The sequence below is a fragment of the Aliiglaciecola lipolytica E3 genome (assembly GCF_000314975.1).
Taxonomy (GTDB): domain Bacteria; phylum Pseudomonadota; class Gammaproteobacteria; order Enterobacterales; family Alteromonadaceae; genus Aliiglaciecola; species Aliiglaciecola lipolytica.
In genome coordinates this window covers 1-57671 of sequence record NZ_BAEN01000067.1, presented here as the reverse complement: position 1 = coordinate 57671, position 57671 = coordinate 1, and the positions used below count along the sequence as shown (strand labels likewise).

The 57671-nt window shown below is 41.4% G+C and carries 41 protein-coding genes (1 of these 41 running past the window's edge); 24 read left to right on the top strand and 17 right to left on the bottom strand.

From position 1 onward, the window contains the following. Both rhlB and GLIP_RS17325 read left to right on the top strand, forming a co-directional pair. Positions 1 to 372, top strand: partial view of an ATP-dependent RNA helicase RhlB gene (gene rhlB / locus GLIP_RS17330; protein ID WP_008845981.1) — the 3' end only. Its footprint begins 888 nt before the window's first position; only the last 372 of its 1260 coding nucleotides appear in the window; the start codon falls outside the window, past its left edge; the stop codon is at positions 370 to 372. Continuing rightward, a complete protein-coding gene (locus GLIP_RS17325; protein ID WP_008845980.1) occupies positions 372 to 1883 on the top strand; it encodes a Ppx/GppA phosphatase family protein in 1512 nt (503 codons plus the stop codon). Before rhlB ends, GLIP_RS17325 begins: the two co-directional genes overlap by 1 nt. Before the next feature lie 19 nt (positions 1884 to 1902). Here the strand turns inward: GLIP_RS17325 and GLIP_RS17320 are convergent, their stop codons facing one another. Further along, positions 1903 to 2748, bottom strand: a complete 846-nt coding sequence (locus GLIP_RS17320; protein WP_008845979.1) for a thioredoxin family protein — start codon at positions 2746 to 2748, stop codon at positions 1903 to 1905. Positions 2749 to 2975: 227 nt separating this feature from the next. Between GLIP_RS17320 and GLIP_RS17315 the strand changes: the two genes are divergently transcribed. The 11 genes from GLIP_RS17315 (at position 2976) to fusA (GLIP_RS17265) (ending at position 17485) form a co-directional block, all read left to right on the top strand. Continuing rightward, complete coding sequence (locus GLIP_RS17315; protein ID WP_008845978.1) at positions 2976 to 3284, top strand: DUF962 domain-containing protein; 309 nt, start codon at positions 2976 to 2978, stop codon at positions 3282 to 3284. A 680-nt stretch (positions 3285 to 3964) separates the two neighbouring features. Next, positions 3965 to 5218 (top strand): HlyD family secretion protein, encoded by a 1254-nt coding sequence (locus GLIP_RS17310; RefSeq protein ID WP_008845976.1) that lies wholly within the window; start codon positions 3965 to 3967, stop codon positions 5216 to 5218. Beyond that, positions 5218 to 7377 (top strand): peptidase domain-containing ABC transporter, encoded by a 2160-nt coding sequence (locus GLIP_RS17305; RefSeq protein WP_008845975.1) that lies wholly within the window; start codon positions 5218 to 5220, stop codon positions 7375 to 7377. The genes GLIP_RS17310 and GLIP_RS17305 overlap by 1 nt, the downstream gene beginning before the upstream one ends. 30 nt (positions 7378 to 7407) lie before the next feature. Further along, entirely contained in the window at positions 7408 to 7629 is a 222-nt protein-coding gene (locus GLIP_RS17300) for a response regulator transcription factor (RefSeq protein ID WP_008845974.1), read from the top strand. A 106-nt stretch (positions 7630 to 7735) separates the two neighbouring features. Beyond that, positions 7736 to 7921 carry a hypothetical protein gene (locus GLIP_RS17295; RefSeq protein WP_008845973.1) on the top strand — a complete coding sequence of 62 codons (186 nt, stop codon included), beginning with the start codon at positions 7736 to 7738 and terminating at the stop codon, positions 7919 to 7921. A gap of 76 nt (positions 7922 to 7997) precedes the next feature. Continuing rightward, entirely contained in the window at positions 7998 to 8927 is a 930-nt protein-coding gene (locus tag GLIP_RS17290; protein ID WP_008845972.1) for an ATP-grasp domain-containing protein, read from the top strand. A gap of 171 nt (positions 8928 to 9098) precedes the next feature. After that, positions 9099 to 12446, top strand: coding sequence for an amidohydrolase family protein (locus GLIP_RS17285; RefSeq protein WP_040523437.1), 3348 nt, complete (start codon positions 9099 to 9101; stop codon positions 12444 to 12446). A gap of 220 nt (positions 12447 to 12666) precedes the next feature. After that, positions 12667 to 13605 carry an SPFH domain-containing protein gene (locus GLIP_RS17280; RefSeq protein ID WP_008845970.1) on the top strand — a complete coding sequence of 313 codons (939 nt, stop codon included), beginning with the start codon at positions 12667 to 12669 and terminating at the stop codon, positions 13603 to 13605. Continuing rightward, a complete protein-coding gene (locus tag GLIP_RS17275; protein WP_322786228.1) occupies positions 13605 to 14063 on the top strand; it encodes an NfeD family protein in 459 nt (152 codons plus the stop codon). Before GLIP_RS17280 ends, GLIP_RS17275 begins: the two co-directional genes overlap by 1 nt. Before the next feature lie 49 nt (positions 14064 to 14112). Further along, a complete protein-coding gene (locus tag GLIP_RS17270; RefSeq protein WP_008845968.1) occupies positions 14113 to 15129 on the top strand; it encodes a GGDEF domain-containing protein in 1017 nt (338 codons plus the stop codon). A gap of 268 nt (positions 15130 to 15397) precedes the next feature. Further along, a complete protein-coding gene (gene fusA / locus GLIP_RS17265) occupies positions 15398 to 17485 on the top strand; it encodes an elongation factor G (protein WP_008845965.1) in 2088 nt (695 codons plus the stop codon). A 78-nt stretch (positions 17486 to 17563) separates the two neighbouring features. Here fusA (GLIP_RS17265) and GLIP_RS17260 read toward each other — a convergent pair whose 3' ends face one another. Next, the gene (locus GLIP_RS17260) at positions 17564 to 18973 is read right to left on the bottom strand and encodes an MATE family efflux transporter (protein WP_008845964.1); all 1410 of its coding nucleotides are present in this window, start codon (positions 18971 to 18973) and stop codon (positions 17564 to 17566) included. A 435-nt stretch (positions 18974 to 19408) separates the two neighbouring features. On the opposite strand from GLIP_RS17260, the gene GLIP_RS17255 reads away from it, so the two are divergent. Further along, positions 19409 to 21382, top strand: a complete 1974-nt coding sequence (locus GLIP_RS17255; protein ID WP_008845963.1) for an alpha/beta hydrolase family protein — start codon at positions 19409 to 19411, stop codon at positions 21380 to 21382. Between the two features lie 150 nt (positions 21383 to 21532). Next, entirely contained in the window at positions 21533 to 22273 is a 741-nt protein-coding gene (rluF, locus tag GLIP_RS17250; RefSeq protein ID WP_008845962.1) for a 23S rRNA pseudouridine(2604) synthase RluF, read from the top strand. A gap of 40 nt (positions 22274 to 22313) precedes the next feature. Here rluF and GLIP_RS17245 read toward each other — a convergent pair whose 3' ends face one another. From GLIP_RS17245 to GLIP_RS17185, 13 genes are all read right to left on the bottom strand, one after another. After that, positions 22314 to 23312 carry a hypothetical protein gene (locus GLIP_RS17245; protein ID WP_008845961.1) on the bottom strand — a complete coding sequence of 333 codons (999 nt, stop codon included), beginning with the start codon at positions 23310 to 23312 and terminating at the stop codon, positions 22314 to 22316. Between the two features lie 198 nt (positions 23313 to 23510). Beyond that, complete coding sequence (locus GLIP_RS17240; protein ID WP_008845960.1) at positions 23511 to 24011, bottom strand: hypothetical protein; 501 nt, start codon at positions 24009 to 24011, stop codon at positions 23511 to 23513. Between the two features lie 629 nt (positions 24012 to 24640). Then, positions 24641 to 25825 carry an elongation factor Tu gene (gene tuf, locus GLIP_RS17235; protein ID WP_008845595.1) on the bottom strand — a complete coding sequence of 395 codons (1185 nt, stop codon included), beginning with the start codon at positions 25823 to 25825 and terminating at the stop codon, positions 24641 to 24643. Positions 25826 to 25888: 63 nt separating this feature from the next. After that, positions 25889 to 27991: an elongation factor G gene (fusA, locus tag GLIP_RS17230; protein WP_008845959.1), complete on the bottom strand. Its 2103-nt coding sequence runs from the start codon at positions 27989 to 27991 to the stop codon at positions 25889 to 25891. Positions 27992 to 28015: 24 nt separating this feature from the next. Further along, a complete protein-coding gene (gene rpsG, locus GLIP_RS17225) occupies positions 28016 to 28486 on the bottom strand; it encodes a 30S ribosomal protein S7 (RefSeq protein ID WP_008845958.1) in 471 nt (156 codons plus the stop codon). Positions 28487 to 28563: 77 nt separating this feature from the next. After that, positions 28564 to 28938: a 30S ribosomal protein S12 gene (rpsL, locus tag GLIP_RS17220; RefSeq protein ID WP_008845957.1), complete on the bottom strand. Its 375-nt coding sequence runs from the start codon at positions 28936 to 28938 to the stop codon at positions 28564 to 28566. Positions 28939 to 29126: 188 nt separating this feature from the next. Further along, the gene (gene rpoC, locus GLIP_RS17215) at positions 29127 to 33308 is read right to left on the bottom strand and encodes a DNA-directed RNA polymerase subunit beta' (protein ID WP_008845956.1); all 4182 of its coding nucleotides are present in this window, start codon (positions 33306 to 33308) and stop codon (positions 29127 to 29129) included. Positions 33309 to 33395: 87 nt separating this feature from the next. Further along, on the bottom strand, positions 33396 to 37430 hold the full coding sequence (gene rpoB / locus GLIP_RS17210) for a DNA-directed RNA polymerase subunit beta (RefSeq protein ID WP_008845955.1): 4035 nt from the start codon (positions 37428 to 37430) through the stop codon (positions 33396 to 33398). A gap of 285 nt (positions 37431 to 37715) precedes the next feature. Continuing rightward, positions 37716 to 38087 carry a 50S ribosomal protein L7/L12 gene (gene rplL / locus GLIP_RS17205; RefSeq protein ID WP_008845954.1) on the bottom strand — a complete coding sequence of 124 codons (372 nt, stop codon included), beginning with the start codon at positions 38085 to 38087 and terminating at the stop codon, positions 37716 to 37718. A 54-nt stretch (positions 38088 to 38141) separates the two neighbouring features. After that, complete coding sequence (rplJ, locus tag GLIP_RS17200; protein WP_008845953.1) at positions 38142 to 38660, bottom strand: 50S ribosomal protein L10; 519 nt, start codon at positions 38658 to 38660, stop codon at positions 38142 to 38144. 347 nt (positions 38661 to 39007) lie between these two features. Further along, positions 39008 to 39706: a 50S ribosomal protein L1 gene (gene rplA, locus GLIP_RS17195; protein ID WP_008845952.1), complete on the bottom strand. Its 699-nt coding sequence runs from the start codon at positions 39704 to 39706 to the stop codon at positions 39008 to 39010. Positions 39707 to 39709: 3 nt separating this feature from the next. After that, positions 39710 to 40138: a 50S ribosomal protein L11 gene (gene rplK / locus GLIP_RS17190; protein ID WP_008845951.1), complete on the bottom strand. Its 429-nt coding sequence runs from the start codon at positions 40136 to 40138 to the stop codon at positions 39710 to 39712. A 190-nt stretch (positions 40139 to 40328) separates the two neighbouring features. Further along, positions 40329 to 40823 carry a hypothetical protein gene (locus tag GLIP_RS17185; RefSeq protein WP_008845950.1) on the bottom strand — a complete coding sequence of 165 codons (495 nt, stop codon included), beginning with the start codon at positions 40821 to 40823 and terminating at the stop codon, positions 40329 to 40331. Between the two features lie 321 nt (positions 40824 to 41144). Between GLIP_RS17185 and GLIP_RS17180 the strand changes: the two genes are divergently transcribed. The 6 genes from GLIP_RS17180 (at position 41145) to GLIP_RS17155 (ending at position 49805) form a co-directional block, all read left to right on the top strand. Continuing rightward, positions 41145 to 43625 carry a S8 family peptidase gene (locus tag GLIP_RS17180; RefSeq protein WP_008845949.1) on the top strand — a complete coding sequence of 827 codons (2481 nt, stop codon included), beginning with the start codon at positions 41145 to 41147 and terminating at the stop codon, positions 43623 to 43625. 85 nt (positions 43626 to 43710) lie between these two features. Then, positions 43711 to 44544 (top strand): DUF6689 family protein, encoded by an 834-nt coding sequence (locus GLIP_RS17175; protein WP_008845948.1) that lies wholly within the window; start codon positions 43711 to 43713, stop codon positions 44542 to 44544. A gap of 32 nt (positions 44545 to 44576) precedes the next feature. Then, on the top strand, positions 44577 to 45410 hold the full coding sequence (locus GLIP_RS17170; RefSeq protein ID WP_008845947.1) for an FHA domain-containing protein: 834 nt from the start codon (positions 44577 to 44579) through the stop codon (positions 45408 to 45410). 36 nt (positions 45411 to 45446) lie between these two features. Continuing rightward, positions 45447 to 48488: a protein kinase domain-containing protein gene (locus GLIP_RS17165; protein ID WP_008845946.1), complete on the top strand. Its 3042-nt coding sequence runs from the start codon at positions 45447 to 45449 to the stop codon at positions 48486 to 48488. Beyond that, positions 48481 to 49176: a sensor histidine kinase gene (locus tag GLIP_RS17160; RefSeq protein WP_008845945.1), complete on the top strand. Its 696-nt coding sequence runs from the start codon at positions 48481 to 48483 to the stop codon at positions 49174 to 49176. The genes GLIP_RS17165 and GLIP_RS17160 overlap by 8 nt, the downstream gene beginning before the upstream one ends. Continuing rightward, positions 49173 to 49805: a response regulator gene (locus tag GLIP_RS17155; RefSeq protein ID WP_008845944.1), complete on the top strand. Its 633-nt coding sequence runs from the start codon at positions 49173 to 49175 to the stop codon at positions 49803 to 49805. Before GLIP_RS17160 ends, GLIP_RS17155 begins: the two co-directional genes overlap by 4 nt. Position 49806: 1 nt before the next feature. Here the strand turns inward: GLIP_RS17155 and GLIP_RS17150 are convergent, their stop codons facing one another. Next, positions 49807 to 52266: a S8 family serine peptidase gene (locus tag GLIP_RS17150; RefSeq protein ID WP_008845943.1), complete on the bottom strand. Its 2460-nt coding sequence runs from the start codon at positions 52264 to 52266 to the stop codon at positions 49807 to 49809. 183 nt (positions 52267 to 52449) lie between these two features. Next, positions 52450 to 52950, bottom strand: coding sequence for a hypothetical protein (locus GLIP_RS17145; RefSeq protein WP_008845942.1), 501 nt, complete (start codon positions 52948 to 52950; stop codon positions 52450 to 52452). 495 nt (positions 52951 to 53445) lie between these two features. Between GLIP_RS17145 and GLIP_RS17140 the strand changes: the two genes are divergently transcribed. From GLIP_RS17140 to GLIP_RS21965, 3 genes are all read left to right on the top strand, one after another. Beyond that, the gene (locus GLIP_RS17140; RefSeq protein WP_008845941.1) at positions 53446 to 55104 is read left to right on the top strand and encodes a glucan biosynthesis protein; all 1659 of its coding nucleotides are present in this window, start codon (positions 53446 to 53448) and stop codon (positions 55102 to 55104) included. Then, positions 55091 to 57091 carry a glucans biosynthesis glucosyltransferase MdoH gene (mdoH, locus tag GLIP_RS17135; protein ID WP_083880134.1) on the top strand — a complete coding sequence of 667 codons (2001 nt, stop codon included), beginning with the start codon at positions 55091 to 55093 and terminating at the stop codon, positions 57089 to 57091. The genes GLIP_RS17140 and mdoH overlap by 14 nt, the downstream gene beginning before the upstream one ends. A gap of 150 nt (positions 57092 to 57241) precedes the next feature. Continuing rightward, entirely contained in the window at positions 57242 to 57406 is a 165-nt protein-coding gene (locus tag GLIP_RS21965; protein WP_153886367.1) for a hypothetical protein, read from the top strand. Positions 57407 to 57671: the final 265 nt, after the last annotated feature.

Sequence of the window (57671 nt, the reverse complement as noted above, 5' to 3'; positions counted from 1 at the left end):
GAAGATTTTAGTAAAGATAAGCTCGATATTTTGGTTGCTACAGATGTTGCGGCACGAGGATTACATATCGAAAAAGTGACTCACGTTTTCAACTACGACCTACCCGACGATGCGGAAGACTATGTACACCGGATTGGACGTACAGGTAGAGCAGGAAAGAGTGGTCATGCAATTAGCTTTGCTTGTGAAAAATATGCATTGAATTTACCTGCAATTGAAAGTTACATTAGTCGTCCTATTCCAGTCAGTAATTATGATCCAGAATCTTTATTAGAAGACATTACACCACCTAAGCCGCAGTTTAAAAAACGTCAACAAAGTGGTAAAAGTTATAAAAAGCGACCAAGTAACCAAAATCAGAAAAGGCGTTAATGGAAAATCAGCCAATTACCCCAGCAACTACAAAAGAGCAATTGTATGCAGCCGTTGATCTTGGCTCAAACAGTTTCCACCTAGTAATCGTAAGAGTTGTTTCTGGCTCTGTGCAAATTATTGGCAAAGTAAAACAGAAAGTACGACTTGCCGCCGGGCTAAACGATAACATGATGCTAGACGAAGTCAGCATGGAGCGAGGGTGGCGATGTTTAGAAACATTTGCAGAGCGCTTGCAAGATATCCCCTTATCAAATATCAAAGTAGTTGGCACCGCCACGCTACGTATCGCCAAAAATGCCAATGTATTTATTGAAAAAGCACAACAAATACTCAATCAAAAACTCGAAGTCATCAGTGGTGAAGAAGAAGCTCATCAAATCTATTTAGGCGTAGCATATACGTCGGCAAACCAAGGGAATACTTTGGTCATTGATATTGGCGGAGCTAGCACTGAAGTTATCATTGGCAATGATATGCAACCGATTAATTTGGTTAGTCTGGATATGGGGTGCGTCACCTTTAAAGAGCGTTATTTTGTGGATGGCGTGATTTCTGAACAAAATATGCAAAATGCCATTAAGGCGGCGAAAGAAAAGTTAATGCCTGTCATCGATGATTTTGCTTGTTTTGATTGGGAGCAATGCCTCGGTGCATCAGGTACGCCACAGGCGGTGGTTGAAATTTTGGTTGAACAAGGAATTAGCGACGCTATCCGCTTAGATTATTTACACAATTTACTGCAACAGTGCATCGATTGTGGTCATATTGATAGTTTAGATATAGAAGGGTTATCTGAATCCCGACAAACTATTTTCCCTAGTGGTTTATGCATTTTAGTCGCTTTATTTGAACAGTTAAAAATTCAAGAAATGCAGATTTCTGGTGGTGCCTTAAGAGAAGGGCTCATTTACGGCATGCTCGATAACTGTGAGCAAAATGATCGTCGTAAGCACTCAATCAATGAGGCAATCAGAACCTATCATATTGATGAAAAGCAAGCACAACGTGTAAATCTGATTGCCAGTGATTTTTATAAGAAACTATGTTCCCAATCCAATATATGTAATTTTGATGCATTAGCAGTTATTGAAGCGGCATCCTTACTACACGAGATTGGTTTGCATATTGAATATAAACAACATCATATCCACGGAGCTTATATTTTAAGCCATATAAGTTTGAATGGATATTCGCAGTTACAGCGTAAAAGCATCCGAGATCTTGTGCTAAGTCATAGGTCTGAAATAGATTTAAGCAGATTCGACCAATATCACCCTGATATGCAACCACTATTGTATGGACTAGTACGTATTCTGCGTTTGTCTTGTTTGCTATCGATTCGCAGAAAGGATGACCTACTACCTCAGATTAAATTGCAAATTGATGGGCAACACTGGCGATTAACGTTTCCTGAAGGTTGGTTAAGGTTGCACCCATTAATCGACGTGGAATTGGCTAACGAAAAGTGGTTGCAGCATAAAGCCGGATTACCACTTTCGTTTAGTTAACCAATAAAGTTATGTGAGCTTAGTATAATAAGCTGTACATTTTACGGCGTGATTGCGACTTCAATGGATCGCCATCTGGCATAGCGTTAATCATATCTAAGGTATATTTACGCGCCTCTCCAAAGGCCAAATCTTTTTTCAATACAGCAAAAAGCAACTCCAGTGCTTCTTCAGGTTTATTGGCTTGGTGTAATTGAATGGCCAAGTCTACTTTCACCTGTAAATTATCTGGTTGTTCTGCTAATTGCGCCTGTAATTGTTTTATTTCCGGCGATTCTGACGCTTTTTCAAGCAACTCAACTTTCCCGACAATACTGTGATAATAGCCATTTTGATCAACGAGAAGAATCGTATCTAGAATAAGTTTAGCTTGTTTGGTATTGCCTAACTCTACATAACAATCTGCCATAATTAGGGCAATATCAGCGCGCTTTGAGTCAAGATCATGCGCTTGTTTCGCTAACGTAAATGCTTGCTGATAATCGCCTTGATTAACTAGTTCAACCGCTTTTTCATATAACCCATCTTCTGCATTGGGTAGATGTTTTTCGAGCAATTCCTTGATTTGCTCTTCCATCATTGGTCCAGCAAAACCATCAATAGGTTGACCATCTTTGACTAAAATGACAGTGGGTAAGCTTTGAATACCAAATTGTTGAGCAATTTGTTGTTCTTGCTCACAGTTCACATTTGCGTAAATCAAGTGTTCAGCATGTTTGCTCGCTAACGATTCCAAGATCGGCGTAAGTTGTTCGCACATCTCCAAGTTTGGTGCCCAAAAGTTCACCAGAACGAGTTTTTGTTTAGATTCTTCAATAATGACTTGCTGAAAATTCTCTATATTCAAGTTGACGAAATTTTGCATGTTAAACTCTTTGTTGAATTTGCCGTTCCGTTAAATGAAACGCTCTTTTAAACGATTGGGTGTGAGATGGGGGCAATGATTTTAAAAAGCAACCTAGACAAATAGAATTTTGCCCTATTCTAGGGCGTCAATTTTTGCGACCTCGCACTAAAATGTCAATTAAACGACATTGTTTGCCAAAGACATATGGTTTAATGAAATCAATCCGAACACAAAGGACAGAAATAATGGCCGATAAAGAATATAAAAGCTTTTCAGAATTTTATCCTTTTTATTTACGTGAGCATCAAAATAAAACCTGCCGTAGGCTGCACTTTGTTGGATCATCGCTCATATTATTGACCTTGATTTTTATTTTTGTCACTCAGCAATGGTGGTACTTTTTGCTATTACCCATTTTAGGATATGGTTTTGCGTGGGTAGGCCACTTCTTTTTTGAACATAATCGTCCTGCAACTTTTACATACCCTTTCTATAGTTTTTTGGGAGACTGGGTGATGTTTAAAGATATGCTGGTCGGCAAAGTAGAATTTTAGCATCAACTAGCCTTTGCTCTGCAAATCAGCGCTCAATAATAAGCAACGCAAATTTAACCGCTTTTTTTATTTTTGTGGGTATTAGTCTCGGTGTGCAATTTTTTATCTTATTTCTTTTCTTAAACTGTGTATGTCCCAAATTTACTTGTTGTTGTCTCATTTTTATAAAACCTGCCTTTTTAACTGTTGAAAATTAAAGTTTTTTTAACATTTGTCCCATTTGTATAATTTTTCGCCCCAAAATTACAACGCATTTATTCCTCACTTACTTAGGCTTATCTCGTCATTAAGGAAAATGACCCTGACACAAACGGAATGTGTCAGAAATGGACTAACGAAGGATCGTTAATGCAAGGAACGCCTAGCTGTACTATCCGATTGATGCCAAGGAGGCTACCAATCTGATTTGCAAGGAGGCAACAAGGAAGACGGTTTAAATACCAAAACTGGTAAGGAAACCAAAGCAAGAAAGCACATTGTAGACAACGAAACAAAAATTATTCTTTGTTTTCTGTCCGAGATGATTTTAATCACGCATCAGGCATCGTCAGCATGTATTTCCTGCAACAAGGAGCAGTAATTCCAAGGACGGATACTACTTGCTCAACACCATCTAAAGCGATTTATAGCTTGTAGAAAACAACAATATTAGGCGTTAAAAGCAGATAAAGGAAAACGTGATGCAACAAAGTCTGTTTAGACAAAGTGCTATCGAACATCAAAAGGATAGACTGCATGGGGAGATTTTGCTTATTCCCACCTTCTCTCATGTTTTCATCACACTTTGTGTTAGCGCTTGGATTGTCGCAGTCATTGCATGGCTGGTTACTAGCCAATATGCCAGAAAAGAAAGTGTGCAGGGCTGGCTAGAGCCGCCAAATGGCGTAATGAAGCTATTCCCGCAAACCACTTCCGGACGAATTGAACAGGTTTTAGTTACTGAAGGACAACAAGTAACTGCTGGGCAAACACTTGTTGTTATCGATGGTGACCGTACTCTTTTGGGCGGCACTAGCCTACAAACAACATTGTTAGAAGAGTACAAAAATCAGCAGCGTATTCTGTTAACACAGTTAGAAAGATCCGACATTATTGATGCTATCAGCATTCAAAGTGCACAATCTAAATTGGTTGCAATGGAACAAGATCTTACTCGACTTGATACCCAAATCAGCACATTGCAAAAACGGCAGTCACTGGTGTCGTCGCGCTATGACAATTATCAATCAATGCGTAAATCAGGCCTGTTATCAAAAGCAGATTTAGAAGAACTTTTAGAGCAAAAATTAGCGTTACAAAACCAAGAACAAGCACTGCAACGAGAAAAAATTAATTTAAATAACGATATCAATACGAATAAAAACCACTTACTTACACTGCCGCAAAATCAATTAAACCAAGCAAACCAAATTAAATCTCAATTAAGTGACCTAGCGTTAAAAATTGCGCAACTGGAAGGTCAAAGTAGGCATATTCTCAAAGCAACCCGAGATGGGGTTGTGTCGAACCTGCAAGCTCAAGTTGGCCAACAAACGAATATCAATACGCCTTTACTGTCAGTGGTTCCGCGAGACAGTGTCATTCAAGCAAAGTTATTGATCCCCGTTAAAGCCATAGGGTTTATAGAACAAGGTCAAGTGATTCAAATCCGTTACGATGCATTTCCCTACCAAAAATTTGGGCTTTATCAAGGCACCATCACCAGTGTTTCAGATTCAATAATTCTACCCAATGAAGTGCATTTTGCTCCGTTGAATATTCAAGAGCCCGTGTATCTGGTGCATGCGACGTTAGAGTCTCAATGGGTTTCTGCGTACGGTAAAGAGTTATCGTTAAAGTCAGGAATGACACTGTCAGCTGACGTGCAGTTAGGTGAGCGTAGCTTACTGGAATGGATATTCGAACCTTTATTAAGCTTGCGGGGGAGAATCTAGTGACGACCACAACCTTTAGTCGACCAGAGCAGTTACTCAATTTCAGTAGCCGGAAATCACTTCCCTGCATTTTGCAAACAGAAGCGTCTGAATGCGGTTTAGCATGTCTGGCAATGATCAGTGGTTTTTATGGCTACGAAATAGACTTAACCAGTATCCGCAGTCGATTTTCTATTTCTGCGCATGGCGCAACACTGAAACAAATAATGCAGATTGCCGGACAAATGGAGCTGACCTCCAGAGCATTGCGTCTCGAGATGGAGCAATTGGCTGAACTGCAAACGCCGTGCATATTGCATTGGGAGCTAAAACACTTTGTGGTGTTAAAGAAAGTCACTAAAAATAAAGTGCATATACACGACCCAGGGATTGGAGAACGTATTTTAGATTTCGCTGAAGTCGACAAGTTATTTACAGGTGTCGCGTTAGAGTTGACCCCGACTCCAGATTTCGAAAAAGGAAAACAAAAACGTAAGTTAGCTCTTAGTCATTTTTGGAACCGCATCACTGGTCTTAAACGTAGTTTAAGTTTGATTTTATTACTTTCAATATTCATCCAGATATTTGCATTAGTTCAGCCCTATTATATGCAAACTGTCATAGACGATGTCATTTTGCGTTCGGATTACAATTTACTTGCAGTGCTAGCATTTGGTTTTGGTTTATTGTTGTTGATAGATGCTGGCACATCGTATGTGCGTCAAATGGTGATTCTAAATCTTTCCAGTCGTCTTAATATTCAAATGGCTGCAAATGTTTTTACCCATTTAATTCGATTACCGATGGATTACTTTAGCAAACGACACATGGGTGACGTTGTTTCACGATTTGGGTCATTGCAAAGTATTCGTGAACTGCTGACCACGGGTTTAGTAACGATATTTGTTGATGGACTGATGGCCATCCTAATTGTCTGGGTAATGTTCTTGTACGACATTAAGTTAACTCTCATTGTCTTGGGCGTCGTGTTTCTTTATGCCTTGCTACGATTTCTTTTTTATAAACCGCTCAAACGCTTAACTGAAGAAAGTATTGTTTCTACTGCAAAAGAAAATAGTCACTTTATGGAGTCGGTTAGAGCAATTCAAACTATCAAGCTTTTCGAAAAAGAAACGGATAGGCAGAGTCAATGGCAGAACAAACTGGCTGAAGCTATGAACAAAGAAATTCGTCTTCAGCGTTGGCATATCAGTTTTGATACAGCAAACAAAATCCTCTTTGGTTTGGAAAACATCATTGTTATCTATTTTGCCGCGCTGGCTGTCACGAACAATATTTTGAGCGTGGGAATGTTGTTTGCTTTTGTCAGTTACAAATCACGCTTCATTAATGCAATGGATAACTTAATTGAAAAGTGGATTGAGTTTCGCATGCTGGACTTACACTGTGAGAGGCTCGCGGATGTGGTTTACACACCCAAAGATCCCATGGTTAAAGAGCTTAAAAACACACATATAAGTAACGCTGACATCTCTTTCAACAACATCAGTGGCGATTTGACTTTGCAAAATTTGGGATTTTCTTATAGCCAAGTAGATAGCCCTGTTTTCCACAATATTAACCAAACATTCAAAGCCGGCTCAACCATCGCAATTATCGGCGCTAGTGGTTGCGGTAAAAGTACTTTGATGAAGTGCATGATGGGCTTATTGCAACCCACTCAAGGACAAGTCTTAGTGGATGGAATCCCCTTATCCAGTGTTGAAACTTACCGAGAAAATATCGCCGCTGTTATGCAAGATGATGTGTTGTTGACAGGTTCAATAGCCGAAAATATCGCTTGCTTAACCAGCAATGTGGATATGCAGAAAGTAGTGTATTGCGCTAATTTAGCATGCGTTCACGATGATATTGCGCAAACCAGCATGCAATACAACACGCTGGTAGGAGACATGGGGGCCAACCTCAGTGGCGGACAGAAACAACGCATTATATTAGCTAGGGCACTATATAAAGAGCCCAAAATACTTTTTCTTGATGAAGCCACCAGCCATTTAGACGTACAGAACGAAATGGCCATAAACAACCATATCAAACAGTTATCGATCACACGAGTGGTCATCGCACATCGTCCTGAAACCATCGCCAGCGCAGATAAAGTGTTTCGCTTGGAATCGGGTCAATTGCGCGATGTCACTTCGTCGATAAAACAGCCGTAAACATTAACCTAATATTTAAGGAAAAATAAAATGGAAAACATGTTGGAGTTGTATCAACACAAGCTATCTAAACGCGAAGCGCAAGTTGCAAATAAAGTGCGTGAAGGACTAAGTAACCGATCCATTGCTGAACAATTGTTTATCAGCGAAAGAACCGTAAAATTTCATTGTACGAATATTTTTAGAAAGTTAGCAGTTAATAACCGAAAAATGTTGCGTACCTTGTTTTCAAGCGCGTATGAAGCGGTTTAAAACTGTACCCAAGTACAGTTAACTTTGGGCGTAAATCAGCCATACTGTAAGAGTCAGCACATGATGTGCGGCACTTAAACAACGTAAAATTTACAAGGAGAATGATATGGAACATCCATTCAATACTAAAATGGAACTTACTATTTTAACCACCGAGCAAATTGCCGGAGGAACGATTGAGCACCGACTTCCTAAAGAAGTGAAATTACCAACACCTACTCCAATTAAACCGCCAATGGAAACCACCATGGCGATTGGAGAAGAAGGTGGAAGTTTTGGTAATTGGTACTAAACGTCCTTGCGATGGGCTGTCTACTTAGACGCCCATCTGCATAGAATTTCCCTATAAAAAAGTAACAAGGATTGTTATGTCAGTCGTTATCATTTTAGGTGCTAGTCAAGATTGTCACGCCTTACACATGTTGCAAGCCTGCCATAAAGCGGGTGTAGAAGCAGCCCTATTTGACACTTCGCAATATCCGTCATGTCATGGCATCAGTTGGAACCCCGTACTAGCTCAAGGAGGTTTGCGGCTGAACTCAACGCTATATCGATTTGAACAAATTCACAGTGTATTTTGGAGCAGCGTAGGACCGCCTGGATTAGAAGACACGACTAATCCTTCACTATATCAAATTGCAATGAGTGATAGCTCCAGTGCTTTACGCACGTTTTTTGATGAATCCAGTATTCATTGGATTAATTCATGGCAGGTTTTTGACTCACATAAAGTCAAACCTCGGCAACTACACAAAGCTGCAACGATAGGAGCAAAGATACCACAAACATATATAGGAAACGAAAGTGAAGACTTACTTGCTTTTGCAAAACAATTTAAAAAATTGTTGTTTAAACCTGTATATGGTGGAGCGCATGCCACTTTGGTTGACAAAAACCAATTAAGCTTATTACATCTGCAAAAAGTATTGAAGTATGCCCCGGTAACCATTCAAGAATACATTCAAGGCACTAATATCCGTACCTATGTGATTGGTTCTCACGTGTATAGCGCAGAAATAGTAAGTGATGAAGTTGATTTTAGAATGCAATCAAATCCGGTTCATATTCCCACCCCCACGCCACCGCAAATTGCAATATTAGCTAAACGACTTACCAAATCCTTTAATATGCATTGGACTGCAATTGATTGGCGGCGAGATCACCGTGGTAATTATTACTTTCTAGAGGCGAATCCGAGTCCGATGTTTATCCATTTTGAACAACTTACCGGTTACCCTATAACCGAAATGCTAATTCAGTCTCTCACGCAGTCAAGTCACCTCTGTGATGTTGGCTAACGCACAGATTAGTTAAAATCAAATAAAGTAAAGTGTAGCTTTATCCATACATACCGCCTGTTGTGTACTAGCCCTGAAGCATTTTAGTTAACCCAACTTGTGTGTATAGTGACGCCGATCTTAATTGAAACGACATTCAAATTAATAATAAAACCACAGGAATTCTCTATGATGATATTCAATAGAAGCGCAAAAGTGGGTTACTTACTTTTAAGCATTTCTTTGTTATTTTCCGCAAATAATTATGCAGCTCAAGATGAAAGCGCAGATTCAGAAGCTAATTCCCCTTCGTCTGAAAAACAAGAGTGGGATGTACTAAACCCACCATTCGAGCTTTCCTCACTAGAAATAGATACAGATGAAGTCACTTGGGCAAGCTTAGATATTTCGCCTAACGGTAAACAGATGGTGTTTGACACCTTGGGCGATATTTTTATTGTCGATATTGAAGGCGGAAAAGCGACATCACTCACTCAGGATTTCGCTTGGAATATTCAACCTGCGTTTAGTCCAGACGGTAAAAAAATAGCGTTCAGCTCAGATCGAGGTGGGCTTTCAAATATCTGGGTGATGAATACTGATGGGACTGATTTAAAACAAATTACTAAAGAAAAAAACAATATCATGCATTCACCTAAGTGGAGTCCAGATGGTCAGTATGTATTGGCAACCAAGGGCATCATGTCGAGTCGTAGTATTCCAGCTGGTGAAATTTGGATGTATCACTTTTCTGGTGGAGATGGCATTCAGTTAAAGGCTCGCGTTAATGGCAAGGTTGATCAAAAGAACATTGCAGATCCCGCCTTTTCTCCAGATGGAAAATACGTTTACTTCACTCAAGATATAACCGCTGGTTCACGTTTTAATTATAACCGAGATCCGCTCAAATCAATTTTTGCAATTACCCGTTACGAATTAGACAGCGGAGAAGAAGAACGTTTCATTAGTGGTACGGGGGGCGCAATTGTTCCCACTCCATCCCCCGATGGCAAGCAAATAGCGTTTATTCGCAGAATCAAAAATCGCACGGCATTATTTGTAAAAGATTTAACCGATGGGACTGAGCGAGTGCTATATCAAGATCTTGAGCGAGATATGCAAGAAGGTTTTGGTAGCGAAGGTTATTTTGCATATTTTGATTGGACCCCGGATTCAAACAACATAGTATTTTGGACTGGTGGTAAATTCCACAAGTTAAATGTTAATGATCTGAAAGTTGAAACTATTCCCGTAAACTTGTCGACGACCGCACAATATGCTGAAGCTGTGCGTTTCGATGTTGATGTTGCACCTGAATCATTTGACATAAAAATGATACGTTGGGCGCAAAAGTCGCCAGATGGTAAAAATATCGTATATCAAGCGTTGGGTAAGCTTTACGTTAAAGATTTAAAGTCAGGCAAAGTGAAACGCCTAACCAAACAAAACGATCACGACGAAAATTATCCGCGTTATTCCAATGACGGTAAAAAGATTGTTTACACCACATGGAATGACCAAGATTTAGGCACGATCAGAATAGTGTCTGCACGTGGCGGTAAAGGTAAGGTTATATCGAAAAATCCAGGGCATTATGTTGAGCCGAGTTTCTCGCTAGACGGTGAACTAGTGACTTATAGAAAAGTGACTGGAGGCTACTTGTTGTCGCCCAAGTGGTCCGTTGAACCGGGCCTGTATGTAGTCAACATTGATGAAAAGTCGCATACGCGAATTGCGCAAAGTGGCTTTGCTCCGCATTTTGCAGGATCGAACCAGCGCGTTTACTATACGACTGTGGTCGGCGGGACGCCTTACACGGAAACACAGTTAGTTAGTGTTGATTTAAACGGCGAAGACAAGCGAGAGCATCTCTACGGTGCAGACAAAATTAACGAATATCGATTATCCCATGACGGAAAGTGGATTGCTTTTGTACACCAATACAATGCCTATGTTGCTCCTTTCAAAGAAATGGGTAAACGCCAGAATATTGGACCTACAAGTACCGCCACACCAATCAAACAAGTATCAAGTCGAGCTGGTGAGTATTTAACTTGGCTTCCTGATAATAAAACACTTTCTTGGTATCACGGTCCGCATTATTTTGAACGCGAATTAAAAGACGCTTTTGAATTTTTGCCAGATTCTCCAGAAACCTTACCAGAGCCAGTAAGTGAAGGAATAAATTTATCCTTTAACCATAAAGCAGACATGCCAGAAGGCTATAAAGCTATCGTTGGCGGCACGGTCATCACCATGCGTGATGCAGATAACCAGCAAGAAGTGATTGAAAATGCAGTCGTTTTGATCAAAGACAATAAGATCGAAGCGATTGGAAAAGTAGATGAGATAGAAATACCAAAATCAGCTTTAGTTATTGATGCGAAAGGCAAAACCGTGATTCCTGGCCTAATTGATACCCATGCACACGGATCACAAGGAAGCAATGAGATTATTCCGCAACAAAATTGGAATCAATATTCAAACTTAGCCTTTGGTGTTACTACCATTCACGACCCGTCTAACGACACCACTGAAATTTTTTCAGCCGCTGAGCTGCAAAAAGCAGGCTTGATTGTAGCTCCACGTATTTATTCTACTGGCACCATCTTATATGGCGCTGAGGGATTAGGATACAAAGCTATCATTAAAAGTTTTGAAGACGCAAAATATCATTTACAACGACTCAAAGACGTCGGTGCAATATCGGTAAAAAGTTATAATCAGCCACGCCGCGACCAGCGCCAACAAGTGTTAGCCGCGGCAAAAGAGCTTGGTTTAATGGTCGTGCCTGAAGGTGGCGGTAAGTTGCAGCAAAACATTACCATGGTAGTAGACGGTCACACAGGATTAGAACACTCTTTACCTATCGCTAAGGGATATAACGACTTAACTAGCTTGTGGTCAGCAACTAAATCTGGGTACACACCCACATTTGTCGTTTCATACGGTGGCTTGATGGGTGAAGAGTATTGGTACGACCGTACAGAAGTATGGAAAAATCCACGCTTAATGCGATACACACCTGCTCATATCATCGACAAACGAGCGATTCGTCGCCCAACTGCACCAGACAACCAATACAATCACTTTAATGTTGCTTCATATGCCAAAGTACTTAGAGATAATGGCGTAGGTGTGCAAATAGGTGCCCATGGTCAGCGCGAAGGATTGGCAGCTCATTGGGAGTTGTGGTCAATGCAGCAAGGCGGTTTCACACCGTGGGAAGCGTTAAGGGGCGGAACAATCGACGGTGCTAAGCATTTGGGAATGGACAAACAAATTGGCAGCATCGAAGTAGGTAAAGTAGCTGATTTAGTGGTGATTGACGGTGATGTGTTAACCGATCTTCAGCGTAGTGAGTTTGTTGACTACACGGTGATCAATGGACGCGTTTACGAAGCAGCCACAATGAATGAAGTTAATAGTAAGAAAAAGCGTCAGGCGTTTTTCTTTGAGCAGGACAATCAAAGCTTTATGCCTAAAGAAACTGAAGCCAGAGTGCATCAAAAAGGTAAACAACATAAATGGGTGCACTAGACTAAGCTCATAATTCGATTAATTATTTGAAAGGGCGCATTTATATGCGCCCTTTTTTGTGTCAAATTATGTTCAACGCCCCTTTAAATTAACAATCTATACTAAACTGTCTTTTAATTGCTCACTGGTTTATTTGCTTAGCACAACAATTAGTGGGATAAAGTAGCCTGAATTTCCAAGTCAACTTTAGCTAAAAGACGTAAATTAGGAGTATTAGCATATGGATTTTTTGTTCGACTATATCATTACGGTTCAAACTGCATTATTAATTTTTGTCATTGTTTTAATTAAATCGTCCATCAAATTTGTGCCTCAAAATCGCGCTTTCTTAGTGGAACGTTTTGGTAAATTTCAGTCTACTAAAGAAGCAGGCTTAAATTTTATTGTTCCGTTTATTGATAATGTCGCTGCCGATCGCTCTCTTAAGGAGCAAGCGGTAGATGTACCTGAACAAAGTGCGATAACTAAAGATAATATTTCGTTATCCGTTGATGGCGTATTGTATTTCCGGGTTATGGATCCGTATAAAGCAACTTATGGTGTCGACAATTACGTTTTTGCGGTAACCCAATTAGCGCAAACAACCATGCGTTCAGAGCTGGGTAAAATGGAGCTAGACAAAACGTTCGAAGAACGCGACATGCTCAATACCAATATTGTTGCAGCTATTAATGATGCCGCCGGCCCTTGGGGTATTCAGGTTCTTCGTTATGAAATAAAAGATATTGTGCCACCGCAATCTGTTATGGAAGCGATGGAAGCACAAATGAAAGCAGAGCGGGTAAAACGCGCGCAAATTCTTGAATCCGAAGGGGATCGACAAGCCGCAATAAACCGTGCTGAAGGTAATAAAGCCTCTGTCGTATTGGCAGCCGAAGCGGATAAAGCCGAGCAAGTATTACGCGCCGAAGGGGAAGCAAAAGCAATTGTTGCCGTTGCTGAAGCGCAAGCAGAAGCACTTCGTAAAGTAGGTGTTGAGGCGAATACTGAAGAAGGGCAAAAGGCAATTCAATTAGATCTGGCTACCAAAGCGATTGAAGCTAAACAAGCCATTGCCAAAGAGTCATCAATCGTACTATTACCAGATGGTGCAACCGAAGCCGCCTCGGTAGTAGCACAAGCTATGACTGTAATAAATAGCATGAACAAGAGCAGTTAATGATGGAGTTTTTCAGTAATAATCTGGCCGAAAGCTTAATTGTTATTGGCCTAATAATGTTAGCGGTGGAAATCGCAATTTTAGGCTTTGCGACTTTTATATTGTTTTTTGTGGGCGTTGCCTGTGTGGTTACAGGAGCTCTGATTTATGTTGATATCATTCCTGATACATTGATGAGTGCCACTTTGACGGTGGGTTTATTGACTGCCATTGACGCTCTATTGTTATGGAAACCACTTAAAAACATCCAACAAAAAGTCGATAACAAACCAGCCCAAAGTGACTTAATTGGTCATAGCTTTATACTCGGACACGACGTATCGGCGACTCAAAACCCGTATTATCATTATTCCGGTGTACAGTGGAAATTGATAAGTGCGCAGCCAATTGCGGCGGGTAGCATGGTAAAAGTTATCAAAGCGGATGTAGGTATATTTTATGTCGAACTGAGTGACTAAATTATTCAGTGGACGCACCTAATTACGCAACTCAAATAGAGAAACAAACATGTCAGCAAAAGATATTGAGCAATCCTTTGTCACATTGAAGCAGACCGTTCCTTTGTTGGTAAAACACAAAATTTCAGCTGTGCCTACGAACTATGCCCTGTGGTACACATACGTTAGTAATGATTTGCCCGAATTAAATGAGCAGCTTGACGCGGCGGTAGAGAATCAATCTCAATTATCAGAACTCAAAGCCAAAGATTTGTATCGTCATTACATTTCTGACAAAGAAGAAGTAAACGTCTGGGACCTTCGTCAGTCCATTGAAGGAATGATGATCGAATTATCTCAATCTCTTAAAGATACTAAATCAGAAACGCAAGAATATAAAAACTTGATGGATTCATGTATTGACGATTTAAGTAAAGTTGAAAAAGAAGGATGGACTGTAGAAGAAGTGCTAGGTCTGGTGCGTAATATGGTAAAAGAGTCCCAAGTTATTAGACAAAGTACCATAAGCTTTAATGGCGCGCTGGCAAGTGCGGAAAAAGAAATTGCTCGTTTAAAATCACAATTAGAAGCCAGTCAACAAGAAGCTCTTTATGACGCGTTAACCGGTTTATGCAATCGTCGCTATTTTGACTCTGAACTAACTAGCAAATTAAAACTAGAAAAATGCAGTCTAGCGCTTATCGATATTGATCACTTTAAACAGATAAATGACAAATACGGCCACCAAATGGGCGATCTAGTATTAAAGGCGGTTGCTAAAAAAATTCAAAGTTGCTGCCGAGACAATGCCCAAGCTTTTCGCTACGGCGGAGAGGAATTTGCCGTTATTATGCCGGGGCTTGATCAATCACGAGCACGGCACATGGCTGATGTTGTTCGTCGTACAATTGAAAAAATCACCGTAAAAGACCGTCGTACTGGTCAGTCTTTAGGCGATATAACCGTTTCTGCTGGCGTGGCTCAAATTGAAACTAACGAACATTCCGCAGCGGTAATCGAGCGAGCAGACAAATTATTATATGAAGCCAAAAGGCTTGGACGAAATCGCGTTATGCCAATGTCCTAGCGCTAGGATTAATGGTGTTTTTAATCTGAAATCATCAATTATTCGGGTTTATTTCCGCAAAATCGGCTAAAACCGCCAAAAACCACATTTTTTCATTGAATATTAAATACCCAACCATTGTTGTTAAACAACTGAAATTAAAGATTTTTTTGATGGGATTTTTGAATTATTTTTAAACTGCTGATTTTTAAGGCAAATGAAACAATGTAACCTGCCGAAAATTTTTGTATAATGCCGCGCAATTTTTTATTAGACACAGAGTGGACCAATGTCAGAATTATCTCATTACAGAAATATAGGTATTTTTGCCCACGTTGACGCGGGTAAGACCACCACTACCGAACGTATTTTGAAACTTACCGGTAAAATTCATAAAACCGGTGAAGTTCACGACGGTGAATCAACAACAGACTTCATGGAACAAGAAGCAGAGCGCGGAATTACTATCCAATCAGCAGCGACAACCTGTTTTTGGAAAGATCACCGCTTTAACATTATCGATACTCCTGGACACGTTGACTTCACAGTTGAAGTTTACCGTTCACTAAAAGTACTTGATGGTGGAGTGGGTGTTTTCTGTGGTTCTGGTGGTGTTGAGCCACAATCAGAAACTAACTGGCGTTATGCGAACGACTCAGAAGTTGCTCGTGTTATTTTCGTCAACAAACTAGACCGTATGGGTGCTGACTTTTACCGTGTTGTTAAGCAGGTTAAAACAGTACTTGGCGCAAATCCTCTAGTAATGACATTACCAATCGGAATCGAAGATGACTTCGTAGGTGTTGTAGATGTACTAGAGCAAAAAGCTTACATCTGGGATGACACTGGTTTACCAGAAAACTACGTAGTTGAAGATGTTCCTGCTGATATGGTTGACAAAGTAGCGGAATACCGCGAACAACTAATTGAGACAGCAGTTGAGCAAGACGACGACCTAATGATGGCATACATGGACGGTGAAGAACCTTCTATTGCAGATCTTAAGCGTTGTATCCGTAAAGGAACAATTGCACTAGACTTCTTCCCTACTCTTTGTGGTTCTGCATTTAAGAACAAAGGTGTTCAAAACGTACTTGACGCAGTAGTTGACTACTTGCCTAGCCCAACTGAAGTTGATCCTCAGGAACTAGCTGATGAAGAAACCGGTGAACCTACTGGTGAAGTTGCTTTGGTTTCTGTTGACGAACCTTTCCGTGCGCTTGCGTTTAAAATAATGGATGACCGTTTTGGTGCATTAACCTTTATCCGTATTTACTCAGGTAAATTAAGTAAAGGTGACACCATACTAAACAGCTTCACTGGCAAAACTGAACGTGTTGGCCGCATGGTAGAAATGCACGCTGACGATCGTACGGAGCTTAGCTCTGCACAAGCTGGTGATATCATCGCTATCGTTGGTATGAAAAACGTGAAAACAGGTCATACTTTGTGTGATCCTAAGCACCCTTGTACGCTTGAGCCAATGATTTTCCCAGAGCCAGTAATCTCTATCGCTGTATCTCCTAAAGATAAAGGTTCTACTGAGAAAATGGGTATTGCTATCGGTAAGATGGTTGCAGAAGATCCAACGTTCCAAGTAGAAACTGATGAAGATTCTGGTGAAACTATTCTGAAAGGAATGGGTGAACTTCACTTGGATATCAAAGTTGATATCTTGAAGCGTACTTACGGCGTTGAGCTAGAAGTAGGTCAACCTCAGGTTGCTTACCGTGAAACTATTACACAACCAATTGAAGATTCTTATACCCATAAGAAACAATCTGGTGGTTCTGGTCAGTTCGGTAAGATTGACTACCGTATCCGTCCTGGTGAGCCGGGTTCTGGTTTCAAATTCACGTCAGTGGTTGTTGGTGGTAACGTTCCAAAAGAATTCTTCCCTGCAATTGAAAAAGGCTTTAAAGGCATGATGGATACTGGTGTTCTTGCCGGCTTCCCAGTGCTTGACGTTGAAGTTGAGTTATACGACGGTGGATTCCACGCCGTGGATTCATCAGCAATTGCTTTTGAAATCGCAGCAAAAGGTGCATTCCGTCAATCAATTCCTAAAGCAGGGCCTCAGCTAATCGAACCTATCATGAAAGTTGACGTATTTACGCCAGACGACCATGTTGGTGACGTAATTGGTGACCTTAACCGTCGTCGCGGTATGATCAAAGATCAAGAAGCAGGTGTTACAGGTGTTCGTGTTAAAGCTGACGTACCTCTTTCTGAAATGTTCGGTTATATCGGTTCACTTCGTACAATGACATCTGGTCGTGGTCAATTCTCTATGGAATTCAGCCACTACATGCCTTGTCCTATGAACGTAGCTGAAAAAGTTATCGCTGAGACAAAAGAACGTAACGCTAAGAAGTAATTTATACTTTTAGTTAGTTCATCAAAAAACCCGATTATTTAATCGGGTTTTTTATTGCCTCGGCTATATAAAATTCAACTACACAAGCTGTAATTTCCAATTACCACGGCGGAAAACAATAACCCCCACGACGGTCATTAGCGATTGTGCAAAAACGATGGACCAGAATACGCCTGATGGTCCTAAGCTAGCATAGGATGATAACCCGTAAGCTAACGGAATCTGAACGACCCAAAAACACAACAAATTAATTTTTGTTGGTGTCATGGTATCTCCGGCACCGTTGAACGCTTGTACTACAACCATGCCAAGTCCGTAAAAACCAAATCCCAAACTAACATAACGCAAACACTGAACGGCATATTCAGCAACGTTAGGATCTGTACTAAATGCGGCGACTATTATTTTGGCAAACACAAATAAAATAACCGCGACACTAAGCATAAAAATGACATTATACCGAGCGACCCGCCATACCGATTTTTCTGCGCGTTCTGGTTGCTCAGCGCCCAGATTCTGCCCCACTAACGTAGCTACAGCGTTACTTAATCCCCATGCTGGCAGCAAAGTGAACATCACAATTCTAATTGCTATCGTATACCCAGCGACGGCTGCACTGCCATAAGTAGCCACTATTCTTACCAGTACAACCCAACTCGCAGTCGCTACCAAAAACTGCAATGTTCCGCCCACAGATACTTTTAGTAGTTCTGCCATAACTGCAAATTTTGGTCTTAGAGATTGCAAGTTAACCTGTACTCTTCCAGCAACGCCACAGAGGTAATAAAGTTGATAACAGACCCCAATACCTCGTCCAATTGTGGTTGCAACGGCAGCTCCGGTTACGCCCATTTCTGGGAATGGCCCCCAACCGAATATGAGAATAGGGTCAAGAACCAGATTAATCCCATTAGCTAACCATAAAGAGCGCATTGCTACAGATGCATCACCTGCCCCACGGAAAATTGCGTTGATCAAAAACAGATAAAAAATTGAAGCTGAACCACATAACATTATTGTGGTGTAATTAATCCCAAGGGCTAAAACTTCTGCCTCAGCCCCCATAAAGATTAAAATATCCTTTGCAAACAACATCCCTATCGCTGCAACGAACAAAGAAACAAGCAACCCTAACCACAACGCTTGTCCAGCAACTAAATTAGCTTTGGATTGATTTTTTTCGCCAATACGGCGCGCGACCATGGCAGTTACGCCCATACTCAAGCCAATAGCCAATGCGTACAATATCGATAACACGGCTTCTGTTAAGCCAACTACGGTAACTGCCTCAAAACCTAAAAAAGACACGTAAAATATATCGACTAAAGCAAATATCGCTTCCATCGACATTTCTAACACCATTGGCACGGCAAGCAAAAATGCAGCCACTCCTATAGAGCCTTTAGTAAAGTCATGTTGCACTTTACCAGACACAGCTTGTTTGAATAACGCCCACATGGAACGCTTGTGTAAATGATGTTCTGTCATTTAAAAACCTATGTATTCAACCTAATGAGATACCTCAAAAGGGATAAGAGAGATTGAACAGAAGACTGTCCGAGTATATGTAATCAACTAACGAAGAACGTTAGATATAGTTGCCTCGGAAAAAAGACGGCTATTGAATTTTAGTTAGCGTGAACGCGGTGACAATAACGCATATTTTCGAGGCGATAAGTGCTATTTCTGCATAGCAATGAGGTTGTGAATTGTTCATTGGCTTGGCCTCGAATTTTGGAGTGCTCAAAATATGCTCTTTTTGGGATTAATTGTCAACACACCTTAGGTACTGTTTTGGGTAAATAAATTGTCAAAATAGATTTTTTTAGTTATGGTTTTACAAGTCTCCGAAGTTGTCCTTATGGATAGAGAATATTGAGACAAAAACATCGAATACTCATGGAAGAAGCTAAGGAAGCTTATATGAAAACCCGTCTAATATTAGCCCTGCTATTATTTTGTATCCCCTCGTTTGCCGAACAAATCCCCGTAGAGCAATTTTCAAAACATAGTGACTATCTTGATATGGTCATATCTCCTGATGGCAAACATCTTTTAGCTCGCATCCAACATGAAGGTGAAGTAAGCCTAGTATTTTTGGACGCAAAAAACATGAAAATAGTAGGTGGTGTGCGTCCTAAAGAGGGTGATGTTATTCATACTGCTCAATGGGTCAGTAATGAAAGAGTGGTTTATCAGTTTGCTGAAAAACGATTACGCTATGATGCGCCAATTGCAACAGGAGAGTTATTTGCGATTAATGTTGATGGCAGTAAACAAGAAATGCTGTATGGCTGGAGAGCAAGAGAGAATGGCGATCGCGGTACAAGAACCAAAAAACGCGAAGCCAGTTACGCAACGCCCGAAATAATTAGCTTGTTGGTAGACGATGAAAAAAACATCTTGATATTGGAACACCCTTGGACCTTAGAACATAACCTTTGGTACGACTTACGCAAAAAACACTCAGTTATTTCTAAGCTAAATATATTCAACGGCCGCAAAACTAAAGTCGAGGTGCTTCCCCATCCTGGAGCTCAAGCTATTGCCAACAAAATGGGCGAAATTAATTTTATCAAATGGCATGATGAAAATTTAGAAGTTCATGGAGCATATAGAGAAAATCGTGATTCACAATGGCTAGAAATTGTAGATGCTTTTGGGGTCAACAAAGACCTAGTTCCAACTGGCACTAGCAATGATGGTAAAAAGATTTTACTAACGGGTAGTTACGGAAAAAGAGATTTAAATACTTATTACGTTTTAGATCTCACCAGCAAAAAACTTAGTCCGGTTTTTGACAGTATGGTAGCCGATATCGCTTATACCAATCGGGAGCCTTTAACCAATATGCCGGTAGTTGGTATTTCTTATCCGGGTAAACCGCAATATCATTATGTAGAGGAAAACAAAACCGCCAAGCTGCATAAGATGTTAGTTGAGGCCTTCGGTGAACAGGAAGTTAACATCACAAGTGCAACTCGAGATGGGAAAAAGCTGTTGGTGCGGGTCTCGAGTGATGTCAATCCAGGCGAATACTACATATTTGACACTGAAAAAATGGGTGCAGAATTTATCTGGTCGAACCGCTCTTGGCTAGACCCGCGCACTATGGCTCCAATGCAAGCATTTCAATTCACCACTGAAGACAATATGGAAATCCACGGTTACTTGACCATGCCATTAGCACAAAAGGAAAATGAAAAACCCCCTATGGTCGTCGTTATCCATGGTGGTCCCCACGGTATAAGTGAAACATGGGGATTTAATAGTGAAGTGCAGTTTTTAGCTAACCGAGGGTATGCGGTATTACAAGTTAATTTCCGCGGCTCTGGTGGTTATGGTAAACAGTTTGAACAAGCGGGCTATCGGCAATGGGGAGGTAAGATGATAAAAGATATCACCGACGCCACTAAATATGTTGTCAGCCAAGGATATGTAGACGGCGAAAGAATGTGTGTGTATGGCGCTAGTTATGGTGGATATGCAGCATTGATGGCCAGTGTGCGCGAGCCTGAACTGTACAACTGCACCATAGGCTATGTTGGTATTTACGATTTAAACTATGCATATACTGATAGCATTTACATGAAGAGTCATGGAGGCCGAGGTTATTTTGAAAAAGTCCTAGGCACCAACGCGCGAGAGCTAGCTCAATTCTCTCCTGTGAATTATGCAGACAAAATCAAATCAGATGTATTGTTAATTCACGGCGAAAAAGATTCCATCGTTTCGGTTAAAAATGCCCAAGCGATGCTCGCCAGCTTTGAAGCCGTAGGTAAAAAGGCAGACTACATAAACTTTGAAAAAGGCGGGCATGGCCTGTTTCAAGAGGCGGGACGAAGACAAGTATATGCAGCGCTCGAAGAATTTATTAATCAGCACATTAATAAATAGAATATGCAAAATAAGCAACCGCATCAGGAACATCCCTTGCGGTTGCCCTTATTATCAAGTGATAACAGAATCAGTCGCTATATCAGTTTTACGACAAAACGCTTACACTAACCACCATAAAAATTCTGACATCAAACAATTTTATCAGTTATGACAATTGCACAAGGTAAACGCCTCAATAAATACATCAGCGAAACAGGTTTATGCTCTCGTCGTGAAGCTGATAAATTAATTGAGCAGAATCGAGTCACTATAAACAACAAAATTCCTGAGCTTGGTACCAAAGTACTTGAAGGCGACGAAGTCAGAGTTGACCAAAAGCTTATCGGAGCCACACCTGAGAATAAATCAGATCGTATTTACATCGCTTATAACAAACCTATTGGCATAACTTGTACTACTGAGCGCCACGTAAAAGGAAATATAATCGATGCGATTGGTCACAAACAGCGAATTTTTCCCATCGGTCGATTAGATAAACCTTCAGAAGGACTAATTTTACTCACTAGCGACGGCGATATCGTCAATAAAATATTACGAGCTGAAAACGCGCATGACAAGGAATATGAAGTTACTGTAACTCAGCCTATCAGTGAGCGTTTTTTGGCGCAAATGGCCGCTGGCGTCCCGATTTTAGGCACAGTCACTAAGCCTTGTAAAATTAGTCCAATGGGTAAATACAAATTTAAGATTATTTTGACCCAAGGATTAAATCGACAAATTCGGCGAATGTGTGAGTTTTTGGGTTACGAGGTAAGTAAATTAAAGCGTACACGCATCATGCATATCGATCTATCACGTTTATATCCCGGTCAGTGGCGCAATTTGAGCGAAACTGAAATGCGAACCTTGAATGAAGCACTCAAAGGTTCGCAAAAAACAGCGGACTAGACCCACAAAACCGCTGTGAAATTATGGGTCGTGAATTGGCTTATGCGTGAACTTCGGGCAACAACATTTGCACTGGTGTAGGTAATACTTTGACGACTTGTCTGCGGCTGACCTGCCAAAAAGCGGATAATAGCAACAAAGTCGCACCTATGCATAAGCCGGTAATTGCAAAGCTATAACTTACCATGCCGTATGTCTCTAATAAGGTTGAGAAAGCATAGATAACATAGACGAGTGCCGACACCATTATCGCACGTCTATCGACTGCAATAGAAATCATAGCTAATAACACATAAAGCCCAACGACCATCAATGATACCGATACACCACCAATACCTTGTAACACCCCTAAAGACGAAAATATTGGATGAACTATTAGTGGAGCCGCAGCTAAATGCAGCCAAAAAGCCACATCTGAAGAACGTGTTTGACGTTTGCGATCAGATGCATCCCAATACATGGCTAAGCCGAAAATTGATAACCCTGCAATCAATAACATGCTATTTACCCATGTAATTGCAATTGGGAAACTTGCCAAAACAACAGCTATAATGCTGCCACAAATCGCCGCGACACCAGCTGCGACTGTGATAGGAACGCGGAATCTACGCCAATGCAACATAGCTGCAATTGAAGTTACGATGCCAGCTATGACGAACCCTATTTCATTGGGATGCTGATAATTGACCAATGGCGTTGCGAAAACACCACCTAAGAACGACAGTAACAACATGATAGCTGGCAGTGCCATACGACGCTTGACCACAAAAAATTCCGCTAAAAACCAAGAGGCTATAGCAACACCAGCGGTTCCTAACATGGGGGATATATGAAAGCCTAAAAACCCGATCGACGCCAACAATAATCCGCTGGCGATCACCACAAAAACATCGTTAAACCCGGTTATCAATCGAAAATTTTCTTCATCAGCTAGAGAAGTGTTTTTTAAGCTAGCTATATGTGACTTGAACTGGCTGACCGAATCATTGGTAAAAATCCCGGCCTCAACAGCTTGATTTAGATCTTCATCGTTATACATTTTTGGCTCCGATTATAATTATTCTTAACTACGTTTGGCGTACAATCCTTCGATTTATAAGAACAAATAGCAAAAACTGAACCAAATAAAATAAGCTAATATAATCAATACGTTAGAATTATAAAATGGTAATTTTAAGAATGGAAGCTTATTCAGTTTAGGGGAAAAGGCTAAATAATAGTAAAATTAACCAGTAGATTATGGGGCGATAATCGTATCCCATCCCCAATCAAATTTCGGCAAGCCAACACTTTTAATCAACCTTTGGTATTCGATTTTATTTAATGCTCGGGCTACAACTTTGTACTGGGATTTATATTTAATCGCTCGGGTGGTTAACAAATCAAAGCGTTTATCGGCATTTTCTGAAAAATCAACATCCCGCAATTCATCAATTCGGATATTCGTCTTGTAATACTCGATTGCATATTCTAGTAGGCGATTTTGAATTAATAGCACTTTCTTATTAACAAGATGAACACACATTCGCTTCTCGGAAATAGCCTTTGAGAAGCCTTTTTCGGTCAACTCGTTTGCACAATGTTGTAATGACTCAGACGCTTGCCAATATTGCGTAATTAATTTTAGATAGTGGCTAGAAATTTTTTCGTTTTGCTGGATTTCAGGCAAATTCAATTCGTCCACAATATCTTGTGAAAGCATGTCTAACGTAACCAATAGTCGATTGAATTTGGGCATTTGTCTCGTGAAAAGGCAAAACCTAAAGGCTATCCCCATAGAGGCAGAAAGGTCAAGAAATTATCACCAGTAATGTTACAAGGATTTCAAACCCTGTAAGCTGTATTGACCTTTTCCACGGGATAAATCCCGTTCTACATACCTGTAATTTAACCCCACGGAATTAATACCTAAACCCCGTAGCAGGGACTTTAGTCCCTGTAAGCTTTATTGACCTTCATCCACGGGCTAAAGCCCGTTCTACATACCTGTAATTTAACCCCACGGAATTAATACCTAAACCCCGTAGCAGGGACTTTAGTCCCTGTAAGCTTTATTGACCTTCATCCACGGGCTAAAGCCCGTGCTACACGCCTGTAATTTAACCCCTCGGAATTAATACCTGCTCCCCTGTGCAGGGACTTTAGTCCCTGTAAGCTGTATTGACCTTCATCCACGGGCTAAAGCCCGTGCTACATACCTGTGATTTAACCCCACAGAGTTAATACCTAAACCCCGTAGCAGGGACTTTAGTCCCTGTAAGCTGTATTGACCTTCATCCACGGGCTAAAGCCCGTTCTACTGACGTCGGAAAACAAAAAAGCCGCTCAATGAGCGGCTTTCTTAATCTTGTGTAACTGACTTCGCGATTAAGCGATGATTTTTGCTACAACACCAGCACCAACAGTACGGCCACCTTCACGGATTGCGAAGCGTAAACCTTCGTCCATCGCGATTGGGTTGATTAGCTCAACTTTGAATTTCAAGTTGTCGCCTGGCATTACCATTTCTACACCTTCTGGTAATTCTACTGCACCAGTGATGTCGGTTGTACGGAAGTAAAACTGTGGACGATAGCCTTTGAAGAATGGAGTATGACGGCCACCTTCATCTTTAGACAATACATACACTTCTGCTTCAAACTGAGTGTGAGGAGTGATTGAACCAGGCTTAGCCAATACTTGACCACGCTCTACGTCATCACGCTTAGTACCACGTAGTAGAACACCAACGTTCTCACCTGCACGACCTTCGTCAAGCAACTTACGGAACATCTCTACACCAGTACAAGTTGTTTTCGTTGTATCTTTGATACCTACAATCTCAACTTCTTCACCTACTTTGATGATACCTTGCTCTACACGACCGGTTACTACTGTTCCACGACCTGAGATTGAGAATACATCTTCAATTGGCAAAATGAACGGCTTATCAATCGCACGCTCTGGCTCTGGGATGTAGCTATCAAGTGCTTCTGCAAGCTCAATGATTTTGGCTTCCCATGCTTCATCACCTTCCAACGCTTTTAGCGCTGAACCTTGAATTACTGGCAAGTCGTCACCTGGGAATTCGTATTCAGTTAGAAGTTCACGTACTTCCATTTCAACCAATTCCAACAACTCTTCGTCGTCAACCATGTCACATTTGTTCATGAATACGATCATGTAAGGAATACCAACTTGGCGACCCAACAAGATGTGCTCACGTGTTTGAGGCATAGGACCGTCTGTTGCCGCAACAACTAGGATACCACCGTCCATTTGCGCAGCACCGGTGATCATGTTCTTAACATAATCCGCGTGTCCTGGGCAATCTACGTGTGCGTAGTGACGCTTAGGCGTGTCATACTCAACGTGTGAAGTGGAGATAGTGATACCACGCTCACGCTCTTCTGGAGCGTTATCAATTTGATCAAACGCCGATGCTGCACCACCATAGGTCTTTGCTAGAACTGTAGTGATTGCCGCTGTTAGCGTCGTTTTACCATGGTCAACGTGGCCAATTGTACCGACGTTTACATGGGGTTTCGTGCGTTCAAACTTTTCTTTAGCCATTTTTCTCGTTTCCTAATTTAAAAGTCCGACCCTGTAACAGACCGGACCGAACCTTCATTTAGATTAATTTCTTGCTTCAACTATCGCTTTAGTCACATTATTTGGTGCTTCAGCATAGTTAAAGAATTCCATAGAGTATGAAGCTCGCCCCTGCGTTGCGCTTCGCAATGCAGTAGCATAGCCAAACATTTCCGAAAGAGGAACCTTAGCACGTACTATTTTTATACCTGCTACCCCTTCATCCATGCCATCAATCACGCCGCGGCGACGATTTAAGTCACCGACGACATCACCCATCCAGTCTTCTGGTGTGGTGACCTCAACTTTCATAGTCGGCTCAAGCAATACAGGATTAGCGATTTCGACACCATTCCTAAAGCCCATTGAACCGGCTATCTTAAACGCCATTTCTGAAGAGTCAACATCATGGAAAGAACCATCATATAAAGTGACTTTGACATCTAGCACAGGATAACCTGCTAAGACACCATTTTGCATTTGTTCTTGAATACCTTTGTCTACAGATGGAATGTATTCTTTGGGGACGATTCCGCCCACAATTTCATTCACAAACTCGTAGCCCGCACCTTCTTTATTAGGCTCGACCTTCAACCAAACATGACCATATTGACCACGTCCACCTGATTGTCGAATAAACTTCCCTTCCACTTCCACACTCTTGCGAATTGTCTCTCTGTATGCAACTTGGGGTTTACCCACATTACATTCAACATTGAACTCACGTTTCATGCGGTCGACGATAATATCCAAATGCAACTCTCCCATTCCTGAGATGATTGTTTGTCCAGATTCTTCGTCAGTTTTTACGCGGAAAGAAGGGTCTTCTGCGGCAAGTTTACCCAAGGCAACACCCATTTTATCCTGGTCTGCTTTAGAACGAGGCTCAACCGCAATAGAAATAACCGGTTCAGGAAACTCCATACGTTCGAGGGTAATAATGTGATTTGGATCACACAAGGTGTCTCCGGTAGTCACATCTTTCATTCCAATAGCGGCAGCGATATCACCGGCGCGCACTTCTTTTAACTCTTCACGGTCTTTAGCATGCATTTGCACTATTCGACCAAAGCGTTCTTTTTTACCTTTAACGGCATTATAAACAGCATCACCTGTATTTACTGTGCCAGAATAACAACGGAAGAAAGTCAATGTACCTACAAATGGGTCAGTGGCAATTTTAAACGCTAAGGCAGAAAACGGTTCGCTATCATCAGCGTGACGCTCTGCTTCGGTTTCGTTTTTATCACTCAACACACCTTTAATAGCCGGTACATCGATAGGCGCTGGCAAAAATTCTATGACCGAATCAAGAACAGCCTGTACACCCTTGTTTTTAAACGCTGAGCCACATGTCGCCACTACAATTTCATTTTTCAGTGTACGAACCCGTAGCCCAGATTTAATTTCTTCCTCGGAAAGCTCTTCGCCTTCCAGATATTTATTCATTAGTTCATCAGAAGCTTCTGCTGCAGCTTCGACCATTTCAGTTCGAAGTTCATTCGCTCTGTCTAGCAAGTCTGCAGGAATTTCTTCGTATAAAAATGTCATGCCTTGATCAGCTTCATTCCAATTAATGGCTTTCATCTTGATCAGGTCAATAACACCTTTGAAGTTTTCTTCAGAACCAATGTTCAATTGAATAGGTACACAATTAGCACCCAAACGATTGTGAATTTGCTTAACTACACGGTCGAAGTCAGCACCTGCACGGTCCATTTTATTAACAAATACCATGCGCGGAACACGGTATTTATCAGCCTGACGCCATACAGTCTCAGATTGGGGTTCAACGCCCGACGAGCCACAGAAAACAACTACTGCCCCATCAAGTACACGCAAAGAACGTTCAACTTCTATAGTGAAGTCTACGTGTCCCGGCGTATCAATGATGTTAATTCGGTGCTGATCATACTGTTGTTGCATGCCAGACCAGAAACAAGTAGTTGCAGCGGAGGTAATCGTAATCCCCCGCTCCTGCTCTTGCTCCATCCAATCCATTGTGGCAGCGCCATCATGGACTTCACCAATCTTGTGAGACAAGCCGGTATAGAATAAAACGCGCTCAGTCGTTGTCGTTTTACCCGCGTCAACGTGTGCAACGATTCCGATATTACGATAGCGTTCAATTGGATGTTTTCGAGCCATTTAATCCTCTCTAAGAAACTTTGACTACCAACGGTAGTGTGCGAACGCTTTGTTCGCTTCAGCCATACGGTGAACGTCTTCACGCTTCTTAACCGCAGAGCCTCTGTTCTCAGACGCATCTAACATTTCAGCTGCTAGGCGCTGAGCCATAGATTTTTCACCACGCTTACGCGCAGCTTCAACCATCCAACGCATACCAAGTGCATTACGACGAACAGGACGAACTTCTACAGGTACTTGGTACGTAGAACCACCAACACGACGAGATTTAACCTCGACAGTAGGGCGGATGTTGTCCAAAGCTTCTTCAAACACATCTAGGTGAGCTTTGCTGGTTTTTTCAGCAACGATGTCTAATGCACCGTAAACAATTTTTTCAGCAGTAGATTTTTTACCATCCAACATGACAACGTTCATGAATTTGGCAAGTAATTGTGATCCGAACTTAGGATCTGGTAGGATTTTGCGTTGACCTACAACTCGTCTTCTTGGCATCTTAATATTCTCCGTGGGGATTCAGGAATTACCCAAAACTCTAAATTTAATAGTTTGGCCTTACTAACGGAGAACCGTTAAGACTTAGGCCTTTTTGCGCCGTACTTAGAACGGGCTTGTCTACGGTCGTTTACGCCTGCGCAGTCTAATGTACCGCGAACAGTGTGATAACGAACACCTGGTAAATCTTTAACACGACCACCACGAATAAGAACAACACTGTGCTCTTGTAGGTTGTGACCTTCACCACCGATATATGAAGAAACTTCAAAACCGTTGGTTAAACGAACACGACATACTTTACGTAATGCAGAGTTCGGCTTCTTTGGTGTGGTGGTATATACACGTGTACATACTCCACGTTTTTGTGGGCAAGCCTGTAAGGCAGCTACGTTGCTTTTTTCAACGGGCTTCTTACGAGGAGAGCGCACCAACTGGTTAACTGTTGCCATTAACTAGCTCCTGGTTAATAAAAAAACTACTGTTTGTCCGATTTTTCGGACGCTGAAAGCGAAAAATCCGCGAACCCTAACTTGGATTACCAAATTTCGGGTCGCGGAATTCTATAGATCATAAATCAAACTGTCAAGAAAAGACTTTGACCAACTAGTAGTTAGCCAAAGACATATTCTAATTTTGATTACTCGTCGTTAGACGTACTTTCACCGGCTTCTGCGTTTAACGCTTCAGTCAGAGCAAGTTCAGCTTCTGAAGCAGATACTGATGGTTCTTCAATCATTGCAGCTTGTTTTAGTTTTGCGCGATTTTGATGGTACGCAAAACCTGTACCTGCAGGGATCAAACGACCAACAATAACGTTTTCTTTCAAGCCACGTAACTCATCTTCTTTACCTTGCACTGCTGCTTCAGTAAGAACACGTGTCGTTTCTTGGAACGATGCTGCCGAAATGAATGATTCAGTAGAAAGTGATGCTTTGGTAATACCAAGCAATTGGGTTTCATACTGAGCAGGAATTTTACCCTGTTTTTCAATCTCACGGTTAGCAACTCTAACGTTTGCCACTTCAACCTGTTCGCCTTCGAGGAATTGAGTATCACCTGGGTGAGTAATCAAACACTTACGCAACATCTGGCGGATTACCACTTCGATGTGCTTATCGTTAATTTTAACCCCTTGTAGACGGTAAACTTCTTGCACTTCGTTCACAATGTAGTTAGCCACTGCACTGATTCCACGAAGACGCAAGATGTCATGTGGTGATTCTGGACCATCGGCAATTACTTCACCTTTTTCTACAGATTCACCTTCAAACACGTTAAGTTGACGCCATTTAGGGATCATTTCTTCATAGTGATCGCCTTCTTTCGGCGTAATAACTAAGCGTTTCTTACCTTTCGTTTCTTTACCGAATCCGATAGTACCGGACACTTCAGCAAGAATTGCAGGCTCTTTAGGCTTACGTGCTTCAAACAAGTCAGCAACACGCGGTAGACCACCGGTGATGTCACGAGTCTTCGAACTTTCCTGCGGTATACGTGCTAACACGTCACCTTCACGAGCTGCCATACCATCAGATGCTTCGATTGTGGTAAAGCTAGGCAGACGAATTTCCTGCAATCCAACTTCATCACTTTCAAGAATTAGTTTAGGTTCTTTCGCGTTCGCTTTGGTCAAATCTTTAACCACGATACGTGTCAAGCCTGTTAACTCATCCTGCTGCATTTCAGTATTAGAATCATCAACATCAGCAAAGCTAATTTTCGCTTTACGTTCTGTGATAATTGGATGCGAGTGCGGATCCCAGTTTGCAACGATATCACCAGAGGTTATGGCGGCATTGTCGTCAACTGATAATATTGCACCGTAAGGTACTTTATATCGCTCTTTTTCACGACCTTGGTCGTCAATAACAGTTAGTTCTGTAGAACGAGAAACGATAACTACTTTGTCATCTGCATTACGAACATATTTAGCATTATGCAGTTTCAATGTACCCGTTGTTTTAACTTGTACACTGTTTTCTGCAGATGCTCTAGATGCCGCACCACCGATGTGGAATGTACGCATGGTTAACTGTGTACCAGGTTCACCGATTGACTGTGCGGCGATAACACCCACAGACTCACCGAAGCCAACCATATGTCCACGAGCAAGGTCACGTCCGTAACATCTTGCACAAACACCAAAGTCGTTGTCACAAGTGATAACCGAGCGAACCAATATTTGGTCAACTGAGTTTACTTCCAACATGTCTACTAAACCTTCATCTAGTAGTGTATTACGTTCAACAAGAATCTCGTCAGAGCCTGGCTTAACAACGTCTTCAGCTACTACACGTCCCAATACACGTTCACGCAATGGTTCTACAACGTCTCCACCTTCGATTAACGGAGTCATCTTAACCCCTTCGTAGGTACCACAATCTTCAGTGTTGATCACCAAATCTTGTGCAACGTCAACTAGACGACGAGTTAGGTAACCCGAGTTCGCTGTTTTCAATGCCGTATCGGCCAAACCTTTACGCGCACCGTGAGTAGAGATAAAGTACTGAAGTACGTTTAGACCTTCACGGAAGTTTGCGGTAATTGGGGTTTCAATGATTGAACCATCTGGTTTTGCCATTAGTCCACGCATACCAGCTAACTGACGTATCTGAGCGGCACTACCACGAGCACCAGAGTCAGCCATCATAAACACTGAGTTGAAAGAATCCTGTTCTTCCATTTCACCGTCACGATTTTTAACTGTTTCTTTAGACAAGTTAGACATCATTGCTTTCGCAACGTCTTCGTTTGCACGAGACCAGATATCGATAACTTTGTTATAACGCTCACCAGCAGTAACCAAACCAGATTGGAATTGTTCCTGAATTTCAAATACTTCTTCTTCAGCTGCTTCGATAATGTCTTTCTTAGCATCTGGTATAACCATATCATCGATACCAACTGACGCACCCGCGATCATCGCATAGTGGAAACCGGTATACATGATTTGGTCAGCAGCAATTACTGTATCTTTCAAACCTAATACACGGTAACAAGCATTCAACAAACGTGAAATTTGCTTTTTACCCATAGGTTGGTTGATAAGTTCAAACGGCAAACCTTTTGGCAAAATCAGTGAGAAAATAGCACGCCCTACCGTGGTATCAGTTAGGGTTACTTTTTCAGTCTTGTTGCCATCCGCATCAACTTCATATTCAGTAATACGTACTTTTACGCGAGCGTGTAGTTCAGCATTACCTGTACGATACGCTTTTTCTGCTTCGTTCGGGCTGGTGAATACCATTGCTTCACCCAAACCATTTACACGGTCACGGGTAAGATAGTACAAACCTAATACAACGTCCTGTGAAGGAACGATGATTGGCTCACCGTTAGCAGGCGACAAAATGTTGTTAGTTGACATCATCAGAGCACGAGCTTCTAACTGTGCTTCGATAGTCAATGGTACGTGTACCGCCATTTGGTCACCATCGAAGTCAGCGTTATATGCCGCACACACTAGCGGGTGCAACTGAATCGCTTTACCTTCGATAAGGGTAGGTTCAAACGCTTGGATACCCAAACGGTGAAGTGTAGGTGCACGGTTAAGCAATACTGGATGTTCGCGGATAACGTCATCTAATACGTCCCAAACTTCCGGCGCTTCGCGCTCAACTAACTTCTTAGCCGCTTTGATAGTCGTAGCTAAGCCACGGCCTTCTAATTTGCCATAGATAAATGGTTTGAATAATTCCAATGCCATTTTCTTCGGTAGTCCACACTGATGCAAACGCAACGTAGGACCAACGGTGATAACTGAACGACCAGAGTAATCAACACGCTTACCTAGTAGGTTCTGACGGAAACGACCCTGTTTACCTTTGATCATATCTGCCAAAGATTTAAGAGGACGTTTGTTAGAACCGGTAATAGCACGACCACGACGTCCGTTATCAAGAAGTGCATCTACCGCTTCTTGTAACATACGCTTTTCGTTGCGCACGATGATATCTGGTGCAGCAAGGTCTAGTAGACGCTTCAAACGGTTGTTACGGTTGATTACACGACGGTATAAGTCGTTCAAATCTGAAGTTGCAAAACGACCGCCATCTAGTGGCACCAAAGGACGTAAGTCAGGTGGTAATACTGGCAATACAGTCATAATCATCCATTCAGGCTTGTTACCTGATTGCTGGAATGATTCTAATAACTTCAAACGTTTAGTAATTTTCTTACGCTTAGTTTCTGAATTGATACTTGGCAATTCTTCACGCATAGCGGCAACGTCAGCATCAACGTCTAGTACTTTTAGCAATTCAAATACTGCTTCAGCACCCATTTTAGCTTCGAATTCGTCACCATGCTCTTCCAAAGAATCTAAATATTCTTCTTCAGTTAATAGCTGAGAACGCTCAAGCGTTGTCATACCAGGTTCGGTAACAACATAAGATTCGAAATAAAGTACACGTTCGATATCACGTAACGTCATATCCAACATCAAACCAATCCGAGACGGCAATGATTTCAAGAACCAAATGTGTGCTACTGGACTTGCCAGTTCAATGTGACCCATACGCTCACGACGTACTTTGGTTAAGGTAACTTCAACGCCACACTTTTCACAAATTACACCACGATGTTTTAGGCGCTTGTACTTTCCACATAAGCATTCATAGTCTTTAACCGGACCAAAGATGCGAGCACAGAAAAGGCCATCGCGCTCTGGTTTGAACGTACGATAGTTAATGGTTTCAGGTTTTTTAACCTCACCAAAAGACCACGAACGGACCATGTCCGGAGAAGCAAGACCGATTCGAATATTATCGAACTCTTCGGTTTTGTTCTGTTGCTTAAGAAACTTTAATAAGTCTTTCACTTTTTTCTCCCAGCGGAGTGGTGTTACAAAACCTGACTAGTTTTTTGACTAGTCAGGCTCTCCTGTCTTTCGCTCAATCAGAGCAAATTAATCGTTCTGCTCTTCTAATTCGATGTTGATACCGAGTGAGCGGATTTCTTTCAACAATACGTTGAATGATTCCGGCATACCAGGTTCCATGCGATGATCGCCATCCACAATGTTTTTATACATTTTGGTACGACCATTCACGTCATCGGATTTCACAGTTAGCATTTCTTGCAATGTATATGCAGCACCATATGCTTCAAGTGCCCACACTTCCATCTCTCCGAAACGCTGTCCACCGAATTGAGCTTTACCACCCAACGGCTGCTGTGTAACCAAGCTGTAAGAACCAGTTGAACGCGCGTGCATCTTGTCATCAACCAAGTGGTTAAGTTTCAACATGTACATGTAACCAACAGTTACAGGACGTTCAAACGAGCGGCCAGTACGACCGTCAAACAACGTGATTTGTCCGCTTTCTGGAATATCTGCCAACAATAACAAGTCTTTAATTTCTCGTTCTGTAGCACCATCGAAAACAGGTGTCGCGATAGGAACACCCTTACGCAAGTTTTCAGCAAGACGTCTAATTTCTTCGTCTGTGAAGTTATCAATATCAACTTCTTGATGCGATTTACCTGAGCTATACACTTCTTTTAAGAAGCTTCTTAACTTAGATAATTCTTCTTGCTCTTTGATCATGCGGTCAATCTTAGCACCCAGACCATGAGCAGCCATGCCCAAGTGAGTTTCAAGAATCTGACCGATGTTCATACGCGAAGGTACACCAAGTGGGTTAAGTACGATGTCTACCGGAGTACCGTTCGCATCGTATGGCATATCTTCCACTGGTTGGATAGTCGAGATAACACCTTTGTTACCGTGACGACCGGCCATTTTATCACCAGGCTGGATATGACGTTTAACCGCTAAGTAAACTTTGACAATCTTCAACACACCCGGCGCTAGATCATCACCTTGGGTGATCTTACGACGTTTGATTTCAAACTTGTTATCAAAATCAAGTTTAATCTCACTGTGCTGTTCAGCGATTTGATCAAGTTCTAATTGTGCGTCTTCGTCTTTCAACGTGATATCGAACCATTTTTCACGCGGCAAGCTATCAAGTTTAGCTTGATCAACATTGTTACGTAGCAATAGGTTAGTAGCACGAGCAAAGATACCGTCGGCTAAAATACCGAACTCATCACCCAAGTCTTTTTTGACTTGACGTAATTGCATATCTTCGATTTCAAGCGCACGCTTGTCTTTTTCTACGCCATCACGAGTGAAAACTTGCACGTCAATAACTGTACCGTGCACAGAGTTAGGTACACGCAATGATGTATCTTTAACGTCTGACGCTTTCTCACCGAATATGGCTCTTAGTAGTTTTTCTTCTGGCGTTAGCTGAGTTTCACCTTTAGGTGTAACTTTACCAACCAAGATATCGCCGCCTTTTACTTCGGCACCGATATAAACCACACCAGACTCATCCAATTTACCCAATGCAGACTCACCAACATTTGGAATATCAGCACTGATTTCTTCAGGACCAAGCTTAGTATCACGAGCTATACAGCTTAACTCTTGAATGTGGATAGTGGTAAAGCGGTCTTCTTGGGCTACACGCTCAGAAATAAGGATTGAATCCTCAAAGTTATAACCATTCCACGGCATGAATGCGATACGCATGTTTTGACCTAATGCCAACTCACCTAAATCGGTAGAAGGACCATCAGCCAATACGTCACCAGTAACAATAGGGTCACCTACGTTACACGTTGGTTTTTGGTTAATACATGTATTTTGGTTAGAACGGGTGTATTTAGTTAGGTTGTAGATATCAATTCCTGCTTCACCAGCAGTCATTTCTTCTTCATTAACCTTAATAACGATGCGACTTGCGTCAACATAGTCAACTGTACCACCACGCTTAGCGATGATAGTTACACCTGAATCTACTGCAACCGTTTTCTCCATACCTGTTCCAACTAGCGGCTTATCAGCTTTTAGCGTAGGTACGGCTTGACGTTGCATGTTTGCACCCATCAATGCACGGTTTGCATCATCGTGTTCTAGGAACGGAATGATTGATGCTGCGATAGAAACGATTTGCTGAGGAGAAACATCCATATACTTGATGTCTTCAATTTGCATCAACGTAGTTTCACCGCGGTAACGGCAAGGAATAAGTTCTTCAGTCAGTTTACCGTCTTCATCTAAAACAACGTTCGCCTGTGCGATCGCGAATTGTCCTTCTTCAATAGCAGAAAGATAATCGATATCGTCAGTTACAACACCATCTACAATTTTACGATAAGGCGTTTCTAGGAAACCAAAATCATTGGTACGCGCAAAACTCGACAACGAGTTAATCAAACCGATGTTTGGACCTTCAGGGGTTTCGATTGGACATACACGACCATAGTGTGTCGGGTGTACGTCACGTACTTCGAATCCTGCTCGTTCACGTGTCAAACCACCCGGACCTAATGCAGAAATACGACGCTTGTGCGTGACTTCTGAAAGCGGGTTGTTTTGGTCCATGAACTGAGATAATTGGCTAGAGCCAAAGAATTCTTTAACTGCAGCGGAAATCGGCTTAGCGTTAATCAGGTCTTGTGGCATTATTGCGTCAAGATCGCCTAAACTTAAGCGTTCTTTAACGGCACGTTCTACACGTACTAAACCAACACGGAATTGGTTCTCAGCCATTTCACCAACTGAACGAATACGACGATTACCCAAATGGTCGATATCATCAACTTCATCTTTACCATCACGGATGGTAATCAACTGCTTCATTACGGCAATGATATCTTCTTTGTCTAGTGTACCTTCGCCAGTCAACTCTTCGCGACCTAAACGACGGTTAAACTTCATTCGACCAACCGCAGACAAGTCATAACGATCATCAGAGAAGAATAAGTTACCAAACAAAGTTTCAGCTGCATCTTTCGTTGGTGGTTCACCAGGACGCATCATACGATAAATTTCTACTAATGCTTCTAGGCGATTAGTAGAACTATCTATACGCAAGGTATCTGAAATATAAGCACCGTGATCTAGTTCATTGATATACAGTGTATCGAAAGATTCGATTCCTGATTCAAGCAATGCTTCTAGTGTTTCAACGGTCAGTTCATCATTAGCACTAACGATGACTTCGCCGGTTTCTTCGTTGATATAATCTTTTGCGATTACACGACCAACTAAGAATTCAGCAGGTACTTCTAACTCAGTCACTTTTGCTTTTTCAAGAGCACGAGTGTGACGAGCTGAAATACGACGACCAGTTTCAACTAATACATTCCCTTCGCCATCGATGATGTCAAACTGAGCAGTTTCACCACGTAGACGTTCAGGAACGATATCCATCATAAATTTGTCGTCCACCATCTTGATAAGGTCTTTATCAAAGAACACTTCAAGAATTTCTTCGGTGGGCATTTCTAATGCACGTAAAATAATTGTCGCAGGTAATTTACGACGACGATCTATACGAACATATAAATTATCTTTCGGGTCAAATTCGAAGTCTAACCAAGAGCCACGATAAGGAATTACACGTGCGTTATAAAGCACTTTACCTGACGAGTGAGTTTTGCCTTTGTCATGATCGAAGAACACACCAGGTGAACGGTGAAGTTGAGACACGATTACGCGTTCAGTTCCATTGATCACAAAAGTACCGTTTTCGGTCATGAGCGGAATTTCACCCATGTAAACTTCTTGCTCTTTGATGTCTTTAACCGTTCCAGGAGCGGCTTCTTTATCGAACAACACAAGACGTAGTTTCACCCTAAGTGGAGCAGAGTAAGTAACACCACGAATTTGACATTCTTTAACATCAAAAACAGGCTCACCTAAACGGTAGCTCACATATTGTAATTCAGAATTACCTGAATAACTTTTTATGGGAAAAACTGATCTAAATGCAGCTTCTAGTCCATATTGGCCGTCAACATCGATGTCGATAAACTTCTTAAAAGAATCGAGCTGGATTGAAAGAAGGTAAGGTATCTCTAATACCTGCGGGCGTTTGCCAAAATCCTTACGGATACGTTTCTTTTCGCTATTGGAGTAAACCATGGGTTCCTCAGCATTCTGATTTTTGACCCAACTTGCCTAGTAAAGCGCTTTTACTAAACAAACTTCAAGCACCCTTTGCGGCGCGATCTACAAGCATACACCAATTTTTCTAAAGTTTTAACACTTAACTTATTGGTTTTATTTCACTTTTCAATCACGGTTGCGCATCATTTCGAAGGATAGTTCTAAAGGGTATAAATGCCCTATCCTACAGCGCAAAAAGGCTGGTGATCAAATAATCACCAGCCCAAGCCTTTTCAGGCAAGCAATCTGCCAAATGACAAATTACTTAAGTTCCACTTCTGCGCCAGCTGCTTCAAGTTCAGCTTTAAGTGCTTCAGCTTCTTCTTTAGCCAAACCTTCTTTGATAGCTTTAGGTGCTGATTCAACAACATCTTTAGCTTCTTTAAGACCTAGGCCAGTTGCGCCACGTACTGCTTTGATAACAGCAACTTTGTTAGCGCCGAATGAAGTCATTACAACGTCAAATTCTGTTTGCTCTGCAGCAGCTTCAGCAGCTACAGCAGGACCAGCAACAGCAACAGCTGCTGCAGCAGAAACGTTGAATTTTTCTTCAGCTGCTTCGATTAACTCTACCAATTCCATAACTGGCATTTCAGCAATCGCGTTTAATATATCTTCTTTAGTTAGAGCCATTTTCTCTAAACTCCTGGGGTTAATAGTTAAAAAATTTAATGCCAAACACGAAAATTATTTTTCGTCTTTGATCGCCGCCAATACACGCACAAACTTGCCTGGAACTTCGTTGATTGTACGAACGAATTTCTCGGCTGGTGCTTTGAAGGTAGCAAGTAGTTTTGCTAGTGCTTCGTCGCGAGTCGGAAGTGAAGCAACTGCGTCCAATTTTTCAGGACCCAATAAACCACTGCCGATTGAAAGTGCTGTTACTTTTAGCTTGTCATTTCCTTTAGCGAAATCTTTAAATAGACGTGCTGCACCGCCAGGTGCGTCTATCGAAAATCCGTAAATTAGAGGACCAGTTAAAGCTTCATCAATATCAGAAAACTTACTGTCTGCTAAACCACGCTTTGCAAGTGTATTACGTACAACTTTAAGATATACGCCTTGCTCACGAGCTTTAACACGCAGGTCAGTCAGTTCTGAAACTTCCATCCCACGGTATTCAGCGACGGCAACGGATAGAGCTCGAGACGCGACTTCGCTTACTTCTGCGACGATCTCTTTTTTTGCTGCTAAACCTAGTGCCACTGAGTTCACCTCTTGTTAACTGATTGCAATCTCAAATGAGGTCACAACCAGAGTTCCAGATTGATAAACCGGCAAATATTGCAAAACAATATTTTTCAGTTTACCGCTCTACGGTGTTCGTTTCCCCAGAGAGTCTGAGTCGAAATCACCGTCTGCGCAGGCATTTTACGTATTAAGCGAAACATATAATGTAAGTGCTCTCTTACTTCACCTACTGCTTCGCACCTGCGGTCTTGGACGGGAGCATGATTTTTAACTTAGTTAAAAACAGCTCCAACCCATAACCTTTAGAGAGATGAGCGTTTGCTCATAAGTCACCAAAGATAACTAAGTTATCGATGTGAAAATTATTTTAAGCCAAGGCTTACTTGATCAAGTGTTACACCAGCACCCATTGTGGTACTAAGGCTAACTTTCTTGAAGAATGTTCCTTTAGCAGAAGAAGGCTTAGCTTTCTTCAAGGCTTCAAGCAATGCATCAAGGTTTTCTTGAATTTGGTTTGCTTCAAAAGCAATTTTACCAATGCTTGCGTGAATAATACCGTTCTTGTCGTTTCTATAACGAACCTGACCAGCTTTAGCATTTTTAACTGCTGTCGCTACGTCTGGGGTTACAGTGCCAGTTTTAGGGTTAGGCATAAGTCCACGAGGACCTAAGATTTGACCTAACTGACCAACAACGCGCATTGCATCTGGAGAAGCAACAACAACGTCAAAGTTCATTTCGCCTTTTTTAACTAAATCTGCAAGGTCTTCCATTCCAACGATGTCAGCACCAGCTTCTTTAGCAGCTTCTGCGTTAGCACCTTGAGTAAATACTGCAACGCGAACATCTTTACCAGTTCCGTTTGGTAGTACAGTTGCACCACGAACGTTTTGGTCAGATTTACGTGCATCAATACCCAAGTTAACTGAAACATCTACACTTTCAGCAAACTTTGCAGTGGCTAGCTCTTTTAACAAAGCAACAGCTTCGTTAAGTTCATATTCTTTAGTTGCGTCAACTTTCTCGCGAATATTGCGCATACGTTTAGTTAATTTAGCCATGTCTTATCCCTCTACTACCAAGCCCATGCTGCGAGCAGAGCCAGCGATGGTACGAACAGCAGCGTCAAGATCAGCTGCAGTCAGATCAGGTTCTTTAGTTTTCGCAATCTCTTCAAGTTGCGCGCGCGTCACTTTACCCACTTTCTCAGTGTTAGGACGGCCAGAACCACTCTTTATGCCTGCTGCTTTTTTCAATAAGAAAGACGCAGGAGGTGTTTTGGTTTCAAAGGTAAATGAACGGTCTTCATAAACAGTGATAACAACTGGAACAGGTGCACCTTTTTCAAGGCTGTCTGTAGCTGCGTTAAACGCTTTACAGAATTCCATAATGTTAACACCTTTAGCACCCAATGCAGGGCCAACCGGTGGACTTGGGTTAGCAGAACCAGCTGCAACCTGTAGCTTAATTAAGCCAGTGATTTTTTTAGCCATTTCTCTCTCTCAAATTTGGGTATATCGCCTCGCAAAACATTGAGATTGTTTGCTCAATCGGCTTCCCATAAAAATAAACGGTCGCGAATTATAGATTAGATATTCACAGTGCGCAACCCCAAGTTGTCGTTTTTTTAACTATTATGTGTCTTTATTGATCAATCTTTGAAAAGGGTGTGGAAATTGGTAGTTATTCGGAATGATTACGAAGTTCTTTCTTAGACAAGAAAGTTTGCTTAGCTTGGTACATCTCCATTAATCGCTTTTTAAGTTGAGGATTTTCTTCAATCAACTTTTCTGCGTACGCTAAAGACTCAGCTTTTTCTGGTTGTACCATCATTTCTATTTCTTCATTAGAAGGGAGAATGCCGTTTGCTCGCATAGCGATTTCTGTCAATTGCGACTTTTTAGCTAGAAAATATTGAGGATAACAGGCACGTTGCGTGATTCTTGCTGCACCGTTTACACGCTCTCTTTTACATTTAACTTTAAATTTTGGATCTTCAACTAACTCATTAAAGGCATCATAAAAATCAAGTTCGGTCTTGACCATTTGTTGTCTGTAATAATACAAGGGCGTAGTGCCAACCACTTCTACTTTTTCTAGGTCTTCTTGGACTTCTTTATCTTGAGTTTGTTGTTCTGCGAAACTGCCACCAGCAAATAGAGCAATTGCTAATATCATTAATATTCTTATGCTCAACCCTTTTCTATACATAAACAATCCCTTTTTAAATGCCCAAAATAACAGCCGTGCAATTGTTCTCAGCTATTTCTAATTTAGCTTTTTAATTATGATGATTCAAACTAAACACACTCATCATATTGAAAACTTTATCGTTTATTCTTAAAAGTACCTATTTCATTTTATCTCCCAAAAGTTTAAAGAAGTTTAAATATCGTCAATTTATAGGGTGAACCCCCTATTTTCGAACAATTAAACACCAGTCAAGATGGATTCATCGTCATTCACGTTGGATGACCAAGCCTTTTGTTGGAGAATAATATGAAAAAATACACACTCACGGCTATTGCAACGGCAATGTTAAGTTTGTCCCCTAATGCGGTAAAGGCGGAAGCTTTAATAGGAGAGCAGTTAGCAGATTCGCTCATAACCCTTGCGGAAAACCAAAGCATTATGGCTGTGGTAACTTTTGACCAACTGGACCCTGTTACTGAAAGTCAACTTAGTCATATCTTGTCACTAGGCATTAGCGAAGGCGTTCAGTTTAAATCTTTGCCTATTATTGGTGTATTAGCCACCAAAGCCCAAATCGAACAATTGGCACAATTAGATAATGTGCTCTCAATCTTCGCTAATCGTAAAATGCAATATTACAATGCAGATGCACGTCAGATAACTGGTGTTGCTGATTTACAAACCACAGATTTTGAACAGCGCAATGGCATTACCTACACAGGTAAAGGTGTCACTATCATGGTTAATGATTCGGGTGTGGATGCCTCACATCAAGATATCTTTTTTGGTGATACCGTGGTCGAAAATGTGCAGGCATTAACCCACGCATCTGCTATCGGTATAACCGGTATGACTGACGGATTTGTACTAACAGGGCAAATCAATACCGACACCAATTCAGGCCATGGCACACACGTAGCCGGAACGATAGCTGGTAGCGGTGTTATGTCAGATGGGAAATATGTTGGCGCAGCACCCGATGCAGATATTATTGGTTATGGCTCAGGTGGTGGTCTGTTCTTACTTGATACTATAGGTGGGTTCGATTTCGCCATAAACAATATATATAGCTACAATAGTCCGATCAAAATTATCAGTAACTCTTGGGGTTCAAGTGGTAAGTACGAACCATTAGGACCGGTTTCAGTTGCAACTTATAAAGCGCATAAGTTGGGCATCATGAGTGTATTTGCTGCAGGAAATAGTGGTCCAGGCGAAGATACGAATAACCCGTACGCACAGATCCCTTGGGGCCTATCTGTCGGAGCAGGAGATAAATTTGGTAAATTAGCTGACTTTTCTTCTCGTGGACTAAAGAGTGAGAGCGGTGAGTTCAGCATGCCGGATGGATCTACCTGGACATATAATAACGAAGTCAGCATTGTCGCTCCAGGAGTTGACATCATTTCAACTCGCGCTGTCACTAATCTAGTAGCCAATGGTGCTGACGCTGATTTGGATGCAATTGAAACAGAGTATGTACCTTTTTACACCATGATTTCAGGAACATCCATGGCCACCCCGCATGTTTCCGGGATTATTGCATTGATGCTCGAAGCTAACCCTAACCTAGATAATTTAGAAATAATTAAAATTCTTCAAGAAACTGCTACTAACATGCCAGGTTACGAGCGATGGGAAGTGGGTGCAGGTTATGTAAATGCACGTTCAGCTGTTGCCGCAGCGCTTGACTATGATCTTAACCATCGCGTTACGGTAAACAACCTAACAGATAAAACATTCAATGCGAACGCAAATGTGGCCGTTAGCGATAGAACAGAGCAGCTTGAATTATTTTATGCTCCAGTAGGTGAACCAGAAATTCAATACTTTGATGTTGAAGCGGGAACCACAATAGTAAAGGCCAGTGCGAGTACTCTTGCCAACTTAACCAAACTCGTTTTGGTGGCACCAGATGGTACAGAATACTTTGGTAACTTGACCACACCTGTACTCGAAGAGAATATGCGTGTCTCAGCACCTGCAACTCCAGGTACTTGGGGAATCTATGCGTATGGATTAACTTCACTTTCAGGGGTTACTGCTGATCCATTAGGGGTAACCAACGGACCTGGTGTACCAGAATTCTTTGACGTTGAAGTTGCGTTTGAAATGAGTGGTGGTTACGACGGCTTAGATGATGTTGAAGGCCATCCACAAAAAGGCGCAATAGAATTTGCAGTTAGTGAGCGACTAATGGACAGCATCGGTGATGATCGCTTTTATCCTAATAGCGCACTGAAAAGAAAAGACTTTGCACGTTATGCAATGATGGGCGGCGCCGTGCGTCAATATCGTGATTTATTGAACGAGCCGACTCCAATGCTAAGCGGAGTATCGTCACTAGATAAGCCATATTTAGAATCAGTAATGACGGAAGGCGGAGCGCTAAAAGACAACTTTCGCTCTCAAGCCCCCATTTTGTTACCTAAATCTGGGAACGCAGCACCTTTTGCAAAAGTCGAAAAACTAGATATGGCATATGCATTAGTGCAAATGCTGGGATTACAATCTCAAGCAGAGGCTTTTGACCCACAGCAAGACATCATCGTTGACTATCGAGGCAACCAAATTGTACTGGCTGACCAAGACGCTATCAGTGATGACATGAAAGGGTATGTTCAACTAGCGATTAATCTTTCATTAGTTAATGTTTCTTTCGGTGTGGAACAAGGTCCGTTTGATTTAGAGCCTAGCCTTACTGCGCACTTTAATCCGACGTCCACAATCACACGAGCTCATTATGCTGAGCTTGCTTCAAGATTTTATTTAAACTATTTCTTGTAAGTAAGATAAAAGTTGGTGGTCACAATTTGTGCGGGCCACCAATTTAAGCTAATGTAGAGATTCTGAAGTTTGCGAGGAATTAATTATGAAAATAAGTCATATATACTGGGCTGCAATGGTATGGGTTATGGTTTGTTTTTCTCTTTCCAGTGTTGCTCAAGTTGTCACGCCTGTAAGCACAACGGTTAGTGGCGATACATTAAAAGCAAAATTACAAGTGGGTGTTCAAATAGAAGTCGATTTAACCTTGGAGTTTGAAGATAGCATTGGTCTTTCTGCTGATAACATAGATATAAGTGCGACTTTGGTAAACGTAAATGACCTTAATATATTAAATCGTTTACCAGCAAATGACGTATCTATCTTTTCTACTTTTCCAGTGGTTGTAACTATCTCACCAAAAACGGATAAAGGTTTTGGCTTTGAAGGTTTAGCAAGTGTAGAAATTTACACTAAAGCAATTAGTTATCAATCCTCAATGCCGGCTCGGTTGTTTACATCCCACGATGGTGGAGATTTTGAAGATATCACTTCAATGGTTTCAGCTGGTAGCATTAGAGCTAGAGGAAATACAGGCCGTTTTTCAGAGTTCATGATTTTGTTAGATGAGCGCGATGACAGTGAAATACTTAGTGACAAGTTTGCACAGCTTGAAGACGTGTTGGATAACAATCAATCTAATATAAACAGTTTATTGCTATCGAGCTTACAGACTAGCATTGCTAACTTAGATAACGCGTTATTTATGCAAAACTACAGCTCTGCTCTAAGCATAGTTGAAAGTTTAATTTTAACCGTTGAGCAGGCGAGTAACACAGGTATGTCTAATGTATGGAGATCATCAGGTGATCTAGTAAACATACAAGGCGAATTGTTAACCCATTTAATTGCTCTGAGATACAGTTTACGCGTTATTTAATACCGATAGTGTGAACTTGAGGATATAAAGCTATGCCGATGCAAGTGAACATTTCCACCCAGTCCGGCTGGGTCGCCGAGCATATTTTGTTTGAGGGCGGGGATTATTCAATCGGCCGCTCCGCTCAAGCAGATGTGGTTTTAGACCATCCTCAGGTTTCACGCAATCACGCGAAACTAATCTCTATGGATAACGAGCGGTGGCTTTTTCAGGACACCAGTAGTAGCGGTAGCTATCTAAAAGGCAGACCGGTTGATTCCATTCAATTAGATGATGAAAGCATTATTCGACTTGGGCCTGCATCATGTCGCTTCAAACAATTAACTCATAAACAATTAACGGTATTAAATAGCCAATCACAGTGGCGTAAAAATCAATTACAGCAACTAAGTAAACAGTTTAATAAGTGTGTGAGTAGCCAAGACCTACTGCAAACTGTACAACATTGCTTAATCCAATCTCTTGGTTGTGAAAGAGCGGCACTGATTTTAGTCAATGAAGACCAGAGTTTACAACAATGCTTGGGGTTTGAAGACTGGATGGACAGTGACAACTTTAGTGGCAGTAAAACAATTATCCGCCAATGTCTCGCGCAGCGTGAACCATTAGCACTTGGAACCTTGCAAGACCATGAAACGTTTTCAAATCAACACAGTGTCATAAAGAACAATATTCAAGCAGCTTTGTGTGTTCCTGTTTTTATAGGTGACAAACCTCAGGCCGTTTTATACGCAGACAATACTTCAGGAAAGCAATTTTTCACGCAAACCGATATCAAGTTAATCCAGTCATTTGCAAATTTATTATCTTTACGTTTGTTATTTCAGTCCATAGAACATAATATTTCACTAGCACGTAACCACTAATCTCCATTTTTATGAGGTTTCTACTGGAGTGGCTAGTTGACGGACCGCACTTCTCACAATTCAAACGACTTGGATACCCAAGCATTTGTTGCTGCGCCCGAAATAAAAGAAGGTAGAATTCTCGCTAAACGTTTCAAAGTTTTGAAGTCCATAGGTAATGGCGCGCAAGCTGATGTCTATCTGACTTATGACGAGTTATTAGAAACCGAAATCGCAATCAAAGTAGTCGAATCGTCAGCCCAAGATCCCCAGAGCTTGAATAGCATTAGAAATGAAGTTCTGCTTGCTAGGAAACTACAACACCCTAATATAATTCGTATTTTTGATGTCTATGAAGATAGTGGCCTCATATTTTTTACCATGGAATTCATTGAGGGAGAGCCATTATTTAAACGGATTACCCAACCAATTTCAAAATCACTGTATCAAGATTGGAGTATTCAACTTTTTAATGCCTTGATTGCTTGCCAGTCTGCGGGGATCAAACATGGCGATATAAAGCCTGACAATATAATCATTGATTCGAATAACCAACTTAGATTGATTGACTTTGGCATTGGTCAAATTGATGGTAAGCAAGAACAGACCAGCGGTCATAAAGAATATTCTGCACCAGAAGTGATTCATACTGGTCAATCAAGCCCCACGTCAGAGGCATATAGTGCAGGAAAAGTGTTAGATGTGATGCTCAAAGCGGTTACCTTTGAGAAAAACAATGCTATGTCGGCCAAATGGAAGCGCAAGCAGCAATCATTGATAGCTAAATTGACCCACCCTCATCCAGATTCAAGACCGACGCTGAATCTCGTAATTGAATCACTCTCAGAAAATAATTCGTCATATCAGGTAAGTAAAAAAGGGCTGTTTATAGCGATATCTATAATGACAGTCGTTATACTTTTGGCTGTGCGGATAATGCTACCAGATAGGCCTACCTTACCAAACAAAGTTGTTCAACTAGCGGTGGTAAATGATGGTACTTCAGAGCTATTGTCTCAACTGTCACAACTATTGGCCCTGCCCCTTCAGACTGAACCTAAATTAGCGTTAAATTCAATAAATCATACACAAAATGCCATCGAAAATTTATCACTACAACCATCAACCAATGCAAATGATCGAGTAGAACTTGCCACCCTCTTAAATCTAGATGCGATGATCCTGCTCAATATTGCTAATATTGACGGTAATAATTTTTTAGTAAGAGCGAGCATATTCACATACCCAGAAGATTTTTCTTTGTTTGAAATAACTCAAACCGTAAACGCGAATACGCTTGGGCAAGATCTGAAGGAATTCTCACAAAAAATACAGAGTCAGTTATTCTCATATATAGACAACACATCTACACCGTCAAACGAAAACAATAGTATTGCAGGAAACTTTTTCTTATCAGCTGAATCGGCTTTCAATAATTATGATGTTGAAAACACTGAAAAAAATTTGGAAAGTCTGTTTAATCTTGCAACTAAAAGTCAATACTGGACACTTAAGGGGCGATTACTGCAAGCAGAGCTAAATGAAGACTTAGCTTTGGCACAGCAAAGCATCGCTAAATTAGTGGAGCTTTATCCGAACAGAGCCGATTTGTTGGCTAAACGTGCAGATATTTATCAATGGTCGGATCAAAACGACTTAGCCATAAACGATTATCAAGCAGCGCTTACAATTAGTCCTAGCAACGGACAACTTTGGTTTGAGTTAGCGAGGCTTAAAATTATTACGGGTCAAACTCAATCGGCTATTAGCAATGAGCTAACGAAAGCATTAGTGACTTTCCGTCAAACCGGCGATAAAGCCGGTGAAGGATTAGTGTTAAATGCGTTTGGTGTTGCGCATTTACGCTTGTCTGAATACGATGCTGCACAACGTTATTTTCAAGATTCTTTAGCCATTAGAAATGCTGAAGATTTCCCCTTAGATCGCGCCAATACGTTAGCTAACTTCGCTAACACTGCCGCAATTAACGGCCAATTTGATATTGCAAAAGAATCCTTAGAAGAAGCATCCTTGTTATTGAAAAAAGAGGGGGATATTGGTGAGCAAGCCCATGTGCTTGATACTTTGGGTTTTTTACATGAAGAGCAAGGACTATATTACGACGCCCTCAAATACTATAAAGCGGGTTTAGATTTGAGAGTCTCGCAAAGCAGTAGTATCGAGCAAGCAGAAAGTATGAGCAACGTTGCTTATATGCATTTTTTAACTGGGGAGTTTTCATTAGCTGATATCTATTGGCAACAAGCAAATTCTCTTTTCAGTAAAAGCAACGAATTATCTCACCTTTTACGAACCTGGCAGAACCTCGCCCAATTAAGTTTAGCTAAAGGTGACGATTTAGCGGCTAGGCGTTATCTCCAACAAGTTTCGCAAAAAATAGACAGCGCACATCAGCAGGAACTGATGATCAATAATTTGCTGTTTAGTTATTATCATTTCGCCAATGCCAATTTGCAGTCTGCAATGGACAAAATTGATGAAGCCAAACAGATTGCAATGCAGACGGACGACAGTAGGGCTTTGACGGAAATTCATTTGTGGCAAGGCGAAGTCTGTTTAAGAATTGTTGATACTGCATGCCTTGAAGAGCAGCTTTCTTATGCCAGTGAGATGATATCTAGCACTATGTTAGAGCAACATGCTGTGCTAATTTGGCTTCAATTTGCCCTCAACGTTATTAAATCAGATCTGGCTCCTAGTGCACCTGAACAGTTTCTTTCACAATTAGACCAGGTAAAAATCCCAGCGATGACCGAAATGAAGATTTTGTTAGATATTCAGGAAAGATTAAAACTGCCCTTAGATAGTAAAATCATGACAAGATTAAACGAGATGGTTAAACCTATTTTTTACCAACAATATATGGACTTACTTTTCATTCAGGCAGTTGATGCAGATTCGAAAAGATCATTACAGCAACAACTTGTTTCTCATCCAAATTATTGGCGAAATCATCTTTATTACACACGCCTCGAAGGTGACCAGTTCCAGCAAAAACAACAAGAGCTGCAATCCGAATGGCTTTCACAATTAAACGAGCAACAAGCCGACGCCTATCGAGAACATTATCTTGAGTGATGACAAACTAGCTAAACTTTTGGCCCAAATTCAACAACAACAGGCTCAATTGCAAAACCGATTAGACACTGAACAACAGTCGTTGAGTCAGCTTGCAAAACGACTGTGGGCCCAGCAAGAGTCTGAAAAAGCGAGATTATCCAGAGAATTACATGATGGTGTTGGGCAGCTTTTAACCGGTTTAACCCGTAGACTACAGGGATTATCAAAGCAGTATTCTGAATTAGATGAATTAGTCGAATTATCAGAACTAGCGTTAGCTGATGTCAGGCAGCTTTCACGGTTGATGAGCCCGACAATTTTAGATGATTTGGGATTAGTTCCTGCTCTAAAGTGGCTAAGCCGCAGTTTATTTAGTCATGAGGATATTGAAGTTGAATTGCAATTAGACAACGATGTGACTGCCAATCATGAAATCAATATTTTGGTTTATAGAATAGTCCAAGAATCGTTTGTTAATATTGTTAAGCATGCAAACGCGACAAAAGTTATGTTACTACTGTCAAGCCATCATCAAACTTTACGACTGGATGTGGTTGACAATGGCGATGGATTCGATAATAACTGCATTACACAAGGTATCGGTTTAAATAGCATGCAGGATAGAGCCCGTGCTTTCGATGCTGAATTAACCATTAAAAGTACGCCAAATAAAGGTACTAGAATTACACTAACGGTTTGCAAATGAGTATTTCTTTCGTAATAGCTGATGATCACGTATTGATGAGACAGGGTCTAATTCAGTTACTTAGTGCGGATTCAGATCTTAAAGTAATAGGTGAATGTGGAGATGGTATAGCCCTAATTGAACTGGTTTTAAAACTAAACCCAGATGTCGTTGTAATGGATATTTCGATGCCACACATGAGTGGATTAGTCGCTATCGATAAATTATTAGCTCAACGCCCTGACAGTAAAGTGCTGGTTTTATCTATGCACGATGAACAGGAATATATTGAAGCGATGCGCGAAGCGGGTGCTAAAGGCTACATTCTAAAGGAATCTTCAGGGGATAAATTAATATCAGCCATCAAAGCTGTAGCAAATGGTCGAACAACATTTCCCGATAGCGTCGAAAAGAATCTTGATATGCACAATACGACCAAATATCTGAATCCAGTTTCAGTTTTGACCCGGCGTGAAAGAGAAGTGTTTTTTTTGGTTGTAGCAGGCAATACCAGTAGAAAAATAGCTGAATTGTTAGCAATGAGTTTAAAAACTGCTGAAAACCATCGCAGTAATATTTATAAAAAACTACAAGTGAGTAGTTCTGCCGAATTAGTCAGATTGGCCGGCAAAGCCGGCCTTCTAGAGTAGCTTAATTTAGTTGGTCTAATTGAGTTAAAGACATCGCTAATTCACCACGCGTTACCGTGTGATCTGGGTTGAATGTAGCAATAATTGTTGGCTCCATGTCAAATGGACCTTGCTCAATCGATATCTCCACACGCATTAAACCTAATGAAAGCGCTTGTTGAACGTAACCTTTGAGCGCAGGATCAATTTGCTGGCTGTCTGTAACTTCAACAGCTTCGCCAAAGACAATGGCGATTATCGGGCTATCGCTATCGAAACTTTGTGCTTCACTTTGCAAGCCTAAAGATTGAATTAAAGTATAAGCAACCTGTTGTTTTGAAACCTTCGTTTTTACGCCGAAATGACTACTATTAGCAATAATCAGAGGGTCTTCAGAGAACACCAAATCGCCTAAACGACTACCAGTAGTAGTGACTGAATTCACAGAAGCTGCATCTTCAACGTTGACGTCATTATAATGTGATTGATTTCCAGCTAAAGCTTGACGCAGGCTAGCTGAAAGCGTCATAGTTTCCGCCAGATCCAATTTAGTGACGGCTTTATCGGGTCTGAAGCCATTACTTTTCGCATCCATTAATTGACGTCCAACTACATACTCCACGAAAGATTTAGCAGGATGATTTTGAACATCGTCTAGTCCTACATAACCTGCGCTTTTTAACGTTCTAATACTGACTTCGACATCTACCGGTATGCCTATACCATTAGTCACTCCCAATGGATCTAAAGAAACCCCACTAACGCTGCCTATCCCACTTGCATATAGTTTCCAAGTCCCCGGCACACCTGGAGCAACTGCGCCCACATTCGAGCCAAGCGCTACTAAGCCAATGCCTGAACCGTAACGATTTCCCAATGGGTCTTCCAAAATAAACGCTGTGCCGGTCTCAATTGTCGCAGAGGCCAAAACTAAACTGACGTCTTCAGCAATCTCAAACGTTTCAACGGGCTGTTCTCCAACAGGCACATAAGATGCCGTTAATGAGAATTGATCTCCTTCTTCTAACAATGCATTAGCATTAAAGTCGCGATTTAATTTAACGGTATCACCAAATATTTCAGAGCCCTCTTTTACCGCTTTAACCGCAGCGTGAGCATTTACATAGCCTGCGCCCGTTTCCCAAGCTTCATAACCAGCCATTGGCGTTGCAGTCAGTTGTAAAACACTTTTCACATCTCGCCAAGTGAGAGTCGGATCGGCTTCCAAAAGTAAAGCCACTATGCCTGAAACATGCGGCGCAGCCATAGAAGTACCGCTTGAAACTGTATAATAAGGCAGATGAGCTGCTTCAATCATATCAATATCATCTTGAGCACTTAACCCACCTAAACTAGACGTAGACGCTCTAGCAGAAATGACATCAACACCGGGTGCCGTAACCGTTGGTCGGTCTTCCCAATTGAACACTTCACCATCAACAACAACTGTTTTTGGTTCTGCTCCTTTTACACCACGTGAACTGAAATCGGCTAATTCGCCTTGCTTATCCCCTGCTGCAACTGTGATAACCCAAGGCGCTTTTTTAAAGTTTCCGGTGATAGTTGATTCACCAGAACCCGAGTTCCCTGCTGAAAAAACCGTAATAATGCCATTGTCAGCCAAAGCTTTAGTGGCAATATTAGTTGGATCATCTGGGTTGAATTCAGTACCAACATCACCTGTATTTCCAAATGAGTTTGAAATAACACGAATGTTGTAGGTGTATTGGTGAGTTAATGCATAATCAAACCCACCTAAAGTATCAAGAATAAATAACGCTGCCCCTGATCCATAACCAATAATATCTGCACCAGGAGCTACACCTGCATGCTTACCTGAGCTCATAGCACCGTTTCCACCTACTGTGCCTGCCACGTGAGTACCATGCCCACCGCCGATGTCTGAGTTAGGCATATTTTCTTGATAAGTAATTGGTAGCATGTCGCTTAAACTGTGTAAATTCGTTTGCGCTAGCACATTTTGTTTAACGTGCGAGGGAAACATTAGGTCGCTATGCAACCCATCTACACCAGAGTCATTTACAACAACCCCAATTCCACGTCCAGAATAGGGAATGCCGTTGTTACGCAAGCTCTGGTCAGCTCTAAGTGCTTGCACACCCGTAATTTGCGTCGATTCATAGTTTTCTAAAGTTAACTGATCATTGTTCCATACTGATACAACATCTTCCCGAGCATAAATAGCTTCAATCTGTTGTTTAGTAGCAAGAATCCCAGCGATAGGTAATCTGTTTAAACTTATACCTTTAGAAACACCCAACGCTTCTAAAGCAGATAGTTGGTCTTCACGTGGTGCGCCATTGTTATCGAAAGTAACAATGACCTGATGCAACTCTAATTCATCGCTTTGTGCGATGTTAAGTGCTAAATCAGGATCAAATGTTTTTGCATTTATGTAGGAAGCGGGTAAAGCAACGGCGACCGCTAGAGAAAGTCGTTTTATATTTTTTATAATTGTCATAATGATTTGCTCTTAGTAATGAATACCGCATCAGTATTACCGAGTGAATATTGAACGAATATAAGGGATTACCCCTAGTTTCATTATTTAAAATCTAGAAATCGCTAGCTGAATTGCCTTATCACTCTGTTAAAAATAAAAAAACGCCCATAAAAGGGCGTTAAGCACAAAGGAAAGTGCGAGTTAGCTGCGGCGAATTAAACGTCCTAAAAATAAACCTAAGAGAATTAATAAAACTGGTAGCGGAGCACTGACTGATTGAGGGCCGTTATCTATTGGTTGGAAAGTAAATAAACCAGCATTGCAAAATTGATTAAAATTGCTGTCTTCATAACAACTATCCTGAGCACCTAAACCATATAAACCGGTCGCTAAAAACACGTCATCTTTAAATAGCTGAAACCCCTCTTCATCTGAATCTCCAAACGTATTGTTGTCGAAACTGATTGAAAAAGCGTCTGGACTTGTTAAATCTTGCAAAGCAAATTCAATATTTAACTGCGGACCGAAAAGTGAGATCGCGAGTTCAGTGAGATTGTTTGAATCTTGGTTATAGATAAAGCTACCGGTAATCATTTGATTGTTTTCAAATCGTAAAGTGTCGAATTCGTATTCAATCAATGTTGCTTTTACAGACGTTGAAAAAATTACAAATGTGAATATCAATTTTGCTAAAAACTTCATTGCCAATCTCCGAAATATTTTCTGCTAAATTAGCGATTAAGTTACCTATCGGCCATGGGGATTTACCCCTAGTATCAAATTTTAAATGTTTTGCTCCCATAAACTGAAAATAGTTACTTTTTGGATACACCAAACCAACACCCTGATTTTCGTTAATTTTTCAGCTAATACGCACTAACTTGCAATATGTGTCGCTAAAAAAAGACAACAATTTCGTTTATTCCCTAGATGGATGTTTGATTTAGAGTGTGTTTTTTTTATATTGTTGACCCTGCCCCCCTCAATAAACATGTTTATCTTTATTTTTCATATAGATACAAAAATATGAAGTTGATTTTCGCGTTTTTATCAGCAGGTTAATCGTATTTGGCCTACTTCATGCTTAACCACTTATATAAACATAAATTCCCCGTGCCGAAAGGCAAATATAAAGTGCTAAGTTGAACGTCATATAGCGACTTTAGTCACGGAAAAATAATCAAAGGTAGGTTGAAAATGCATAAATTGGTTGCTCAAAAAGCCATTAAAGGATTTGCTAGGCAGATTCCAACAAAGTCATCTTTATGGCTGTTGGCGGGAATAGTGCTGCCTAGTTGCTTGCTTTTACCTTCACAGCTTGCAACTGCTCAACAGCAAGAAGTAGCTGCGAAAACGGAAACGAATATTCCGAAGCCAAATGTAGATAAAATAACTTATGAGATGGTTAAGGGTCAGGCTAAAAAACTCTCCACTGAAGAATATAAAAAAGTTTCTTCTGAGCTGCCAGAGCAATTAGCTGAGATGACCTATAGCGAATATAGAAATATCCGATTCAATCCTGACAAAGCAATTTGGAAAGACAAGTCCAAATTTGAACTGCAATTATTTCACCCGGGATTCTTATACAAAAATCCCGTAATGCTAAGACTCGTCGATAGCAATGCTGGCAGTAATACAGTGACGTTTAAAGGTGATAAATTTATTTATGAAAATGAAGCGAAAGCCTTAGAAGGAATTGCTCCCCCTGATGCTGGGTTCGCAGGTTTTCGTGTCCATTATCCTTTGAATACACATCAGTATAAAGATGAGCTAGCCGTTTTCTTGGGTGCCTCATATTTTCGCATAGTGGGTCCCGGCCAAACTTACGGTATATCAGCACGTGGCCTTGCCATTAATACTGCTCACGCGTCTGGAGAAGAATTTCCTGAATTTACCCGTTTCTGGATTATTGAGCCTGAAAGTGCAGCGGATAACTTAGTTATTTATGCATTGCTAGACAGTAAGTCAGTTACCGGTGCATATCGATTCGAGCTGACCGCTGGGCTTACCACGGAAGTGAAAGTGAATAGTCAAATATACGCACGCACTGACGTAGAAAAGCTGGGTGTCGCACCTTTAACCAGTATGCTTTTATCGAGTGAAACGACGACGAAGCATTTTGATGACTTCAGACCAGAGGTGCACGATTCCGACGGTCTGCTGATGATCACCTCTAATGGCGAGCAGATTTGGCGTCAGCTCAACAATCCTAAAAGCTTGCAAGTAACCTCAATGCAAGACACTCAACCTAAAGGATTTGGGTTGCTGCAAAGAGATACGGAGTTTGACCACTATTCTGATATTGAAGCCAATTATCATAGTCGTCCAGGCATCTGGATTACACCGGACAATAACTGGGGTGCGGGACGTTTAGAACTAGTTGAGATTCCAACTAATTCAGAAACCAATGACAACATTGTGAGCTATTGGGTGCCAGAAGAGCAACTCAAGAAAGGGCAAACCAGAGAGTTCAACTACACCTTAAATACCGTATCTGGTGACCTAAAGCAGAGCAACTTAGCAACGGTAGTGCGAGCAATGAATAGTTGGGCTGCATTACCGGGAGAGAATAATCCGCCAGCTAAAACTGTACGCAAAATTGTTGTCGACTTTTCTGAGAATCAATTAACTAATTTGACTCAGAACATACCGATCGAAGCCAATTTACAAGTGAATGGCGGGAAATATGACGAATTGATTGTACGTCAGTTACCCGACAAGAAAAGTTGGAGAGTGTCGTATACGTTGAACGCCGATGAAGATCGTGCTGTAGACATGCGACTTTCTCTGTCCCTAAGAGGCAAGCCAATCAGTGAAGTGTGGAACTATGTCTGGAGTCGAAATGAAATCGAATAATCAGCAACATCAACAAGGAGTTCACATGTCACCTACATCGAATGAACACTTTATCAAAGCGTCAGCGAAGTCGGCGCGTAAATATGCTTATGCACTATGTGTATTAGTGACAGCAATTGCCGGTGGCTGGGCTATGACAGATATATTTTCTGTCGATGGTTATACTGTCATCGAAATTGTATTGTTGTTCCTATTTACCCTAACCTTTGTTTGGATTTCTGCGGCTTTTTGGAGCGCGATTATTGGGTTTGTATTATTAATGCTACGTAGAGACCCTGTGACTCTTAAGCAAGCGTTGGTTAAAAACCAATCTGGTGAGTTGGACACGCGTCACCGTCAAGCGATCATAATGCCGGTATATAACGAAGATACCAACCGCATTATGTCGGGTTTCGAAGCGTGTATTAAAGAAATTGAAAAGTCAGGTAATTTGGCGCATTTCGATTTTTATATGTTGAGTGACACGCAGCAAAAGCCGCTCATTGAAGCTGAGCTTGTTGCTTGGAACAAATTAATTGCAAGAATGGGAAATGACGTTGCTGCCCATATGTTTTATCGCCGCAGAGAAAAGAACGTTAATCGCAAAGTGGGTAACGTCTCTGATTTTTGTGAACGCTGGGGTGCTAATTATCAATCTATGATTGTATTAGATGCTGATAGCTTAATGACCGCAGATAGCATGTTAACTTTGGTTAAAACGCTACAAAGCAATCCCAAAGCAGGTCTTATCCAGACCGTGCCAATCCCAATTAGACAAAACACGTTATTCGGTCGTTTTTTGCAGTTTGCATCCAGCTTATACTGCCCTACTCTAGCTGCTGGTCAGGCATTTTGGCAAACAGATACAGCCAACTACTGGGGACACAACGCCATCATTCGTATTGACGCCTTTATGGCCTCTTGCGGTTTGCCCCACCTACCGGGAGATGTGCCGTTTGGTGGTGAGATTTTAAGTCATGATTTCGTTGAAGCTGCTCTTTTACGTCGTGCTGGATGGCATGTCTACCTATTAGCTGACCTTGAAGGCAGTTACGAAGAAGTACCTAGCAACATTATTGATTACGCAACGCGGGATCGTCGTTGGGTACAGGGGAATCTACAGCATTTAGGTTTGCTCAAGACTGACGATTTACACAATGTTAGTAAGTTGCATTTTGTGTTAGGTGCGTTTGCATACGTTTCCTCTCTAGTTTGGTTTGTATTGCTATTGCTTAGTACAATAGATGCAACAGTAAGAGCCGCTTCTGAAGATGTATTTTTCACAGCGACCCACCAATTATTTCCGGCTTGGCCAGTCGATAAGTCAGACTCGATATTTGCTTTGCTTTTTGCGACTGCACTATTGTTAATAGGCCCTAAGTTCCTAAGCCTGATTCATGCTCTGGTTTATCGTCGATATGAGTTTGGTGGCGCTTTCAAGTTAATCATCAGTACGCTTATTGAAATTGTAGTGGCAATCGTTATCGCACCATTGATGATGGCTTATCATGCGTATTTTGTGCTAAACGCACTTGCTGGTAAAAACGTAAGTTGGAATGCGCAAAGTCGCGAAGGCAGAACCGTCCCTTGGTCTGAAGCACTGAAACGCACTTGGGCTGCTACTACTTTGGCAGTGTTATGGGGGGCGCTAACCTGGTATTTAACTCCGTTATTATTTTGGTGGTTAGCCCCTGTATTAATTGGCTTAATTTTGGGTGCACCAATAATTCACTATTCAAGTAGCTTAAGAATGGGAATTGCTGCACGGAAACATGGCATATTTATCTGTCCATGTGAGGTAATCGAACAACCTGTAATGAAGACCCTGCGGTTGAGTCTCAATAATTTGGATAAGCAAAGCCGATTTAATAAATCAGTTCCAGCTTTGCCAGCTGAAAAATGGACCGAAATGCCTATTCAATGTTTAAGAAATCGAGATAAACAAACAAACCCAGATAATCAGCAAAACAGTTCGAAGATTAATCCGGTATTAGTGGATAATAAATAACGTAAAATTACAGTGATTTTATAATTCCACAGCATCGAAGAAGGCAATATCACTACCGGTAATAAAGCGGCAGGTATAATAATAGCTGATCACGACAGCTCTCGGAGTATTACCAAAGACCCAGAGTCTGATCCTAAGTCAGATAAAATTATGATCTTAGATAACCTAATGATGAATAATGGTTATGAAACGTTAGTAGAAGCTAAAGCACTATTGTTGCCCGAATTGAAACAAGGTAATCCAGATATTATTAATATTGGTGAAAGCCGTGAAAGCTGTATTATCAATCGAAATCGCGGAAGAAGATGCAGGTAAAAATGGCCTATTTTGGTATTTGTACTGGTTGTCACAGCTATACAGGTCGCTTAATTGGACCACCAGTACAAATAATACAAGCACTATATCTGGACAATCCCCAACAATTCCCAGAATAAATTCCGGGCTACACCCATTGTAGGCGTGGCTTTAGCCGCGTAGGCATTCCCAACATTTCCCGGAATAAATTCCGGGCTACACCCATTGTAGGCGTGGCTTTAGCCACGTAGGCATTCCCAACATTTCCCGGAATAAATTCCAGACG

Coding starts and splice junctions, on each gene's coding strand:
- GLIP_RS17325 (WP_008845980.1), top strand. CDS start 372: ATGGAAAATCAGCCAATTACCCCAGCAACTACAAAAGAGCAATTGTAT.
- GLIP_RS17320 (WP_008845979.1), bottom strand. CDS start 2,748: ATGCAAAATTTCGTCAACTTGAATATAGAGAATTTTCAGCAAGTCATT.
- GLIP_RS17315 (WP_008845978.1), top strand. CDS start 2,976: ATGGCCGATAAAGAATATAAAAGCTTTTCAGAATTTTATCCTTTTTAT.
- GLIP_RS17310 (WP_008845976.1), top strand. CDS start 3,965: ATGCAACAAAGTCTGTTTAGACAAAGTGCTATCGAACATCAAAAGGAT.
- GLIP_RS17300 (WP_008845974.1), top strand. CDS start 7,408: ATGGAAAACATGTTGGAGTTGTATCAACACAAGCTATCTAAACGCGAA.
- GLIP_RS17295 (WP_008845973.1), top strand. CDS start 7,736: ATGGAACATCCATTCAATACTAAAATGGAACTTACTATTTTAACCACC.
- GLIP_RS17290 (WP_008845972.1), top strand. CDS start 7,998: ATGTCAGTCGTTATCATTTTAGGTGCTAGTCAAGATTGTCACGCCTTA.
- GLIP_RS17285 (WP_040523437.1), top strand. CDS start 9,099: ATGATATTCAATAGAAGCGCAAAAGTGGGTTACTTACTTTTAAGCATT.
- GLIP_RS17280 (WP_008845970.1), top strand. CDS start 12,667: ATGGATTTTTTGTTCGACTATATCATTACGGTTCAAACTGCATTATTA.
- GLIP_RS17275 (WP_322786228.1), top strand. CDS start 13,605: ATGATGGAGTTTTTCAGTAATAATCTGGCCGAAAGCTTAATTGTTATT.
- GLIP_RS17270 (WP_008845968.1), top strand. CDS start 14,113: ATGTCAGCAAAAGATATTGAGCAATCCTTTGTCACATTGAAGCAGACC.
- fusA (WP_008845965.1), top strand. CDS start 15,398: ATGTCAGAATTATCTCATTACAGAAATATAGGTATTTTTGCCCACGTT.
- GLIP_RS17260 (WP_008845964.1), bottom strand. CDS start 18,973: ATGACAGAACATCATTTACACAAGCGTTCCATGTGGGCGTTATTCAAA.
- GLIP_RS17255 (WP_008845963.1), top strand. CDS start 19,409: ATGAAAACCCGTCTAATATTAGCCCTGCTATTATTTTGTATCCCCTCG.
- rluF (WP_008845962.1), top strand. CDS start 21,533: ATGACAATTGCACAAGGTAAACGCCTCAATAAATACATCAGCGAAACA.
- GLIP_RS17245 (WP_008845961.1), bottom strand. CDS start 23,312: ATGTATAACGATGAAGATCTAAATCAAGCTGTTGAGGCCGGGATTTTT.
- GLIP_RS17240 (WP_008845960.1), bottom strand. CDS start 24,011: ATGCCCAAATTCAATCGACTATTGGTTACGTTAGACATGCTTTCACAA.
- tuf (WP_008845595.1), bottom strand. CDS start 25,825: ATGGCTAAAGAAAAGTTTGAACGCACGAAACCCCATGTAAACGTCGGT.
- fusA (WP_008845959.1), bottom strand. CDS start 27,991: ATGGCTCGAAAACATCCAATTGAACGCTATCGTAATATCGGAATCGTT.
- rpsG (WP_008845958.1), bottom strand. CDS start 28,486: ATGCCAAGAAGACGAGTTGTAGGTCAACGCAAAATCCTACCAGATCCT.
- rpsL (WP_008845957.1), bottom strand. CDS start 28,938: ATGGCAACAGTTAACCAGTTGGTGCGCTCTCCTCGTAAGAAGCCCGTT.
- rpoB (WP_008845955.1), bottom strand. CDS start 37,430: ATGGTTTACTCCAATAGCGAAAAGAAACGTATCCGTAAGGATTTTGGC.
- rplL (WP_008845954.1), bottom strand. CDS start 38,087: ATGGCTCTAACTAAAGAAGATATATTAAACGCGATTGCTGAAATGCCA.
- rplA (WP_008845952.1), bottom strand. CDS start 39,706: ATGGCTAAATTAACTAAACGTATGCGCAATATTCGCGAGAAAGTTGAC.
- rplK (WP_008845951.1), bottom strand. CDS start 40,138: ATGGCTAAAAAAATCACTGGCTTAATTAAGCTACAGGTTGCAGCTGGT.
- GLIP_RS17185 (WP_008845950.1), bottom strand. CDS start 40,823: ATGATATTAGCAATTGCTCTATTTGCTGGTGGCAGTTTCGCAGAACAA.
- GLIP_RS17180 (WP_008845949.1), top strand. CDS start 41,145: ATGAAAAAATACACACTCACGGCTATTGCAACGGCAATGTTAAGTTTG.
- GLIP_RS17175 (WP_008845948.1), top strand. CDS start 43,711: ATGAAAATAAGTCATATATACTGGGCTGCAATGGTATGGGTTATGGTT.
- GLIP_RS17170 (WP_008845947.1), top strand. CDS start 44,577: ATGCCGATGCAAGTGAACATTTCCACCCAGTCCGGCTGGGTCGCCGAG.
- GLIP_RS17155 (WP_008845944.1), top strand. CDS start 49,173: ATGAGTATTTCTTTCGTAATAGCTGATGATCACGTATTGATGAGACAG.
- GLIP_RS17150 (WP_008845943.1), bottom strand. CDS start 52,266: ATGACAATTATAAAAAATATAAAACGACTTTCTCTAGCGGTCGCCGTT.
- GLIP_RS17145 (WP_008845942.1), bottom strand. CDS start 52,950: ATGAAGTTTTTAGCAAAATTGATATTCACATTTGTAATTTTTTCAACG.
- GLIP_RS17140 (WP_008845941.1), top strand. CDS start 53,446: ATGCATAAATTGGTTGCTCAAAAAGCCATTAAAGGATTTGCTAGGCAG.
- mdoH (WP_083880134.1), top strand. CDS start 55,091: ATGAAATCGAATAATCAGCAACATCAACAAGGAGTTCACATGTCACCT.
- GLIP_RS21965 (WP_153886367.1), top strand. CDS start 57,242: ATGATCTTAGATAACCTAATGATGAATAATGGTTATGAAACGTTAGTA.